Source organism: Pararhodospirillum oryzae, assembly GCF_007992075.1.
GTDB classification, from domain to species: domain Bacteria; phylum Pseudomonadota; class Alphaproteobacteria; order Rhodospirillales; family Rhodospirillaceae; genus Pararhodospirillum; species Pararhodospirillum oryzae.
On the sequence record NZ_BJZO01000033.1, the window covers coordinates 1 to 42,660 of the forward strand.

A 42,660-nucleotide genomic window follows, 5' to 3' on the forward strand; every position below is an offset into this window, starting at 1 on the left:
CTCGGATTACTCTAGGCGGGATCGGAGGACTGACGCACGGCCGTGGCAAGGGCCGCCGTCATCGGCGTTTCCCCGCCCCCGTTGAACAGGCGATCAAAAGCCACCACCAGCTTTTCAAACGTCTGCACGTCCTGGGCCTGGGGGGTGGCATCGTCCAAACGGTCGGTGACATCGCACAACGTGGCGCACAGGTTGGCGGCCATCGTGTCCGGCCCGGCCGCGTGGTGCCGTCCGACATCCCCCGCCAGCAGCGCCACCCGACGCACCTGGGCCCGTTCCTCGTCGGTCAGATAACCCGCGCGCAATTGCGGCAGCAAGCTCACCGCCGTTTGCACGACGCGTTCGGCGTGGCGGGCCTTTCGGCGCTGATCGACCACGGCCCGCATGGTGGCAATGGCGCGGAGCGCAAGCCCCTGATCGTATTGCCCCGCCGCCTTCAACCTCAAGGTATTCGGGACATCCAGCAGCAACCCCGGCGCCGAGGGGTGGTGCCGGCTGACCCGGCGCCGGTCCGGCCCGGTGTAGTCACTGGTCACGACAAACGGCCGACGCCGGTTGACCAATCCCAGGATGCGCGTCACCAGGGCCTGCGGAGCCACCGGCAGCGAAATAAGGTCATCAACCCCGGCGTTGACCAGGGAATGCACCTTATGATGCTGTGGTAGACCGCTCAGGGCGACCATGACGGAAAAAGGGTTCTCGCCAAGCTCGCCCTGACGCACCGAGCGAATCGAGAAAGAAATGTCACCCCCCGGCAAATCCTGGTCGCAGATCACAAGATCAGGATGCGTTTTTCCAATTTGTTCGTGCAGGGACTCGATATGAACAACGTCGCGAACATCACGCACACCTTGCGTCGCAAGCGCTGTCCGTAAAAGGTGCCGAAGCTGGAGATTGAATACCCCCAATAAACACACTACCTGCCCAAAATCAGCGGCAGCCAGGGAAAGTGTTTCGTCTCCTTCCTTTCCTCCTGCATCCAAGGAAAAAGGCATGGGAAGATCAGAAGGATCAGGGGCCATCGATCGAATCCGGGGCGGCTTGGGAAACGAAGGACCCTCGCGGGGTCCTTCCTTCAAGTAACACCGGCGGAAAAGACTGTCAAAGAATGCCGAATCCGGGGAAAAAAAACGGAAAATCGTGCCCGTGCCGGACGAGAAACCGATAAGGGAGGGATCAATGGGCGATGCCCGGTTGGGCGACCTGGGGAGACCGCTCCCCGGCCGGAGCAGGAAACGGGCCCGGCGGCTCCTGGCGCTTGCCACCACCTTGGCCCTGGCCATCACGCTTCTTTTTGGCATCGATCTGGCCCAGACCTACCGCGCGACCCGGGCCGGCCTTCTGGAACGGGCCCGCATTGCCGCCGTCCTGGTCGAGGACACCTTGACCCGGACCCTGGAATCGACCGAGACCATCTTGCACGCGCTGGGCGACGAAGCCGCCCACGCCACCGGGCCCGACCCCGACAACTTCCTGCGCGTCCAGGCCGGCCGCCTGATGCGCAACGCCCCCCATATCCGTCAGATCGTCCTGACCCGGGCCGACGGCACCATCCTTCTTGACACCGCCGACCGCTCGGTCGGGCAGCGCCTGGACATGGACGCCCTCGACCTGCCCGCGCTGGCTCCCCTGGCCACGGAAAGCACCCTGGCCATCGCCGTCCCGCGAAAGGGCCGCCTGCTGCCCACGCTTGACGCCCCCGAGGGACCCACGCCCACCCGCCTGATGCCGGTCCGGGTCGTCATCGCCCCCGATCTGCTGGCCTTCGCCGCCTTGAACCCCGTCGCCCTGGAAAGCATCCTGGCGGGCCCTCTCCTGGGCCACCAAAGTGGCCTGCGCCTCGTCCGGCCGGACGGGACCCTTGTGCTGCAACCCCTGGGCGGGCTGGCCCTCCCGGCGCCCCTGATGGCGTCGCCCGGTTTCCCTTCCGGCCCCGGGCAAGAAACCAGCGCGGGCTTTTCCGTCGTCTCGCTGCCTGGCTCCGGCCAATCAGTGCGGATCGGCCTGCGCCCCTCTTCCCAATACCCGCTGGTGGTCCAGTCCCTGGTGACCTCGCGCGACGTTCAAACCCTGTGGGCGCGCACCTTCGGGTCGCTGATTTTCTGGAGCGTCATCGCCCTTGTTGCCCTGTTCGTTCTCGGGAGTCTCCTGGCCGCCGAAATCATCCGCCGCGCCGACCTGGAAAGCCAGGTCCGCCTGCTGTCGCTGACCCGCAAGGTCTTCGCCCATTCCGCCGACGCCATCGTGGTGACCGATGCCGACAACGCCATTATTTCGGTCAACCCGACCTTCACCGAGATCACCGGCTACTCGGCGCGCGACGTGCTCGGCCGCAACCCCCGCCTTCTGGCATCGGGACGACACGACCAGGCCTTCTACAAGGCCATGTGGGAAAGCCTGGAGGAAACCGGTCACTGGCGCGGCGAAATCTGGAACCGCCGCCGCGATGGCACGGTGTACGCCCAGCGCCTGACCATCTCGCGCCTGAACGACGAAGCCGGGCGCGCCCTCAATTACATCGGCATTTTCAGCGATATCACCGAACAGCGCCAGCGCGCCGACGCGCTGAACCACCAGGCCCACCACGACGCCCTCACCGGCCTGCCAAACCGCGGCCTCCTGATGGACCGCCTGGGCCAGGGCCTGATCCGCGCCGAGCGCGACGGCGCGATGCTCGCGGTGCTCTTTTTGGATCTCGACGGATTCAAGCCCGTCAACGACACCTTCGGCCATCGCTCGGGCGACGGAGTCCTGGCCGAGGTCGCCCGGCGGCTTCAGGCCGGCCTGCGCCAAAGCGACACCGTGGCCCGTCTTGGCGGGGATGAGTTCGTCGTCGTCTTGCACGACATCACAAGCCCCGAGGCCGCCGTGGTCCTCGCCAACAAGCTGATCGACGACATCGGCCAGCCCCTGGCCCTGGAAGGCGGCCAGGAGGTTACCCTGGGCGCGAGCATCGGCCTGGCCCTTTTTCCTCGCCACGGAACCGACGCCCGCTCCTTGCTCGCCGCCGCCGACGGCGCCATGTACCAGGCCAAGCGCGCCGGCGGCCGGCGCGCCCAGTTGTGCGGGGAGTGAAAGGGGCGCGCCCACCGCACGCCCGGGGTGCCGGGGCGCGCGGGGGTCAGAACAGCCTGACCAGGGCAATCCCGCCGATGGTCGCGACCAGGACCGCGATGCTGACCAGCCCCAGGCGCTTTTCAATGAAAGCCTGCACCGGCGGGCCAAAATAGTACAGCAGCGCCCCCACGACGATAAAACGCAAGAACCGCGAAAGGATCGAAGCGCCGATGAAGGTGAGCAGGTCCAGCTGCACCGCGCCCGCCGTGATGGTCAGCAGCTTGTAGGGAATGGGCGTGGCCCCCTTGACCAGCAAGATCAAGGTTCCCCACTCCCGGAACAGGGCCTGGAACGTAAGAAACGACTCCTCAAGCCCGTAGAAGGAGATGACCGCCTGCCCCACGGTCTCGAACAGGAAATAACCGATCAGGTACCCCACCAGGCCCCCGGCCACCGAGGCCACGGTGGCCAGCAGGCACAGGCTCCACCAGCGGCGGCGATCGGCCAGGATCATGGGGATCAGCAGGATATCCGGCGGCAGGGGAAAAACGCTGCTTTCGGCGAAGGCAACCGCGCCGAGCCACCAGGGCGCGCCACGACTGTCTGATTTGGCAAGAATCCAGCGGTAGGTGCGTTCAAGCATGGTGGTCCCCAACTGCGCTTTCCGGCCCCGTGCCCCCATTGGGACGGCGTGAAAGCGCGCGTGAAAACGAACGAAAAGACGACGGTCGCGACAGGCCGCCCTCGACAGGCGCCAGGAAAGACGGCCCGGGCGGATCGCCCGCCGGGATCTTGAGCGCAAGGGAAACCATCAGGGAAAATCTCGCCTCCGCCCCAATCCACCCCTGCCGGACCGGCGGCACTTTGGCCGGTTCACGCCCCCGGGGCAAGACCGACCTCCCCCGCCAGGCCCAAAAGGACCCGGCACGAGCGGCAGGCCAGGGGGAAGATTCAGGGAAGAAGAGCGTGAACGGTGGTCGCGCGCACGTCCCGGTCTTCCAGGTCGCGGCTCACCGCCACGTCGTAGCAGGCCAGGGTGGAAAGGCCCTGCGCCGGCAGATAGGCGCGGCCGGGATCGCCCAGCAGCACCCGCGTTCCACGCCCGGCCAGGGCCCGCAGCCAGGGAATCACGCGATCGGCCATGGGGCGCTCGTAACACACATCGCCCGCCAGCACCACGTCCCAGGCCCGATCCATGGCCCCCACCACATCCTGGGCCAGGAGGGAGACACTCACGTCGTTAAGGGCGACATTCAGCGCCATGGCGCTGGTGGCATAGGGGTCGATCTCGCAGGCTTCAACCGACTGAGCCCCGGCGCGGGCGGCCGCGATGGCGGCCACGCCACCCCCGGCGGCGAAGTCGAGAACCCGCAAGCCCCGGACCGTCTCGGGATGATCCAGCACGTAACGGGCCACCGCCTGCCCCCCGGCCCAGCAAAAGGCCCAATAGGGGGGCGGCACCCCCTGGCGCTCCAGATCGGCCTCGGTGGCCAGCCACAAGGCGGTGACATCGCTGGCCAGCCACAAGCGCACCTCGGGCACCAGGGGCGGCTGGCCCACGGCGGCGTGGGCCTGGATGAAGGCCTGACGGTGGGCTTCGGTCGCGTCGGGGGATCCGGCGCCAGTCGTCACCGGGAAAGCTGCCCGGCGATCAAGGCGACCAGCAAGATCCAGCCGACATGCCGGTTGCTTTTGAAAAGGTCCAGGCAACGCGGCGAATCGTGGATGTCGAGGCGCCCCAGCTGCCACAGCAGATGAGCATAGCCCACCAGCAGCAGCGGCCAGAACAGCCACCCGAGGCCGGCCACGGCCCCCGCCGCCCCGATCAGCACGATCATGATCGTGGAAAACACGGCCAACGCCGGACGGGTCCGCGTGCCCAGGGCCAGGGCCGACGACTTCACGCCCACCAACAGGTCGTCCTCGCGGTCCTGATGGGCGTAAATGGTGTCGTAATGCAAGGTCCAGAAGAAACAGCCCGCGTACAGCAACACGGGCGCCCAGCCCAGATCCCCGCGCTCGGCGGCCCAGCCCATCAGGGCGCCATAGGTAAAGGTGAGCCCCAGCCACGCCTGCGGCCAGTAGGTGATGCGCTTCATGAACGGATACGTGAAGACCAGGAGCAGCGAGGCCACGCCCAGCCAGATGGCGAATTCATTGAAGCACAGCAGGACGATCAGGCCGACCAGCAGCTGGGCGACCAGGAAAATCACGGCCTGGACCCGGCTCACCGCTCCGCTGGGAATCGGACGGGCGGCGGTGCGCTCAACCTTGGCGTCGAAATCCCGGTCAACGATGTCGTTGAAGGTGCACCCGGCCCCGCGCATGACCACCGAGCCGATGGCGAACAGGATCATCATTCCCGGATGCGGCCAGGGATCGGCGGCCAGCGCCTGGCTCCACCAGCACGGGAACAACAAAAGCCATGTCCCGATGGGCCGATCCAGGCGCATCAGGCGCAGATAGGGGCGCATACCCTCCGGGGCCAGACGATCGATCCAGCCGTTGAGAGGAATATCGCCCACAAGCGTTTCCTTGGCGTTCATGGGGCCGTACAGTACGACCCGCCGAAGGGCCTTTCAAGGGGGATCACGCCCCCCGATCGATGGCGCGCCAGGAGAGAACGCATGGCAGCAGGAGAGTCCGGGCGCGCGTTGCCCCGGTTGTTCGTGGACAGCCCCCTGGCGGCGGGAGAGACGGTTCCCCTGGCGCCTGCGCAGGCCCATTACCTGCGCACCGTCTTGCGCCTGGGGGACGGCGCGGGGGTGGCGGCGTTCAATGGCCGGGACGGGGAATGGCGCGCCGTCCTGGCCGGATCGGGATCGCGCGCGGCGCTGCGCGTGGAAGAGAGCCGGCGCGCCCAGCCGGAAAGCCGGGGCCCCTGGCTTTTGTTCGCGCCGCTCAAGAAGGACGCCACCGATTACGTGGTGCAAAAGGCGGTGGAGCTGGGATGCCGGCGTCTTTGCCCGGTGCTCACCCGGCGCACGCAAACCCGCACGGTCCGCCTTGACCGCCTTCAGGCGCAGGCGATCGAGGCGGCCGAGCAGTGCGAGCGCCTGGACATTCCCCTGGTCGATCCCCTGCGCCCCCTGGCCGAAACGCTGGCGGACTGGCCCCGGGAGCGGCGCTTGTTCGTGCTGGCCGAGCGCCGGAACGCGGCGCCGGCGGCCCGGTGCTTTGCCCAGGCGCGCGGGCAGGACGCCGCCTTCCTGGTGGGACCCGAGGGCGGCCTGGACGACACCGACCTTGACGCCGTCGCTCCGCTCGCCTCATGTGCCTGTACGGTCGATCTTGGTCCGCGCATCCTGCGGGCCGAAACGGCCGGCGCCGCGGCCCTGGCGGTCTGGCAGGCCGTGGCGGGGGACTGGTCGGACCCGTGAGCTCCCCGGCGGAGCCCGGTGTGCCCACCCCTTGGCCCTGGCGCTGTCGCTTCCCCAGACTCCGGACGCCCCAATCATGCCCCACGCGACGTCTTCCCCCCCCCTTTCCCCCCTGACCCGCGACGACCTGGTGGCCGACCTGGAAGGCGGCTGCCGGCCGCCCGCCGACTGGCGGGTGGGCACGGAACACGAAAAATTCGCCTTCACCCTGGCCGACAACCGCCCCCTTCCCTACGAAGGCGAGCGCGGCGTGCGCGCCTTGCTCGATGGCCTGACCCGGTTTGGCTGGAAACCGGTGGAGGAAAACGGTCACGTCATTGCCCTGACCTGTCCGCGCCACGGCTCGGTCACCCTGGAGCCCGGCGGCCAGATCGAGCTGTCGGGCGCGCCCCTGGAAACCATTCACGAAACCTGCGCCGAGGTCACCGATCACCACCGCCGGGTCAAGGAAGTGGCCGGTGAAATGGGCGTGGGGTTCCTGGGCCTGGGGTTCAACCCGAAATGGCGGCGCGAGGACATTCCCTGGATGCCCAAGGGGCGCTACCACATCATGCGCGAGCACATGCCCCGGGTGGGCAGCCTGGGCCTCGACATGATGCTGCGCACCTGCACCGTGCAGGCCAACCTGGATTTTTCCAGCGAAGCCGACATGGTGCGCAAGTTCCGGGTCTCCCTCGCCCTGCAGCCCGTGGTGACCGCCCTTTTCGCCAACAGCCCCTTCGTCGAAGGCCGGCCCAGCGGCTTCCTTTCCACCCGCAGCCACATCTGGACCGATACCGACCCGGCGCGCACGGGAATCCTGCCCTTTGTGTTCGAGGACGGCATGGGCTTCGAACGCTACGTTGACTATCTTCTTGACGTGCCGATGTACTTTGTCTACCGTGACGGGCGGTACATCGACGCTGCGGGTCAGTCCTTTCGCGATTTCATGGCGGGGCGCCTGCCCGCCCTGCCCGGCGAGCGGCCGACGCTGAGCGACTGGTCCGATCACCTCACCGTGTCTTTCCCTGAAGTACGCCTGAAGCATTACCTGGAGATGAGGGGGGCCGATGGCGGTCCCTGGAACCGTTTGTGCGCCCTGCCCGCCTTGTGGGTGGGATTGCTGTACGATACGAGCAGCCTGGATGCCGCCTGGGACCTCGTGCGCGACTGGACGGCCGAGGAACACGCGGCCTTGCGCGACCAGGTGCCACGCCTGGCGTTGAAGACCCCGTTCCGGGACGGAACCTTGCAAGACGTGGCCCTGCGCATGCTTCGCATCGCCCACGAGGGTCTGGCGGCGCGCGGGCGGCTCAATCAGAAGGGGCGCGACGAGACCTCGTTCCTGGATGCCCTCTGGATCATCGCCGAGTCAGGGCGGACCCAGGCCGAGGATTTGCTGGAAGCCTGGAACAACCGCTGGGCTGGAAACATTGATCCCGTTTTTGTTGAATGCGCCTACTGACCAGCCAAAGGGGGCCGGCCGCCGCTGGCCCCTTCTTTCTTTTTAAACCGGGCTGTTCGCCCGTTTCCTTTTCATCTTGTGAACGGAGGCTCCCCCCTTGAGCACGATCCCGACGACCGATCCCCGCCGCGCCGGGATGCGTCCGTGCCAGTCCATGGACGAGGTCCGCGCCGAAATCGACCGCCTGGATGCCTTGCTGGTCCCCCTGGTGGTGGAACGCCTGGGCTATGTCGCGCAGGCCGCCGGGCTCAAGCCCACCCGCGACGCGGTCGTCGTGCCCTGGCGCATCGAGGACGTGGTTGCCAAGGCTCGCCTGCATGCCCGCCATGCACAGGGAGACGAGGATACCATCGAACGCATCTGGCGGGCCTTGGTAGACATTTCAATCGATTGGGAGCGAGCGCACTTCGACCGGCTTCGCCTTCGGGGCACGGGATCCTGATTGGGATTTAAATGGTTTTGTGTCAGAATGGGCATCCGATCGGATGCGCCAGGCCAGGGAACCCCAATTGATCGTTGCATTGCCCCCCACGGTGAGGCGCCAGCGTCCTCTTTCTCCGTTTTTTGTTCCGCCCCCTTGATGGCCCTTGTCCCGATCGGAGGCAAGGGACTGGGAATCCGTCGATGCTCAAGAATATTTCCATCAACGTCCGCCTGTACGCCGGTTTTTTTCTCGTGCTCGCCCTGATGGGGGGCGTGGGGCTGATGTCATACTCCATGTTCCGAGCAGTGGATCACCAGTTCGATGAAGTCACCCATTCCTCCGAGGTCGCTGTATCGGCGTTGACCCTGAACAGGCTCCTGCATGGTTTCGGGACCCATGTTTCGAATTACCTGGAAAAGGCCGACGACCATCTTGTTGAGACGATGATGGAGGATCGCAAAGCCGTCCGCCAAGCGATTGATGATTTTCGCGGCAACGTCGCCAACACGCCGCAGGCGCCCTTTGCCCAGCGCATCGCCGAAGTGTACCATAACCTGGAAACAGCCCTGGAACCCGCGATTCCCCTGGTTTCGAAACGGGTTGAGCTGATCGAATCCGCCATGATGCCGGCCGCCGATGGCCTGGCCCTGTGGGCCGCGGCCCAGCGGGACCGCGATTTCGACCTGGGCAACGTGGACGAGGCCCGCGCGGCGTCGCAGATGGTCGAACACATGCTGCGTACCCGGGTGGCCACCATGGCCTACCTCAACAGCCGCTCCGACGATAGCTTCGCGGCGATCTGGGAAGCCCTGTTCGCGGTCAGCGAGGCAATGGAAAATCTTTCCAATGCCGGAGACGCCCAGGACCTCTACACCCAGTACGAGGACAGCCTGAATACCCTTTCGGGAATCCTGGGGGAAACCTCGGCCATGGAAGGGCAGGTGCGCGGCCTGACCAACGACATCGCCCAGGCGGCGGAAGCGGCCAAGGAATCGGCCCTCACCGAACAGGCTCAAATCCGCGAGGCCAGCACCGACGCCCTGCGCACCGCGCGCCACGGCCTGATCGCGGCCAATCTTCTGATTCTGGCCCTGGGCCTGGCCCTGGCGGCGACGATCGCGCGCAGCATCAACCGTCCCTTGCACGCCATGACCGCCGCCCTCACCCGCCTTGCCGAGGGCGACGACCAGACCGACATCCCGGGCGTGGGACGGGGCGATGAAATCGGCTCGATGGCCAAGGCGGCGCAGGTGTTCAAGGAATACAGCCAGCGCATGCACGCCTTGCGTCAGGAACAGGCCGAGGCCCAGCGCCAGGCCGAGGCGGAGCGCCGCGCCGGCATCCGGCGCCTGGCCGACGAACTGGAAGGCGACGTGAGCGGCCTGATCGGCATGATCGGCGCCGCCACCCACCAGATGGAAGCCAACGCCCGCACCATGGCCGGCATCGCCGAGGAAACGGCGCGCCGGGTGGCCGACATGGCGCGCGTGACCGAGGAAGGCGCCCGCGACGTGGAATCGGTGGCCACGGGCACCGAACAGCTGAACGCGTCGATCAACGAGATCAGCCGCCAGGTACACCACTCCTCGGGCATGTCGCGCACGGCGGTGGAACGCGCGAGCCGCGCCAAAACCGAGGTGACCGAGCTCAAGGCCGCCGCCGAGCACATCGGCCAGGTGGTGGCCATGATCACCGACATTGCCGAGCAGACCAACCTGCTGGCCCTCAACGCCACCATCGAGGCCGCCCGCGCCGGCGAGGCCGGCAAGGGTTTCGCGGTGGTCGCGGGCGAAGTCAAAAGCCTGGCCAACCAGACGAGCAAGGCAACCGAGGACATCCGTCGCCAGATCACCGACATCCAGAACGCCACCGCCGAGGCCGTGGAGGCGATCGGCTCGATTTCCGAGGTGATTTCCGACCTCGACGGGGTGTCGGCCACGGTGGCGGCGGCGGTGGAGGAGCAAGACGCCGCCGCGCGCTCGATCGCCAACAACACCCAGCGTGCCGCCGAGGGCAACCAGCGTTCCAGCGCCTCGATGAGCGACGTGGCGATGGCCGCCGACAACACCGGCCGCGCCGCCGGCGAGGTCCTGAGCGCGGCCCAGGGACTCAGCCGCCAGGCCGCCGACCTCAAGGACCGGGTCAGCGCTTTCCTCAACCACATCCGCAACAACGGATAACGCCCTTCCCCTTCCCCTTCCCCTTCCCCCTTCCCCCTTCCCCGCTCCTCCCTCCGCCTGCCGCGTTTTTCAACCGCCCCCCGGGAGCCAGGAAGGGGGGGGGAGAGGACGACTCAGGCGGGGCCGGCGGGATGAAGGCGGCTCCACGCCTGGGCCTCGGCCAGGATCCAGTCGCGAAAAGCCCGCACGGGGGGGCGGATCAGGTGACTGGGCGGACACACCAGCCAGTACTTCATCGGATTGGGCACCCGCACCGAAAAGGGTTCGATCAGGCGCCCGGCCTGGATGTCGTCCTCGACGATCACCGTGCGCCCCAGCATGACCCCCTGGCCGTCGATGCATGCCTGAATGGCCAGGGCCGAATCCAGGTACCCGGGCCCACGCACCGGACGCTGGCCGTCCAGCCCCCGCAACCCCAGGGGATCAAGCCACCACGACCAGGAAATGCCCACGTCCTGCAGCAAGACGTGATGGCGCAAATCAGCGGGATCGCGCAACGGACGGGGGCCTTCCAGCAGGGCCGGGCTGCACACCGGCATCAACTCTTCCTCCAGCAACAGATCGGCATGCAGGCCATCGGCCACCTTGCGCGCCATGCGCACCGCCACGTCCACCCCGTCGCCGGCGAACGAGGCCAGTTCCATGCTGGTGTGCAGGCGCACCGCGACCTCGGGATGCGAATTCAAAAAGCCACTGAGACGGTGCACCAGCCATTTGATCGCGAAGCTCGACATGGTCGACAGCGTCAGCCCGCCGCCTCGGGAATCGGCGCGCACCAGGGCGGCCGTGGCCTCGGCGATTTCGTCCAGGGCCTGGTTGACCGCCACCGCGTACACCTGCCCGGATTCGGTCAGGATGACTTGCTTATTGCGTCTCTTGAATAATTCCACGCCGAGCCAGGTTTCCAGCGAGCGGATCTGATGACTGACCGCGGCTTGCGTGACCCCCAGTTCCTGCGCCGCCAGGGTGAAAGACAGGCGGCGCGCCGCAACCGCGAAGGTTCGTAACGCGTTCAGGGGGGGAAGCGAAGGCGCCATGAGCGAAAACCCCGGATAAATTTTATTCATGGAAGCCCACAACATTACTCGTTTGTGGGGAGGAAGGTCGAGGCGCAAGATAAGCCTCTCGGAGACAGGGACGATATCCCTGGGCACGCCCTTCCCTGCTCCGCCCTTCTTCCTCTTTTCCCTGACCCACCTCAAGGAGAGCCTGTCATGGTTGCTCACCCCATTTCCACCCTCCATGATCGCGAAGTATCGGCATTGGCAACTAAAACCTGCGCACCTCCGAAATCCACGCCGTCGGTTCTGGGACAAATGGAAGGCTGGCTGGCCCGGCAATACGATGTGATGGCCGCCCGTCGCGAGCGTCAAGAAAGCGCGGCGATGCTGTCCCGGATGGATGAACGGATGTTGGCCGACATCGGCTATGGCAATGAAGACAGTCAAAGAATCAGGATGGGATAGGAAAATGCCTTCTGGAAATGCGCTTCTTTATATCACGACTGTCCTGATCTGGGGATCGACGTGGTTTGCCATCGAATTTCAGCTTGGCGTCGTTGACCCCGCTGTTTCTCTTGTCTGGCGGTTTTCCCTTGCCGCGACTTTGATGCTGGGATGGGCGGCGCTGCGCCGCGAATGGCCCCGCTACACCGTGCGCCAACACGCGTGGCTGGTTGCCTTGGGATTTTGCCTGTTTGGCGCCAACTACATGTTGTTCTACGTGGCCACGGGCCTGCTGACCAGCGGTCTGGTCGCCGTTTCCTTCTCGACGATTGTCGGCTTCAACATCCTGTTCGGCGCCTTGTTTTTCGGCCAGCCCGTGCGCGGCCGGGTGGTGGCGGGCGCGGTGATGGGACTGGCCGGGATCGCGCTGGTCTTCCTGCCCGAACTTCAGCACCTTTCCCTTGAAGACAAGGCGTTGCGGGGCCTTCTCCTGTGCCTGCTGGCCACCGTTGCGGCGTCGTTTGGCAACCTGATTTCCGGGCGCAACCAGCGCCAGGGCATCGCGGTCGTGCCCGGCACCGGGGTTGCGATGGCCTATGGCACGGGGCTGATTGCCCTGTTCGCCCTGGCGACGGGACGCACCTTCTCCATCGACCTGTCGGCTCCGTACCTGCTGTCGCTGGCTTACCTGGCGGTGTTCGGATCGGTGGTTGCCTTCTGGTGCTATCTGACCTTGCTGGGCCGGATCGGCGCGGACCGGGCGGCGTATGCCTCGGTTCTGTTCCCGGTTGTCGCCCTGGCGCTGTCCACCTTCTTCGAGGGATACGTCTGGACCGTGCCGGCGGTGTTGGGATTGGCGCTGGTGCTGGGGGGTAATCTTCTGGTGCTGTCGCGTCCGAAGCTCCGGCCCCAGGCGGTGCTGGCCCCGGCGATCGAATAGGCCCGCCCTTCCAGGCCGGTGCATCGTGCCAAGACCCGAAAAGCGGTTCCCACTTTTCGGGTCTCATTTTTATTTTTTCTTACGCTCGACTTATCCGAAAAGCGACTCCCACTTTTCGGGTCTCATTTTTATTTTTTCTTACGTTCGACTTATCCGAAAAGCGGTTCCCACTTTTCGGGTCTCACTTCACCCCCCCGACCGAGCCGGATCACGCCCCGCGTCCCGCTCGCGCAGCCATGCCGCCACCGTGGGGTTGACCGTGCCCTCTTCGCTTTCCGAAGCCTCGCCGGAGGGACGGCCGGACGCGCCCCGGCCCTGCCCCAGCTCCAGGCGCCGCTCCAGGTGGCGCGTGGTAAAAAAGGCCGCCGCCACGCCAAACACGGCGGTGGCCAATCCGTCGGGCATCTGGGCATAAGCCTGCATGACGCGGACAAACCCCTCGGGATCAAGGGGAGCCCAGGCCATCAGGGCCACGGCACCGGCAGCCATCACCGGGCGCGGCAAGCGGTTGAAGGCATCCCAGAAGGCATCCCACCGGGTCCGGGGAGGCGTGGCCTCCGACGCGGGGAAGCCCTCCCGCGCCCCCGTTGATTCCGACGCCACCGGATCGGCGCAAGGCCCGGGCAAACGGCTCAAGACCTCGCCCAGGGTGGTGGCGAGAAGCCCGGCCGGCCCTCGCAATAAAGACGTGAACATGGGGAATCCTCCTTGCGCATCGGCCGCTCCCGTGCCCCCGGGCGGCTCGCGGCGTGGATCAGCTCTGGCGAAATCCGTTGGCGCGGGCCAGCCAGCCGGCAAGAAAAACCCGCTGTGACGGGCGCCGGGCCACCAGGGCCCGCAGCCAGGCCACCCGTTCATCGCACAACGCATTCATCATCAAGGCGGCCCCAAGGGTCCGCACGGCAGCCCGGGCCGCGCGCGCGGTCCGGGGCCCCACGCGCCCATCCTCGACCAGTGGTTCGTGCCCGCCCACGGCCGTGGGATCAGCCTGCCCCAGCGCGTTCAAAACCCGTTGCAAGGCGAGGACCGGCCGGGTGGGGCCGCTGTTGACCGCCCAATCGACGAGAACCGGGGCCAAGGAATCGGGCAACGCCGCGAACCCGGGTGCTTCGTAAAAATCCCGACGATACAGGGCCATGGCCTGAGCAGGGGTCACGGCGCGCACGTCATCGGGGTCGGTGTCGCCGTCCCCATCCAGATCCAGGCCAATCCCTTGGGCATACCGCAGGGAGATCCCCCACTGGGTGGGGCCGCCCGTATCGGCGGGATGGGCCACGAATCCCCCCTCGCGCCGCACGATATCGAGCAGGAGGCGGTTCAGCGGCGAGGACGAGGAGAAATCCTGGGCGCTGGACACCGACGTCATCGGACGGCCTTTCCCGGATCGAAGTAAGGACGCGCGCCCGCCACGGGCCCGGCAAGGGCGTTCAGGGCCCGCGCGGCCTGGGTCAACGCGACGGAGACCCGGGCCAGCCCCCGCGCGTCGCAAAGCGGATCAAGACGTTCGGCGTTCTCCAGGGCCGCGTGAAGGGCGTCAAGAAGCTGACCATGGGACTGCCAGGAGGCCGGCAAGGAAGCCGGCAAGGAAGCCGGCAAGGACTCGGGGGCCCGATCGGACGACTCCCCCCCCTCGCGGAAGCCCCGGCCCGGTTCGATTGTTGATCCGTCTACAACGCCTGCCATCACACACCCCTTTGCTGTTTCTGGGCCGGAAGGGTTGCCTGGGGGTACCCCCCGCCTTCCCTCCTTATTGATGTCGTTTCGTCATTCGTGCACCTTCCCTCGCAGGAAGTCAACGATCTTTTTTCACCCGGATCACGGGCAAAGCGCTGCTGGAAAGAGTGCACATCTCGTCTTTAGCAAAACAGCTTCGGAGCCACCACACCTATCTTGAGAGGTGCCATACTAAAAAAACACCCATGCAATGAGGAGGCCGCTCCGGGAAAGGCTTCACCCCCGCCGTTCATCCCCCATCGGATTTTTTCGCTGTCATTGTCGCTCGTTGAAAAGCGAGCGAAAAACAATGACGTTGCCTCATTAACCGGATCGATGATTAATGATCATTTTTCGTGAGACAAGCATCTGCATAAATGCTATTTTGCCCTCATCCGAAGGCCGACGAAAGACACGCAACGATGAATGAAATCGGACAAAGAATCGCGCAGGCCCGCAAGGAGCTGGGGCTTTCCCAATACGCCCTGGCCAATCTCCTCGGCGTCAATCAATCCACGGTCGCCTACTACGAACGGGGACGCAACATCCCAAAGCCTTGGATTGTCGAGGATATTGCCCGGCTTCTGAACGTATCGGCATCGTATCTTCTCTATGGCCGAGAGCACGCCGATCCGCCGGTCCCCATCATGGGCCGTGTGGAAGCGGGGGGGGTTGTGGTCTACGAAGCCGAAACGCCGACCGAAACCGTCGAGGCACCGCCAGGGGTTTCCTCGCGCACGGAAGCGCTGCGGGTGGAAGGGGATGCCCTTTGGCCCGTCTACCGTGCCGGCGATCTTTTGTTTCACGCCGTGGCCGATCTTCACCGCGCCCCGGAAGAGGTGTGGGGACGCGATTGCGTGGTGCGCACCGCCAGCGGCGCCACCTTGGTCCGCCTGGTCAAGCGTGGCCGCACACGAGCCCTGTTCACGCTCGCGGCCTTCAACGCGCCGGACGAGGAAGACGTGGCCCTGGACATGGCCGCGCCGATCCGCTGGATCCGTCGCGGCCTTTAGAGTCCGTCCGTTTCACGTTGAAGCGGACAAACTCCAGATCCCTTTGCTTGAGTATGTCTTTTCGGGAAAAGCGCTGCCACTTTTCCCTGACAAACGCCGGAGCATCGTGCCTGGATCCGGTTCAACGCACGATGCCCTAGACGGGCGCGACGTGCTCCATCTCGGGGGCGGCCTCGACTCGACTGTCCGCCGCCGGCAACAAAAGGTGCATGGTCGTGCCTTCGCCGGAACGGGATTCCAGCCACACCCGCCCGCCACGCCGCTCGATAATGCGCTTGACGATGGCAAGCCCCAATCCCGTTCCCTCGACGCTCTCGCGCGAATGCAGGCGCCAGAACAGATCGAACACCCGTTCACGGTCCTGGACCGGGATCCCGATGCCATTGTCGCTCACGGTCACATGCCACATCGCCCCTTCCGCGCGCTGGCTCGCGAGACAGACCTGCGGGGTTTCGTTGGGACGGGAAAACTTGATGGCGTTGCCAATCAGGTTCGCGAAAAGGCGTTCCATTTCCGACGGGACACCCAGGACGATGGGCAGCCCTTCCGCCTTGATGACCGCGCCGGACTCGCGAATCGTATCCTTCAGGTCTTCTTGCACCCGCGCCAGGGTCTCGTCCAGGGCCACCGGCACCAGGTCCGCCACCCCTTTCTCGATCCGGGCGTATTCCAGGATGCCTTCGATCATCTTGTGGATGCGCCGCGCGCCCTCCAGGGCATAGGAAAGAAACTCGCGCCCCTCCGGCCCCAGGTCATCGCCATGGCGCCGCGCCAGCAAGTTGACGTAGGACGCCACCATGCGCACCGGTTCCTTGAGGTCGTGCGAGGCGATGAAGGCAAAGCGCTCCAACTCGGCATTGGAGCGGCGCAACTCTTCAATCAGCTGTTCCTTGCGTCGCCCCTCCTCGCGCTCGACGGTCACGTCGCGCAAGACCCACACGGTTTCCGCCACCGGCGCCGTGGTCGCCACCAAGGCCCCCTTGATTTCCACCCAGAACCGCTCCCCGGTCCGGCGCTGGAACAGATGCTCGGCCGTCACCACCTTGCCCGCCCGGATCAAGGGGACCCCATGCTCGGTGAGCGCCTGGTAGCCTTCGTCGGAGGCGAAGAGCACGCGGGTATCCATGCCCTCCATGTCCTGGGGCTCGTAGCCGAACATCTGGGCCAGGGCTTGATTGACCTGAAGAATCGTGCCGCCGTGCAACAGGGCCAGCCCTTCGACCGCCTGCTGGAACACCGCCGCCTGCTTGGCCACCGCCGTGGTGAGCAGGGCCTCGGCACGCATGCGCCGCAAGGAATCGACCAGAACGGCCGCCACCGGCCGCAGCGTGTCCAGATCCCGCTCCGGGGTCGGGGACGGCGGCCCGTCGCGTCGCGCCAGGCACAACACCCCGTAGGGCTGTTTTCCCGCCCGCAAGGGCACCAACCCCAGCCACGCCATGCCCGCTTCGCGAAAAACCGTCTCCAGATCCGAGGCCGCCGCCACCTCGTCCCGGCGGAGGGAAAGGGGCAGTTCCGCCGCGCGGTTGACCTCGCGCAGCAAGGGCGTCAAGCGTGCTTCCATGCCGGGACGGCACAAGGGACAGTCTTGCGCCGGATGACACGCCACCACCCGCGGCGCCTCGCCCTCCACGGCCACCAGGCATGCCACGTCAACCCCGGCATGCCCCGCCAGCAGGCCCAGGGCCTCGGTGCTCACGGGGGTTTCCTCGGCGGCGCTGGCCCGGGCGAAGCCGGCGGAAATCGCCAGCAGCAGTTCCTCGAACCGCAGGCGGTCTTGCAAGCTCGCGGTCAGTCGGACCCGTTCGCTGACATCGCGCAAGATCGCGACGCTGGCCGCCTCGCCTTCCCAGGTTACCGACGATGCCCGCATCTCGGCGATGCGGGCTTCTCCGGCCAGGGGCACGTCCAGCTCAACCGTCTGGCCGTGCACCAGGGGGTGCCCGAAGGGAAGCCCTTCCAGGGCCTCCGGCCTGCTGCGAAACAGGTCGCCGGCCGCGTCGTTCGCATACAAAATATCGCCGGCGTGACCGATGACCAGAATGGCGTCGGTCGCCGCCTCGACCAGTGCCCGGAAGTCTCGTTCTCCCGAGGCGCCGAAGGTCATCAGCGCGCCCCTTCGGTGAACAGACCCTCCAGCCGGTCCGCCTCGGACGTGGTGACATGGTGCGGATTGCCGGCCAGGATCCCGGTCATGTTGCGGAACGGCCGCCCGATGTGCATCCCGGTGCCGTCGATGTTGAATTCGCGGATTTCCTTGTCGTGGAACGATCCGCGCATTTTCAGCACCATGACGCCCCGGCTGATCTCGCCGAAGGTCTCGACGTAGCGCAACAAGATGATGCTGTCGGTGATCGACGAAATATGCGTTTCGGTCACCGAGGATCCGCCCATCAAGGTTGGCGTGTTCGAGGTGAACAAGGCCGCGATTTCGCCATGCTTGATGAACGAGGTGAGGCCGATCACGAACTCACGGAACCCGCGATCCGACGAAATGCGCTCGATGGCCGACAGGCTGTCAATGGCCAGGCGGTCGGGTTTGAACTCCTCGATCACCTGCTTGATGGTGATCATGTGATCCTCGATCGAGGCCACCTCGGGATAGTCGCAAACCACGCGCAGCTGGCCCGATTCCTCGGCCGACTTGAAATCCACCCCCCAGCCCGACGCGTTGCGGAACAGTTGCTGGCGGCTTTCCTCGAAGGCGAACAGCAAGCAGCGCTCGCCGGCCATCAGGCCACCATTCAGGAAATGGGTGCACATCAAGGTCTTGCCGGTCCCGGTCGCGCCCGAGACCAGCACGATCGAATCGCGGAAGAAGCCGCCGCCGCACATGTCGTCCAGGTCGCCGGACCCCGAGGGGATGCGCAGCTCGGAGGAACTTTGGCGCAGTTCGATCGCCGACAGCGGAATGACCTGAATCCCGGCCCCGGGCAGGATGGCGAAGGGGAACTCGCCCTTCTGGTGGTAGGCGCCCCGGAACTTCAAGACCTCGCACGTGCGCCGGCGGCGCTCGCCGTCCTTGACGTTGCGCACGATCACCACGTTGTCGGCCACGAATTCCTCGATGCCCTGGCGGGTCAGGGGGCCTTCGTCGTTCTCGCGCTCGGCGGTCATGATGGTGGTCACCCCCATGGCCTTGAGGGCGGCCGAAATCCGCAAAAGCTCGTTGCGCAAGATGGAGGCTTCCCCCAGGCGCGTGAACACCGCCCCCAGGGAATCCAGCACCACGCGCTTGGCGTTGACGGTGCGCACCGCGTGCTCGATCCGGGCGAGCAGGGCGCCAAGATCGAAGGCCCCCACCACCTCGCCGTCATCAAGCGGGCGCGGCGCCGCGTCCACGAAGGCCCACATCCCTTCGCGTTCCCAGCGCGCGATATCCCAGCCGAATCCCGACACGTTATGCCGGATGTCGCCGATCATCTCTTCGAAGGTGACGAAAACCGCCCCCTGCCGCGCCTGTTCAATGCCCGCGGCCAGGAACTGGATCGAAAAAATGGTTTTCGCGCTGCCCGCCGTGCCGACCAGCAAGGTGGTGCGTCCCCGGGGCAGACCCCCGTAGGCAATCAGGTCGAAACCGGGGATTCCCGTCGACTGTTTTTCAATTTCGTTGACGGAAGGCTGCTTCATGGTGCGTTTCCCGCTTTCGAGCGTCACGAGGCCTGATTAGGTAAATTCAAGATGCGACGAACTTGCTCCAGATCGTCAAGGTCGCCAACCACGCGGCGCGTGGGCGGGGGATGATCGCGGATCAGGGTCGGCGTGGCCAGGATGCGCACCAGTTCCGCCTCGGCCGGATTGAGAACCACATCGACCACCCGTGCCTCGCAGGCCTCGCCCAGCGTGATCCGGATCCGGTCCAGCGCGCGCAGCGCGTTTTGCGACCGGATGGTTTCCCCGCAGATGTACAGGGTCAGGCGGATCGGTTCGGTCATTTCTGATACCCCTTCTCCCCCCGCCTGATGGGCGCGCCCATGACTCTCATCCGGTAATGGTTTGCCAGATGGCCCATCAACTGCAAAACCAGCAACCGCAACTCCTCCATCATCACGGCCCGCCGTTTTGCCGGGCCCGAGGAGTCGCGGGCCCGCAACACGGTCACGTACAGATCGATCACGTCCCGGGGTCCGGCCCGCGCGAACCCCAGGGTATCGGCCAGGGCCTGCAACTCGGTGTCGACGCCGTGGCCCGATCCATAGATCCGGTCTTCCACCGCCTGGTCGACCAGATCGTTCAGCCTGCGCAAGGACGAGGTATATAGATCCGGAAGCACGTCGCGCAAGGCGGTACTGCCGAAGCTGCGCGCGGTCACGGTCATGGTCCCGCCCGAGATCATCCGGCCCAGGCGATCGGCCTCGCCTTCCCAGCCGGCCCGCACCGCGTTGTCGCGGGAAACCTCGTGGGCCCGGTGGCGCCAGATGATGCGCAAGATCAGGGCCTGGGGGTCGAAACTGGACCCCAGCACCCAGTCCTCGGCCCCGGCGCTCATCGCGACCAGTCCCAGGTCATCGTTGCCGTTTTCCAGAACGACCAGCACCGGCGCGGCTCCCACCCGCCGCCCCACCGCCACCGCGAGATCATCGGGAGCGATATCGGCCCCCACCACCATGACCAGAAGATCCACCCGGGGCTCGCCAGGAGCCAGGGGCGTCGCCTCGGTTTCAACCCAGGCGTCGGGCAGCATGGTCTGGATGCGCCGGGCGATGGGCTGCGCCACCCCCTCGTGCAAGCCGGCGACCAAAATCCTCAACCGGTCGGGTCTGTCCCCTGCGGTCTGGTTCATGACATACACGCTCGCTTCAACGCCTGGAGGCCACGCCGTGGCCGGTCGGGAAACGGGTTCACGGCCACCCCGCAACCCATGAACTGATCGCACGCCACAAGGAGACGCCAGGAAAGCCCTGTGCACGTCGTCCGTTCGCTGGCCGCCCGGAGATTCGCGTCCGGGCTGGGCCCCTGTCTAAAGCGCGCCATGCCCGACCGCAACCGCGGCCCGACCAACTCCTCGCCCCCGGAGTATCCTGGGGGACGAGCAGCGCCCTTGCATGAGGAGAGTCGTTATTCCCGGCCCAGGATACAAAGGATACCATGAGGAATGCTTGCGGACCTACCGAAAAGGGAAACCCGGGCACCCCGGCCGGCCTCCTTCAGATCAGGCCGGCTTTCGTGCGCGGATCGACATCGGGGTCCTTCAACTTGCGCACCACCGCCTTCAGGCGGGGGTCGGCCGGATCGGGCAGGACAATGCGCAGATGCACCAGCAAGTCGCCCCGGACCGCGTCCTCGGCCGGGATGCCCTTGCCGCGCAGCCGCAGCACGGTGCCGGTGTTGGAATCCTCGGGCACGGTCAGGGTCACCAGCCCTTCCAGGGTCGGCACGGTGATGCGCGCGCCCAGCACCGCCTCGCGCAAGGTCACGGGAATTTCGGCGATCACGTTGCGCTCGTCGCGGCGGAACACCGGATGCTCGCGCACCCCGATTTCCACCAGGGCGTCGCCCGCCGCGCCCCCGGCGATGCCGGCCGCGCCCTGGCCCTTCAGGCGCAAGGTATGGCCATCCTCCCAGCCCGGGGGAATGCGCACGTCCAGCGTCTTGCGGTTGGTCAGGGTGATGCGTCGGGTGCAGCCCAGCGCCGCCTCCTCGAACGACACCTTCAAGCGGTAATGGGCATCCTGGCCGCGCTGGGGCCGCAGCCCCGCGCCGGCCCCGTTGGCGTCGCCGGCGCCCCGGCTGGCGCGGCGGAACATATCGGAAAACAGGTCATCCTCGCCAAAACCCGCCCCGGGCTTGAACCCCTCGCCCCGGTCGCCCGCCGGTCGGCGCGAGCGAAAGCCAAAGCCCCCCGTGCCCGGTCCCGGCCGGTAGGTCCGCTCGTTCCCCTGGGCGTCGATCTCGCCGCGATCGAAGCGGGCGCGGCGCTGGGGGTCGGACAGCAGATGGTACGCCGACGACACTTCCTTGAAGCGTTCCTCGGCGCGGGGATCGCTGCGGTTCACGTCCGGGTGCATGGACCGCGCGAGCTTGCGATAGGCATTCTTGACCTCGTCCGGGGTGGCCGTTCGCGCCACCCCCAGCACGACATAGGGATCTCTCATCGTCGGTTCCGTTCCTGGCCGACCGGCCCGGAAAAACCGGCCGGCCGCGTATCGTATCCGTCCCGGGTCTTGTGATCCAGGGGCGGTTGTCGCACTGTTGAACCCTGCCGGGTCCCTGGGGCCCGGTTATCCTGATCTTGGATCGTCCTTCATCATGAGCAACCTGGAAGACAACGACCCCTTTGCCTTGTTCGCGACCTGGCTGGCCGATGCCGAACAAAGCGAACCCAACGATCCCACCGCCATGGCGCTTGCCACCGCCACGCCCGAGGGGCGGCCCAGCGTGCGAATGGTCCTTCTCAAGGACGTCATCCCGGAAACCGGGCCGACGGGGGGATTCATTTTCTATACCAACCTGGAAAGCCGCAAGGGGAAGGAACTGGCCGCCAACCCCCACGTCGCGCTGTGCTTCCATTGGAAAAGCCTGCGCCGCCAGATCCGCGTCGAGGGCCCGGCGGTGCCCGTCGAGCCCGAGCGCGCCGATGCCTATTTCGCGTCGCGCTCGCGCGAAAGCCGGCTCGGGGCCTGGGCGTCCGACCAGTCGCGGCCGATGGAAGGCCGCTGGACGCTGGAACGCCGCCTGGCCGCCGTCACCGCCCGCTTTGGCCTGGGCCCGGTGCCCCGTCCGCCCCACTGGTCGGGCTGGCGCGTGATCCCTGAAACCATCGAGTTCTGGCACGATCGGCAGTTCCGCCTTCACGACCGCGTGGTCTGGCACGCCACCGAAGGCGGCTGGCGCACCGAACGCCTGTTCCCCTGACCCCCTCACCTCCCGCGAGACCGCCATGACCACCACCGCCCCGCCCCCTTCGGACCGGCTCGATCCCCAGCATGCGGGGCGCCTGATGCGACGCGCGAGCCAGGCCTCGGTCACGGTGGCCGCCATCTTGGTGGCGGCCAAGCTGGGGGCATGGCTGATGACCGATTCGGTGGCCGTGCTCTCGACCCTGATCGACAGCCTGCTGGACGCCGCCGCCTCGCTGGTGACGCTGGTCGCGGTGCGCCAGGCCCTGACCCCCGCCGACGAGGAGCACCGCTTCGGGCATGGCAAGGCGGAGCCGCTGGCGGGCCTGGGGCAATCGGCGTTCATCGCCGGATCGGGCGCCCTTTTGCTGATGCAGGCCATTGCCCGCCTGGTCGAGCCGGCCCCGGTGCGCGACGGGATGGTGGGCATCGCCGTCATGGGGCTGTCCATCGCGCTGACCTTGCTCCTGGTCACCTTTCAGCGCCATGTGATCCGCAAGACCGGATCGGTCGCCATCGGGGCCGACAGCCTGCACTACACCGGCGACCTGCTCACCAATCTGGCCGTTATCGCCTCGCTCCTGGTGGGCATGGTGGTGGACATTCCCCGCCTGGATCCCCTGCTGGCCCTGGGCATCGCGGCGTACCTGATGGCCAACGCCTGGACCATCGGCGTGCGGAGCATTCATCTGCTGATGGACAGCGAACTCCCCGATGCCGACCGCGACCATATCCTGGACCTGTGCCGGCGTCATCCGCAGGTGCGCGACGTTCACGACCTGCGCACCCGCTCGTCCGGTCCGCTGACTTTCATTCAGCTGCACCTGGAACTGGACGCGGGGCAAACCCTGTTGTCCGCCCACGCGGTCGCGGTTGAGGTCGAAGCCGCGCTGCATGAGGCCTTTCCCAATGCCGACATCTTGATTCACCAGGACCCGGCCGGCCTGCGCGAGAACAACCATCCTCCCTTTGCCTACCAGGACCGGGTGTCCGCCCCGTCCGAACCCGCCCCCGGCTGACCCCACCCCCTCACACCGGCCCCGGGGGCACGGGGTGTTGCAGCCGGGCCAGCAGCGTGGACAAGGTGGTTTCGGTCATTCCCAAGGCCTCGTCGGAAAGCCCTTCCCCCAGGACGGCCGCCCAGTCGTCGCACCGCCGGGTGGCCTCGGCGTAGCGGTGCTCCCCCAAGCCGGTCAGGGCGTACAGGGGGGAGCGTTCATGAGACGGGTTCACGCGCCGCTCAACGACCCCTTCCTCCAGCAACAGGTTCAACTGCTTTTGCACGCCCTGGCGCGTGATTCCCATCGCCTCGGCGATCTGCGGCGCGCTCAGGGCCCGGCCAGCCAGCGCCAGGGCGCCCAGCACCTGCCAGCGCGCGCTGGTGAGATCAAGCCCGGCGACAAGGCGGTCCCCTTGCTCCAGCAATCGCCCGTTGAGCCGAAAAATCAACACCATGATGTCGGCCAGCACCTTTTCCCGGGAACGGGTCATCGCGTCCTCTAGGCTGTGTCTCCTTATCCTCTCGAATGCTCCCCTAACGACAACTCGTTGTCAAATGTGATTGACGCGCCGCCCCCTCATTGGTAACCAGTTGTCATGTCGTGCCTCCCCTCTGCGGGAACTCTTCCCTCTTCATGACAGGAGCAGCGCACATGATGAACAGACTCCACCCCATCGCCGGTTTCGTCGCCTTGATAACCCTGGTTGTTTTCTGGGGGGCAACCCTGGTCGCCGAGGTCTTCCTGGACGACGGGGCCATTCGGCAGGTCAAGGCCCTGATCGTCGATGGCCTCTTTGTTCTGATTCCCGCCATGGCGTTGGCCGGCCTGAGCGGTCGGGTCCTGTCACGGGGGCGCGCAATGCCCCTTGCGGACGCCAAGACAAAAAGCATGAAGATCCTGGCCCTGAACGGCTTTTTGATCATGATCCCGGCGGCTTTGTTTTTGAAGGCCAAGGCCACCGCCGGAGAGATCGATTCCCTATTCTATCTCGTTCAAGCCATTGAGCTTGGAGTCGGCCTTGTCCAAATGAGACTTGTTTTTCTCAACATAAGGACGGGGTTGCATCTTGCCGGCCGCACGGTCGATGCCTCGTCTCCCTGATCGCCCCGTCCCTTTCCCCGCCCCCCCATCCCTCCCGGCTGGAGTCAAAACAGTTCGATGGCGGGGCCCCCGGCATCCTTGGTGGTGCCGTCCTGATGACTGGCCTGCAATTCGGCGCGGACAAAGGCGAGGGTCTCTTCCAGGAACTGATGGGCCAGCGCCCGCTGATCGGCGGAGGTCAGGCGTCCCTGATCTCCCGCCTCCAGCTTGAACTCCTGAAGGTCCTGGTTCATGCGCTCGCAACAGGCCACCTGGGCACACAAACGCCGGCGCACCACGTCCTGGAACTGGATGGCGCCCACCATTTGCATGATCGGCTGCGCCAGGCGCTCGTTTTCATACTGGACCTTGGCCAGGGTATCGCGCTGATGGCTGATCAGCTTTTCGAGGTTATCGGTCAGTTCCTTGACCGCCTCGGAAATAATGGCGAACCCGTCTTCCTCGTGGGCCAGACGATCGCCGACCACGGCGCTCAGGCTGTTTTGCACCGCCTGCTCCAGGTTGGCGATGCCCTCGCCGATGGTCACGGCCGCCTGGTCCGAGGCCTGGGACAGGTCCTTGACCTCGGCGGCGACAATGGCGAATCCCCGGCCCGCGTTCCCGGCCCGCACCGCCTCGATGGTGGCGTTCAGGGCCAGCATGCGGGTTTGATGGGCAATGCCGCGCACGGTCTGCACGGCGGCGGCCAGCACGTCCACCTCCTGGCCGATCTTGTCCATCGCGTCTTGAATCCGTGCTGACTGCCGGTCGCGCTCCTCGGCAAAGCCATCGATCAGGGTCTGGCTTCGGCTCAACTGGCTTTCGGCGCTTTCGATGATGCGCACCACCCGTTCGTTGGAGTTGGTGGCGGCAATGAAGCTCAGCAGGCTTCCCATGCCGTTTTCCACTTCATGCAGCTCGTCCATCAAGGTGGCGGCATTCGAATCGGTGTCGCTGATGACCTCGCGGGTTTCCTCGCCCATGAGCCGGGAAAAATCGCGCCACGCCCCAATGGAACGCATCAGGCATGCCGAGCATGCGTCATCCGCCCCGGCGGCGTCCTGCTCCAGGGGCGGACCCGCCACCGCCTCCTTCCTGGCTGGTTCCGGGCCTCGCGCCGAGGCAACCGCCGGCTCGGCGGGTGCGTCGGGAAGAGAATCGGGCGGCCCCTTGCGTCTTCCCACCCCCACCAGCACCACCGCGAAAAGCAAGGCGGCGATCGCCGGAAAAACAAAGCGAACCTCTTCCCAAGGCAGGGCATGGGCCACGGATTCGCCCAGGATCTGCCCGGCTGCCACCAGAAGCGGAGCGGCCAGGCAAATCAGGCCCGAAACGTACCAAGAAGACCGTGCGAGCGTCATGTCTTGCTTCCCTCGTTCCCGCTTGCGTTCCACAAGACGGCCCAGGCCGAATCCTCTTCCGCCGGGGCGGCGTCAGGGCTCGCGGGGCGCAAGTACACATCGAATATCGCGCCGTGGCCGGTGCCGGCGCGGGGCAGGATGCCACCGCCCCACGACTGCACGATGCTGCGCACGATGGCGAGGCCCAGACCGGTCCCCTTGCCAATGTCCTTGGTGGTAAAGAACGGATCGAAAATCCGGCTCATGATGGTGGGATCGATGCCGGGCCCGTCGTCGATCACGCTCAAGCGGACATACCGTCCGGCGGGAAGGCCCAAAAGCAGGGCCTCGGTATCGGTCAGATCGGCGCGCCGTCCTTCCAGGGTCACGTGGACCGAGGCCCCCCCCGCATCCAGGGCGTTCTTGGCCAGATTACGCACCACGTGCCCCAGCTCCGAGCGGTTGGCGTAAACCCACAGCGCTTCGTCGTCGGGAAGAACCACGTTCACATGGACCGGATCGCGCTGACTGTGGCGCAGGCTTTCAACCTCGTCACGCAAGGTCGGATCCAGGTTCAGGGCCACCGGCGCCGGGGCGCTGCGCCGGGCAAAGGAAAGGATGTCGCGCACCACGTTGGCGGCCCGGTGGGCACAGTCCAGCACCACGCCCAGATCGGTGGCCGCCTCCGAGGCCTCGTCCTGGTCTTCCAGGGTCATCTGGGTCAAGGTCACGATGGGTTGTAGCAAATTATTGATTTCGTGGGCGATTCCTCCCGCCAGCTGCCCCAGGCTTTCCAGCTTGCGGCGCTGGAACTCGGCATCGCGCAGCATGCGCGCGGTGGTGACGTCGTGAATGCCGATAATGCCGCTGCCGTCGCGGAAGGGACACAGCACGGCCCGGAAATGGTGCGGCGCGGTCAGGCGCGGGGACAGGTCGAAGGCCAGCAGGCGCCGGGCGGCCAGGGCGCGCCGGGCTTCCTCTTGCTGATGCTCCTCGCAAGCAACCAAAATCATGTCGGAAACCGAGGACACCCGCATCCCCCCGGGCAAGGCGGCGGCGTCAAGGCTGCCATCGGCCTCGAAGCGCAGGAACAAAGGCGGCGGTGGCGCCATGAAATCGGGAGACTCGGCGGGAAGCGCCACCTCGTAGGTGGCCATGCGCCAGCCGATCAGGGCCTGGGCCAGACAGGTCACGGCGTCGGCGATCAGGGCCGCCTCGGGAAGCGTGCCCTGGGCTAGGTCCTCGGTCAGAACGGCCGCGTGAACATCCAGCAGGCTTTCGGGCGGCAAGGCGGTGACCGCCATCAGGCGCCCCACGTCCATGGCCTCGCTCAAACAGGCCTCGTCGCCCGAACGCCCATAGGTCCTCTGGATTTTCCCATACCAGTCAAGAGGGTTCATGATGATCGGACCGGTTTCCATGGGTTCACCTGTCGGTTCGGGTCATGGTGAAACGGGCCACGAGCACGCATGCGTCGTCGCTTCCCTTGGCGTGTTCGGCCAGCAGGCTCTCGGCCAGGGTGGACACCGGCACGCCTCCGCCCGCCCGGGGCAGCACGGGAAGACCAAGGCCCTCGTCCAGGCCATCCGTCCACAACACAAGATGCTCTCCCGGACGAATCGGAAGCGTGAGCGTGTCGGGGGGCGAGTGCGACACCCCCACGATGCCAGCCCGGCCATCCAGGCGCCGGGTCTGCCAGCCGAAAATGGCGGCCCGGATGTTGCCCAGCGCGGCATAGGTCACGGTGCCGGCGGCTTCGTCCACGCGCGCCACCGCCACCGCCGCCCCCCGGGTGGGGGCAAGGGCGGTTCCCATCCCCTGGAACAGCTCGGCCAGGTCGTCGGTGGCATGGGCCTCGACATGGGCCAGGGCCGCGTTGGCCGCCACCGCCGCGTCGTGCCCGTGCCCCAGGCCATCGGCGACGACGACAAGGTCGCCCCTGGGCGTTTCCCAGAATCCCGCGTTGTCGCCACACGGTTCCGATGGCGACAGGGATACCCGAGCCATTGCGCAGTCTATCGCCATAGCCGTGTCACCACGCGGGTGCCTTTCCCGATCTCGGAAGCAATCTCGAACTCGTCCATCAGCCGGCGGCACCCTGGCAGTCCTCCCCCCAGCCCGCCGGCCGTCGAATAGCCATCGCGCAGCGCCAGGCCCAGATCGACGATGCCGGGCCCCTCGTCCTCGGCGATCACCGTGATCACGGAACGCGCCCCATCCTCGTGATGATCGACGTGAAGGGTGCCTCCCCCCTGGGCATGCATCACCAGATTGGTGCCCAGTTCACTCACGGCGGTGGCCAGGCGATAGATCTTGGTCCGGGAGAACCCCAGGGCCTGGGCAAGGCCGGCGGCAAGGCGCCGGGCCAGGGCGACGTCGTAATCATCTTGCACCCGCACCGCCACGGGAACGGCCGGGAGCGGAGGGGTCCGAAGGACGGTCACGGGTGCACGCTCCGGCGCATGACCAAGGTCACGGTGGTCAGTCCCGGCCGGGAGACAAGGGTCATGCGATCCACCAGCCGGCGCGCCCCCGACAGGCCCATGCCCAGGCTGTTGCCAGTGCTGAAGCCCGGCGTCATGGCCTGCTCGACATCGGGGATCCCGGGACCGTGGTCGGTAATGACGATGCTGATCTCGCAAAACAAGGGCGTGGTCGTGGTGGTGATCTCGCACTGTCCCCCTCCCCCATAACGCACGGCATTGCGCGCGATTTCGGAAATGGCGGTGGCGAGGCGGATCTGATCGACCATGCGAAAGCCCAGGCGACACGCCCAGTCCCGGCCGGTCTGGCGGGCCAGAACGATATCTTCCGACCGTCGCAATTCAATACCCGACGCCGGAGGCGCCTGATCACGATCGGTCATGCGCGCCGTCCCCGGCGGAGGAACTGCCCGTCTCGTTCAAACGCGCCTTCAGTTTTTCAACACCTTGTTCCAGGGTCAAGGCGGTGGTGATCTGCTCAAGGGACCGGCCCATTTCGATCAGGGTCACGGCCACCATCGGATTCATGCCGGTAATGACCACCTCGCTGCCCATCAGGCGGGCCATGGCGGCGGTTTCGGAAAGAACCCGCGCCATGTACGAATCGATGACATCGAGCGAGGTGATATCCAGGACCACCCCGATCGCCCCTGTTCGCTCCAGCTGGCCGAGCAGGGACGATTGCAGATCCTGGACAAGATCATCGGGAATATCGGCCTGGATCGAGGTGAGCAGCACGTTGCCCAGGCGCAAAATGGGAATCCGCATCACTTGGCCTCCATCAGCCCGGGGAAAGGGACGTCACCCGCCGGTCCAGGAGCCGCAGGGCCTCCGCGATGCCGGCACGCAACGATCCGCGGGTTCGCATCCCCGACAGATCGACGTCCAGCTTGACCAGCGTCTGGGCCGCGTCGGGGCTGAAGCCCGTCACGATGATCTCGGCGCCCAGCATGCGCGCGGCCGCCACCACCTTGGTCAGGTGCAAGGCCACGCGGGTGTCGATGACGGGCACTCCGGTCACGTCCAGAATGGCGAAACGCGCTTCCTCGCGGGCGATGGCGGTGAGCAGTTGTTCCATGATGTGCTGGGCGCGCCCGGTGTCGATCACGCCGACCAGGGGCATCAGCACCACATCCTCCCAGATCAGCAGCGCCGGGGTGGAAATCTCCAAGATGGCGTCGCTCTGGCGGGCGATCACGGTTTCGCGTGCCTGAAGATGGGTTTCGAACGTCAGGATGCTCAGCTCGTCGATCAGGTCGGCCAGCACGTTCACAAGTTCCGGCTCGTCGGTCAGAACCCCGCTGGCGGCGCCGCGCAAGGCCGTGACCAGACGCGCGGTGGCCGCCGGCGAGTAGCCATCGCGAGCCCGGGCCGTGCTCAGGGCCGCCATGTGCACCACCAGGGGCGAAAAGGCCGGATCCCGGATCGACGACGCCTGTGCCTGGGGCAAGGCGTTGATCAAGGCGTCGAGCAGCGGCACGGTCGCGCTCTCGGCACCGAACGCTCCATCCTCGGAATGCTGCAAATGAGACACCCAGCTGACCAGGATGGTGGCGCGGTGGGTGCGCAGCCGCTCGGACAAGGTATTCAAGACAGGAATGGGCATGGGAAAGACTCCCTCATGACGGGCCCAGGGCGGGATTTTTCGGCGCGGCTTGCTCCAGGGCCTCCAGCAGTTCGTCGCGATCGACGGGTTTCATGATCACGACCGCCGCCCCGGCCTCGCGCGCGGTGGCCAGGGAATCGTCCAGGGAACTGACGGGGGATCCGCCACTCACCGCGATGCGCCCGACCCGGGGAAACCGCGTGCGAAACGCCCGCAGCAAGGCAAAACCGTCGGTTTCAGGCATCCAGATATCGGTTACCAGGACATCGATCGGAGTCGACTGGGCGATTTTCAGGGCCTGGTCGGCCCCATCCGCCATGAAGGTGACATGCCCCGCCTTTTTCAGGATCTTGCCGATCACCAGACGCACGACCTCGACATCATCCACGACAAGGATGTTCATGGGGGGCTCCTTCCGAGCCAGACAGCTCCACCGAAGCACCTTCCGGGCCAAAAAGCTCGACGGAGGCGCCTTGCGGGCCAAACAGTTCAAGGGGAGGCGCATCGGCGTCGGCCGCGCCGCCGCCGGTCGCCGCGAGGTAATCCAGGCGCTGCGACACCATCACCGTATCGTCCAGGGCGCGCGCGAAAAGATCCTGGAAGCGCTCCAGGCGGTCCTGGGTGCGCCGGTCCCCCAGCAGCCGCGACAGGTCGTCGATGTGGCTGTCGATCAGCACCGAAAGGCGGGTCAGGAATTCCAGCTGCTGGCGGGTGATGTCCTGGAACTGCAGCGTGCCCAGCAAGGCCATCAGCCGGGGCGTGAGAGGCTCCAGGGTCCGCGCCAGAAGGACGGGATCGCCGCCGCTCTCCAGGTGGCTGCGCAGATCTTGCACCCACTGGTCGATGTCGCGCAGCCCCTCCAGCAAGACCAAGGTGGCGTCCTCGGTCTGGTGGGCGATGCGCTGGTTCTGATCGCGCAGCAACCGGGTGAAGGCCCGGTACTGGGCCAGCTCATCGGCGACCCGAAATCCCACCCGCCGCGCCAGCCCCCGCGCCTCGCGCTGCCCCGCCGCGTGGCCCAGGGCCAGCGCGCAGACAACGGCGAGGCCCGCCAGGACCGGAGCCACGGCGGGCAGGACCGCGACGGCCCAGGCCACCACGCCCCCCGCGCCCAGGACAGCCCAGAAGCCTTTCCACCCCCACCAACCGCCCCTGCCTTCTCCTGCGTTCATGATCCCATTCCCCAAGGCATTTCTGGTTCCCCCTGGGGGAGCTGGAAACGCGAACAAACACCGAAACAGGGGCGCGCCGGCCCCGGATCCGGGGCCGGTGGCCTTCACCCGTTGGGAAGAATCTGCCGGACCACGCGCAGCAGGTCGTCGGGCTGCACCGGCTTGACCAGCCAGCCGGTGGCCTTGGCGGCGCGAGCCTCCTCGCGCTTGGACTGCTGGGATTCGGTGGTGACGACCAGGATCGGCGTGAACTGGGTGCCGGGCAGGCTGCGTGCCTTGCGGATCAGGTCGATCCCGTTCATTCCCGGCATGTGAACGTCGGTGATGATCAGGCCTGGTCGCAAGCCCTTTTCCATTTGCGCGATCGCGTCCTCGCCCGAAAGCGCCTTGGCGATCGCGAAACCGGCCCGGTGCAGGATGGTTTCCATGCTCATCAGGATCGTGGCGGAATCATCGACCAGCAAGATGGTACTACTCATCAGGAAGCCCCTTGAGAAACGGACGCCGCGACCGGACGCCACACGTGCGGAAGTTCATCGGCCAAAAGGAAATAATCCATCACCCCACGCGACCGTGGGGCATGCCAGCGGGCCGGCGTGCCAACGGCGAACGCCTCGGCCAGGGCGATATCCTTGCGAATCCCCCTTAGCACGCGCCCGGCGCCGAACTGTCGTCGGACGTCCTCCAGGATCGCCCGATGGTGCGTAATACGTAGGTCTACGGTAATCGGAAGCAAGGCGGCAAGACGCAAGGATGGGTTGGTTTGGGCGGCCACGCGGAAAATAAGCCGGACGATCTGCAAGGCGCCGTCGGCGGAAAGAGCGTGGGGCAGCAGCGGCACCAGGACACCGTGCGCCGCCGCGAGCGCGTTGATCAACGCACTATCGAGCGACGGCGGCGTGTCCAGCACGATGACATCGTAGGAGGCGCGCGATTCCAAGCGCCCCAGGGCCCGGGCCAGACGGGTGGGGTCGCCGGGATCGCCCCCCTCGAACAGGGGATCGGCCGGCACGCACGCCAGCCCCTCCCACGCGGTCGGCCGGATGGCGCCGGCCAGATCGAAGGCGTCGTCGCGCAGCACATCGTGGGCGGTGGGCTCGCCCCGGGCGGCGCGCACCCCCAGCCCCAGGCCGGCGTGCCCCTGGGTATCCAGATCGATCACCAGCACCCGACGCCCCCGGGCGGCCCACTCGGCGCCCAGGTTGACCACGGTGGTGGATTTTCCGCTGCCCCCCTTGCGATTGGACACGGAAAGGATGACGGGCTCGCCCGTCATCGTTCGTCTTTCAACACAGGCACGACCCAGCGCGCCAGAAAGGGTTCGGCGGGCAGGGTCTCCACGGCGGGACGGACCGCCATCAGAACCTGAAGCACGGCGGTGTGCAGGTGGACGCACTCGGCCAGGGCAACCGGGCGGGGCGGGAGGGCCTGAAGAGCCTCCAGCAAGGGCAAGGCATCCTCGGGACCGCACCCCCCCTCGACGTGAATCAGGGTTTCGGTGGGACGCACGGGCATGTCACAGCAACTCCTTGAGGTTCAGCACCAGCAAAACGCGCCCGTCCCCCAGCAAGGCGGTCCCGGCATAGCCGTGCAGGCCAGCGAGCACGCCATCAAAGGGTTTCAGGATGATGTCCATGCCCTCGCGGAAATGATCGACGACCAGCCCGATCAGGTTCTGGCCCAGGCGCACGACCAGAACCGCCTCTTCCTCGGTTTCGTCGCCGAACCACGCCTGGGGCTCGATCCCCAGCAGGGCATCGAGGTGGAGCAAGGGGACCAGGGCACTGCGCAAGACGAAGGCTTCAGAATGCTTGATGCGCCGGATCGCGGTGCGCGGAATGCGCACGGTTTCGGCGATGTGGTCCATGGGAATGCCGAACAGCTGTCCGCCGCCGGCCTCGACCATCATGACCCGGGTCACGGCCATGCTGAGCGGCAAGGACAGGCGCACGGTGGTCCCCTGCCCCGCGACCGATGACAGGACCACCGAACCGCCAGCCTTCTCGATGGTCGTCACCACCACGTCCATGCCCACGCCGCGCCCCGACAGATCAGAAACGGCGCTGGCGGTGGAAAAGCCCGGCAGGAACACAAGATTGATCGACTCTTGCGGGCTCAGGCGCGCGGCGCGCTCGGCCGAGATCACGCCCTTGGCGATCGCCGCTTCCCGGATGCGGTCGGGGTCGATGCCTCGCCCGTCGTCGGTAATCTCGATCACCACCTGATCGCTTTCCTGGAAGGCGCGCACCAGCAGGCGGGCGAGGGCCGGCTTGCCGGCGGCCACGCGCTCGGCCGGGAGTTCCACGCCGTGATCGAGGGCGTTGCGCAGGATATGCAGCAAGGGATCGCCCAGAATCTCGATGATGTTCTTGTCGGCGGCGGTCTCCTCGCCCTCGATCACCAGGTCGGCCTGCTTGCCCAGGCGCCGCGCCACGTCGCGCACCAGGCGGGGGAAGCGCTCGAACACCTCGGAAACCGGCAGCATGCGCACGGCCATGATCGCCGATTGCATCTCCTGGGCCAGGCGATCGACGACCGCGTACAGGTCCTTGATCTCGCGCGCCATCTCGCGCGAGCCGAACACCGTTTCCGCCCGCCGGGCCAGGAACGGCAGGCTGTTCTTGGAAACCACCAGTTCCCCGATCAGGGCCATCAGGGCGTCGACGCGGCCCTGGTCCACCTTCAAGATCCGGGGCGCGCCGGGATGGGTCTCGCTGACGACACCCCCGGCCGGGGCACCCCCCGCCATTCCCCCTCCACCGGCCGCGGCCGGCCCCGGGAAGGCCGGATCGCTGGAAACCGGACCGGAGGAAGCCCCGCCCCCCCGGCCATCGGAAGATCCCGCGCCCTGGTCCGTCTCCAGCAGGGTTTCCAAAAGGCGCGCCAGGGTCTCCGGCCGTCCTCCGTCCACGGCCACCGCCTCGCGCCACGCCGCGCCATCCTGGCCGCAGGCCTCCAAGACGTTGGCAACCGTGCGCCCCACCGCGACCAGGCGCCCTTGCAAGGTGGCGCGTTCGCCCGGCTCCAGCAAGCGGCGCTGACTTTCCAGCAAGGCGCGCGCGGTCGGCGACAGCCCGCCGGGGGCGCCTCGGGAAACCAGGTCGGGGGAGGCGTCGGGGGTGTCCTTTTCCGGCCCGCGCCCCCCGGAGTCCGGCCCGGCCAGGGGCTGACCCGTGGCCAGGCAGTCGAGCACGGCCTGGATCCACCCAGGATCGGGGGCGGGATCGTCGAGAAGGGCGAGCAGGGCGCGCAGGGCCGCGCCGGCTTGCAAGGTTTCCCCGGTCAGGTCCAGGGCCAGGCGGGTGGTCGCGCGCAGATCGTCCCAGGCCCCGGTGCTTGCCTGATCGCGGGCCTGGACAAGGTAATCCTCGATCATCGGACCCATGCCGGGCTCGCCGGTCACCGCCAGCAAGGCTTCGGGAGGAACCGGGGCCAGGGCCACCTGTTCGATGACGTAGCGAAACAGCGTTTCAATATCCAGGCGGGGCGCCCCGGTCAGGGCCCGGAACACCAGCACGCAGGCGTAGGGATCCAGGCTGTCCAGGGGAGCCCAGGGCTCGGCCGGAGCCAGGGTCAGGGCCAGCAGGTCGGGCACCTGGCGAAACAGGGCCAAGGGATCCTCGCCGCTATAAAAGCAGTCCCCGGCCGGGCGATACTCCAGGGCCAGCACGGTCTGGCCCCGCCGGGCCTGGTGAAAGGCGGCCAGGCGTTCGGCCTCGGGCAGGGCCAGGACCCAGTCCAGATCCAGGGCAACCGCCGCCGGGGCGGCCGTGGCGGCATTGGCCGCTTCCTGGGGATCGGGCTCGGGCAGGACGGCGCGCAGGCGAAGGGTAAGATCGCGCGACAGGCCATCGGCGTCGGCGGGCAGGGTTCCGGTTTCGGCCAGGGCATCGACCCAGGCGCCCACCCGGTCCAGCGCATCCAAAAGCAGATCGACCAGATCCGAGGTCAGGACAACGGACCCGTCGCGTACCGCGCTCAGCACGTCCTCGCCGGCGTGGACCAGGTGCAAGAAAGCCGGGATGTCGAACAACCCCGCCGAGCCCTTCAGGGTATGAACAGCGCGAAACACCTCGTTCAGGGTGGGAGCGTTGTCGGGGGCGCGTTCCAGGGTCAGGAGACCGCTCGCGGCCAGTTGCAGAAGATCGCGGGCTTCCTCCACGAAGCGCAGGAGCAGGGGGGTTGTCATGCCGGGCCTCCCGTCATCAGGCGGGCGACCTCGGTCAGGAGATCGGGGGCCACCGGCTTGACCAGGTAGTAATTGGCGCCGGCTTCAAGGGCGCGCCGGGCGTCGGCGGGATCGGCCTCGGTGCTGATGGTGACGGCGGGCACGCCCAGGACGGCGCGGTCGCGGCGAATGGCCCGCAGCATGGTGAAGCCGTCCATCTTGGGCATGTTGATGTCGACAATCAGCAGGTCGAACGGATCGGCCAGGGCCTTTTCGTACCCTTCAACCCCGTTGGTGGCTTCCTCGACGTGGAAGCCGGCGGCTTCCAGAACCGACCGGTAGAACAGGCGCATGGTGATGCCATCGTCGATGACCAGGACCCGGCGGGCCGGTCGGGCGGCGGACGCCTCGCGGGGGGGGGCTTCGGTCATGGCGCTTTTTCCTGCGGCTTTTGGTAGACAATGGTGTCGCCAAACTTGCGGGGCACGAAAAGCGAGGTCATGCGACTCATGCTTTCGGAATGGCCAAGACAAACGTACCCACCAGGCACCAGGATCTCGTAAAGAGTTTCCACGGTTTCACGGCGCCCGACGTCATCAAAATAAATAAGAAGATTGCGACAGAAAATAACATCCACGTCACGGAAACGCTTCGCCTGCACAGGATCGACAATGTTAACCAATGAAAAATCGATCGACTGGCGAAGATCATCGCAGATCCGGTATGATCCATCCCCGAGCGAGACAAAATATTTTTCCAGGTATTGACGGGGCACCCGACTCAAGGAACGGGCACCGAAAACGCCCGCCTGGGCTTCGGCCAGGATGCGGCTGTCAATGTCGGAGGCGTGAATTTCAATGTCCCAGTGATCGGCCTGGTCCCAGCGTTCCAGGATCGACAGGGCAATGGAATAGGGCTCCTCGCCCGACGAGCACGGCACCGACCACAAGCGCAAGGGCTGCCGGGGCGAGCGCCCCCGCACCAGCTCGGGCAACATGCCTTCGACCAGGGCAACGAACTGGTAATCCTCGCGAAAAAAGTAGGTCTCGTTCACGGTCATGGTATTGACCAGGCTTTGCAGCTCCTCGCCCGAAACCTGGAAACGCACCATGGTGAAATAATCACGAAAACAGCTTGATCCCGTCTTGGTCATGCGCTCGACCAGGCGCCGTTCCACATAGTATTTTTTGTTATCCTGGAACTGAATCCCGGTTTTCCGATAAAAGAATTCGCAGAACTTCGCGTATTCCTCGTCGGTCAGCGGCGGAGGCGGGGGCGGTTGCACGGATCGGGCGGGATCAACCATGGCCTAGCGTCCCTCGATGCGCCGCACGGCGGTGTCGATGGCAAAGGTCATGAACGGCTCGTCGGGGAAACGCGCCCGCAAGGCCTGCAACGCCGGCACCGCCTCGGGACGGCCCACCTCGGCCAGGGCATCGACGGCGGCGGCGCACACGTTGACATGGGGCTCGGAGGCAATCACCTCGACCAGCCATTCGGGCGCGCTCTCGTGACACAAGGCCCCCAGGATGTTGACCGCGAACAAGCGCACGTCGCTGTCGGGATCGGCCAGCAGCGCGCGCAAGGAAGGCGCCACGGCGGCGGGCATTTCCTGCAAGGCCTCGATGGCCCCGTTGCGCAACGCCACGTCCTCGCTGCGCAGCAAGCCGGCAAGGCGGGCCGCGATTTCCGGAGATTGCAGGCGGATCAAGGTGGTGAAAAGCACCACGCGCACGCTGGGGCTTCGTTCGATCTCCACACGGTCACACAAGGCCATCGCCGCTTCCGGATGGGTGGCCAGCGCCCGCGCCGCCGACCGGCGCGTTGTCGACTCCTCGGCGTCCAGGGCCGCGAGCAGATCCTCCACCGACGGCCCGGTCTCGATCAGGGGGGGCAGACCAGACGCCGGCCCGTCGGGGGTGGGCTTCCCGTCGCCCACGGCGGGGATCCCGGGGGGATTAGCCTTGACGAGAGCCATGGCGCGTTTCCTTCCCGATCGCGAGCCAGTCGGTCAACTGCGCGGCGATGCGTCCGGCCGGCAGGATGACACTGGCTCCGCCGCGCTGCACGAGATCGCCCGGCATGCCGTAGATGACGCAGCTGGCTTCGTCCTGGGCGACGGTCCGCCCGCCCCGGCGGCGCAGTTCGGTCATGGCCGCCGCGCCATCGTTGCCCATGCCCGTGAGCAACACCCCGATCAGGTTTTCGGGGGCCACGACGTGCAGGGCACTTTCCACCAGCCGGGTCACGCTGGGGTGCCACAGGTGCGAGGCACTGGCCGGAACCGGCTGCACCACCAGCCGCCCGGCCCGCGCGCTGATCACCACGTCGGCATCGCCCTTGGCGATGTACACGCTGCCGGCCTCCAAAGGCATGAGACCGGCGGCCTCGACCACGTTCAAGGGGCAAAGCCCATCCAGGCGCCGGGCGAAAACACTCGTGAAACTCCCCGGCATGTGCTGGGCGACGACCACCGGCCAGGGGAACCCCCTCCCCAGGCCGGGGAGGATGTCCTCCAAGGTCCCGGGGCCGCCGGTCGATACCCCCACCAGCACCACGCCTTGCGCATGCGCCGCCAGGGTCGGCAAGGAGGGAGGCGCGGCCGGGGTGACGCGCGCGGCGCCCACCGCGCGCTGGGCCCGCACCCGCCCCGCGAGGCCGGTGGCGCGACGCACCCGGGCCTGGGCGGCGGCGGCCACCTTGGCGACGATCTCTTCCTCGATGCGCCCGACGTTGATCGAGATGGTGCCCTCGGGCTTGTGGATGAAATCCACGGCGCCCAGGGCCAGGGCCTCGAAGGTCACTTCGGCCCCTTTCTCGGTCAGCGACGAAACCATCACCACCGGGCGGGGATGGGTGGCCATCAGATTCGCCAGACAGGTGAGGCCATCCATCTCGGGCATGTTGACGTCGAGGGTAATCACGTCGGGATTGATTTCCTCGGCCAGGGCCAGGGCCTCGCGGCCATTGCGGGCCGCCACCACCTCGAACGTTCCGGCGGCCTCCAGAACCGCTTTCAGGTGACGGCGCATCAGGGCCGAATCATCGACGATCAGCACACGGGTCATGACGGCCGCCCCCCGCTTACACGTCGCCCACGGCGGCGAGTTCGCGCACGTCCAGCAACTGGTCCACGTCCAAAAGCAAGATCATGCGGCGCTGGTGGTCGATGTTGGCCACGCGGCGGATCAGGCGCTGCTGTTCATCGGACAACGCCGGGGCCGGGCCAATGAACGCGGCCGGCAGGCGCATGACCTCGGACACCGCATCGACAATGAACCCGGTTCGCACGCCCCGGATGGTGTAGACCATGATCCGCTGGCGATCGTTGCGGGGCATGGGCGGCAGGCCAAAGCGCCGGCGCTGATCGACCACGGGCAACACCACGCCGCGCAGGTTGACCACCCCTTCGATGAAGTCGGGAGTCTTGGGGACCCGGGTCAGTTCCTCGGGCACCCGCACGATTTCCTGCACCGACCCGATGGGCACGCCGTATTCCTCGTTCATCAGGCGAAACACGACCACCTGTTCCTCGTCGTCGTCGGCCCCGAGGCGGTCGCTCCCCTTGTCGTCGATCATGGGCTGGCCCTCCTGGGCAAGGTCCGCGGAAGGATCGGGGATGTCGCGCCCGTCGAACAGGCGGGTAGCCGACAGGATCGAAACCAGGCGCTGCCCCTGGCTCAAGCGACAGATGGCATCGATTTCGCTCAAGGAGCCGCGCTGGGCGAGCAAGGGAGGCATGGGATCGATGACCGAGCGCCCCACCCGCAGCACTTCCTTGACCGCGTCGGTCACCAGGCCCACGGCGCCGCCCCGGCTGGTGCCTTGCGACACCACCACAATCTTGGTCGCCTCGCTGAAGGCCTGGGCGGGCAGGCCGAAGAGATCGCGCAGGCTGACCAGGGGCAGCAGGCGATTGCGCAGGGTCATGACCCCCAGAACATGCGAAGGCGTGTTGGGCACCTCGGCGATCGCGGGCGGGAACTGAACGATTTCCTGCACCCGTTCAATCGGCAAGGCGTACTCCTGGCCGGCGACCACGAAACTGACCAGCTGGCTTTCGTCGTCGTTGCCATCGTCCTGCCGATGGGACTCGGTGCCATCGGTGTGCAGGCCGGAAACCGACGCGCCAAAGCCGTGCCCGCCGCCACCGCCGGCTCCGGCCAGGGCGTGACGAACGACCTTGCCCCCGTCGAAGATCATCACCATGGACTGACCGTCCCGGCCCTTGATGATCCCGGTCAACAGGTCGGTGTCGATCGACTGGCCCAGGGCGCGGGCGGGTTCGATGCGGCTGGCCTCGACGCTGACCACGTTGGCCACCTTGTCCACCACCAGGCCCACCGGCCGGCCCTGATCGAGGACCACGACGCGGGTGGCGTCGTCGTGATCGACGTCCCCCAGGCCGAACACCCGGCGCAGCCGGATGACCGGCAACACCGAGCCGCGCAAGTTGGCCAGCCCTTCCAGGGCGGCGGGGCTGAGCGGCAGACACACCATGTCGGGCAGGCGAATGATCTCCTGGACCTCGGACAGGGGCACGGCCACCATTTCGTCGGCCACGTGGAAGATCACGAACTGCCGGATTTCGTCGCTTTCTTCCTTCGTTCCGGAAGCCCCCACGCCAACACGCGCGCCCTCCGGCGGAAGCGGGCCCGCCGGTTGGGGAACACCCGGCACGGGAACCGCCTCGATCGAAGGCTCGGGCGGGCGTTCTTGCGGGTGATCGGACATTGCCGTCCTCCTTGCCCGTCGAGGGGATCGTTAAGCGTTTGCCTGCAACTCGTCGGCCAGGGAGGCAATTTCCTCGATGGCGGCGGCCAGTTCCTCGGCGCCCTTGCTCTGCTCGCGGGCGGCCAGGGAGGCCTCGGTGGTGGCGCGGGTGGTCTGCTGGGCGGCGGCGGCGATCTGCTCCACGCCGGTTTGCACTTCCTTGACCACGCGCACGATCTGGCCGGCGCTGTCTTGGATGTCCTTGCTGTTTTGCAACACGGTGACCATGTCGCGGGCCACGGTGGCCAGGTCGGCCGCGATGGCCCGGTTCTTTTCCACCTCCAGGGCGGCGGCGGCGGAAATTTCATCCATGTCGCGACGCACGGTCGCGATCTGGTCTTGGATGGACTTCACCGTGTCCTTGATGCGATCGGCGTTCTCGGCCGAATCGCGCGCAAGGTTGCGGATGTCGGTGGAAACGACGGCGAACCCCTTGCCGAACTCGCCGGCGCGGGCGGCCTCGACCGAGCCATTGACCGCCAGCATGTTGGTTTGGATTGAAACCGTGGTGATGGCATCGACGATTTTGTCAATGCGCCGGCTGATCTGTTCCAGGGCCGCGATCTGCTCGCCGCTTTCGCGCCCGGCCTCGACCGATTTTTGCACGCCAATAATCAGGTCGTTCATGGCCGCCACGTTGTTGGTGACCAGATCGTTGATCAACTGCCCTTTTTCCACGGCTTCCTGGGCGCGGGAAACGGAGGCCTGGGCCCCTTTCTCGATCTGGGCAATGGCCGCCGAGGACTGCTGAGTGGCCGCGCCTTGCTGCTGGGCGCCTTTTTGAATCTGCTCCAGGGCCTGCTGGATCTGGGTCGAGGCGCGGTTGATTTCCTCGACCGCCGACGACAGTTCCTCGGCCGCCGAAGCCACCTCCTCGCTGCTCTTGGAAATGTCGGTGGCGTTTTTCAGTTCGTCGGCCAGTTCCGAAAGGCTCTGCGCGGCCTGCTCGGACTGAGTGAGGGCGCTGGACTGCTGATCGATGGTCTTGAGCGATTCCTGGCAGGCGGCGCTTTGTTCCTCGGCGGCGGCCGCGATCACCTCCGCGCCCTTCAGGGCCTCGCGGGCCGCGCCGTCGGATTGTTCGTTGGCCTGGGCGATCACCCGCGCCCCGTCGGCGATCTGGTCGATATCGGCGAGGATCTGATCCAGCTTGGCCGTGATGTCCTTGCCCTTTTCAACCTCGCGCGTTGCCGTCGCGGCCGACAGGTTGATGCCCTCGGCGATGGCCTTCACGTCCTTCTGGATCTGGCCGACCAGGTCTTGAATCTCGCGGGCGCTTTTTTCCGAGGTCTCGGCCAGGGTGCGCACCTCGTCGGCGACCACCGCGAAACCCTTGCCATGCTGACCGGCCCGGGCCGCCTCGATCGCGGCGTTGAGCGCCAGAAGGTTCGTCTGGTCGGCGATGCGCGCCACCGCCTTGACCACCTCGGAAATGGCGGCCGCCTGACGTTCCAGTTCCTCGACCATCGCCACCGAGGCACTCTGGCGCGCGGCGGCGCGGCCGATGGCCTGGATCGAGTTGGAGATCTGCCCGGACACGGTGTTGATCAACCCGCGCAGGGTTTCGGAGCGCGTGAGCGAGGCATCGGCGTTTTCGCGCGCGCGGGCGATCAGGGTCGCGCCGTGGCTCACCGCCTTCAACGACTGCTGGGCGGCTCCCGCCGCCTCCTCGGCCCCCGAGGCGATCTGTTCCGAGGCCTTGCGCAGTTCCTCGGCCGCCGCGCCCGCCTCGGCGATGCCGCTGGCCAGTTCCGAGGTGGCGGCGGCGATGCGTTCGGCCGCCTTTTGCTGGCGCGCGTAGGTCCGCGCCTTGCGCTTTTGGGCCTCGGCAAGAAGGCGGCTGCCGCCCTGGGCCGTTTCCACGGGATCGGGGCCGATGCGGGAAGAGGCGGTTTGTCCGACCTGGGTCTTCTTGACGAGTGCCATGGCGCGTTCCTTGGTCCCATGAAGGAAAACGACTGACCGTCTCACGCCGCCCCCCAGCATGAAGGGGAAGCGTCGCGGCAACGCAGCTCCAATCCCGCGAGGGGCACCGGAGGGGCGGATGGCCTTTCATATGGGAGTGATTTGGATGTAGACCACCCCTGCCCCAAAACACCAAGGCGGAATCAGATTGTTTCTAGAGTGTCCCATGTCGTCCACCACAGGTCAAGGGAACACCCCCGGTTCAATCGGGCTAAGTACTTTTCCGCTTTGCACATTATTGCAAGACGGGCCACGGCCTCCTTCGGGGCCCGGCCTTGGCGCCCCTGCATAGCCTTTCAAACATAACCCCGCTTTCGCAAGGCGCCTTGATGAACACACCAGGAGGAGAAAAACGACCGTGCCACAAAACCGCAGGCGCATGAAAGGGGTGGGTCCGGGCTCTGCTTTTGGCACCAGGGGATACATGTCAAGGGATATGCATGCACAACCCCTCTCCATGAAACAAGGGGGATCCGCCGGTCGGGGCCGGCACCCCCTGGTTCCAGCGCCGCTTCCCCCTGAGCGAGACTCGAAAGGTGGGAACCACTTTTCGGATAAATCGAACGTAAAAGCAATAAATCAGAACACCGCGCCCGGATGCGGATTAGCCTTCGGGGCGCGCCTAGGGTAATCCGAG

44 protein-coding genes are annotated in these 42,660 nt (G+C 66.5%); 11 read left to right on the forward strand and 33 right to left on the reverse strand.

What is annotated here, in order from left to right:
* Window positions 1-11: 11 nt before the first annotated feature.
* Window positions 12-683, reverse strand: a complete 672-nt coding sequence (locus ROR02_RS16580) for a hypothetical protein (RefSeq protein WP_170245011.1) — start codon at window positions 681-683, stop codon at window positions 12-14.
* Between the two features lie 496 nt (window positions 684-1,179).
* Between ROR02_RS16580 and ROR02_RS07180 the strand changes: the two genes are divergently transcribed.
* A complete protein-coding gene (locus tag ROR02_RS07180; protein ID WP_170245012.1) occupies window positions 1,180-3,075 on the forward strand; it encodes a diguanylate cyclase domain-containing protein in 1,896 nt (631 codons plus the stop codon).
* Between the two features lie 46 nt (window positions 3,076-3,121).
* Here the strand turns inward: ROR02_RS07180 and ROR02_RS07185 are convergent, their stop codons facing one another.
* The 3 genes from ROR02_RS07185 to ubiA form a co-directional block, all read right to left on the reverse strand.
* Window positions 3,122-3,700: a YqaA family protein gene (locus ROR02_RS07185; protein ID WP_147163343.1), complete on the reverse strand. Its 579-nt coding sequence runs from the start codon at window positions 3,698-3,700 to the stop codon at window positions 3,122-3,124.
* Window positions 3,701-4,008: 308 nt separating this feature from the next.
* The gene (locus ROR02_RS07190) at window positions 4,009-4,689 is read right to left on the reverse strand and encodes a class I SAM-dependent methyltransferase (RefSeq protein WP_246135444.1); all 681 of its coding nucleotides are present in this window, start codon (window positions 4,687-4,689) and stop codon (window positions 4,009-4,011) included.
* Window positions 4,686-5,603, reverse strand: coding sequence for a 4-hydroxybenzoate octaprenyltransferase (gene ubiA, locus ROR02_RS07195; protein WP_147163345.1), 918 nt, complete (start codon window positions 5,601-5,603; stop codon window positions 4,686-4,688). Before ubiA ends, ROR02_RS07190 begins: the two co-directional genes overlap by 4 nt.
* Window positions 5,604-5,684: 81 nt before the next feature.
* On the opposite strand from ubiA, the gene ROR02_RS07200 reads away from it, so the two are divergent.
* The 4 genes from ROR02_RS07200 to ROR02_RS07215 all read left to right on the forward strand — a co-directional run bounded on the left by ROR02_RS07200 (window position 5,685) and on the right by ROR02_RS07215 (window position 10,485).
* On the forward strand, window positions 5,685-6,437 hold the full coding sequence (locus ROR02_RS07200) for a 16S rRNA (uracil(1498)-N(3))-methyltransferase (RefSeq protein WP_147163346.1): 753 nt from the start codon (window positions 5,685-5,687) through the stop codon (window positions 6,435-6,437).
* Window positions 6,438-6,513: 76 nt separating this feature from the next.
* Entirely contained in the window at window positions 6,514-7,881 is a 1,368-nt protein-coding gene (locus ROR02_RS07205; protein ID WP_147163347.1) for a glutamate--cysteine ligase, read from the forward strand.
* Between the two features lie 97 nt (window positions 7,882-7,978).
* Entirely contained in the window at window positions 7,979-8,323 is a 345-nt protein-coding gene (locus ROR02_RS07210; protein ID WP_246135445.1) for a chorismate mutase, read from the forward strand.
* A gap of 182 nt (window positions 8,324-8,505) precedes the next feature.
* Window positions 8,506-10,485 (forward strand): methyl-accepting chemotaxis protein, encoded by a 1,980-nt coding sequence (locus ROR02_RS07215; RefSeq protein ID WP_147163348.1) that lies wholly within the window; start codon window positions 8,506-8,508, stop codon window positions 10,483-10,485.
* A gap of 113 nt (window positions 10,486-10,598) precedes the next feature.
* Here the strand turns inward: ROR02_RS07215 and gcvA are convergent, their stop codons facing one another.
* Window positions 10,599-11,522: a transcriptional regulator GcvA gene (gene gcvA / locus ROR02_RS07220; RefSeq protein WP_147163349.1), complete on the reverse strand. Its 924-nt coding sequence runs from the start codon at window positions 11,520-11,522 to the stop codon at window positions 10,599-10,601.
* 177 nt (window positions 11,523-11,699) lie between these two features.
* On the opposite strand from gcvA, the gene ROR02_RS07225 reads away from it, so the two are divergent.
* Window positions 11,700-11,951 carry a DUF1127 domain-containing protein gene (locus ROR02_RS07225; protein WP_147163350.1) on the forward strand — a complete coding sequence of 84 codons (252 nt, stop codon included), beginning with the start codon at window positions 11,700-11,702 and terminating at the stop codon, window positions 11,949-11,951.
* Window positions 11,952-11,955: 4 nt separating this feature from the next.
* Window positions 11,956-12,870, forward strand: a complete 915-nt coding sequence (locus ROR02_RS07230; RefSeq protein ID WP_147163351.1) for a DMT family transporter — start codon at window positions 11,956-11,958, stop codon at window positions 12,868-12,870.
* Between the two features lie 186 nt (window positions 12,871-13,056).
* Here ROR02_RS07230 and ROR02_RS07235 read toward each other — a convergent pair whose 3' ends face one another.
* The 3 genes from ROR02_RS07235 to ROR02_RS07245 are packed head-to-tail and all read right to left on the reverse strand — an operon-like array spanning window position 13,057 to window position 14,553.
* A complete protein-coding gene (locus ROR02_RS07235) occupies window positions 13,057-13,566 on the reverse strand; it encodes a 3TM-type holin (protein ID WP_147163352.1) in 510 nt (169 codons plus the stop codon).
* 58 nt (window positions 13,567-13,624) lie between these two features.
* Window positions 13,625-14,236, reverse strand: coding sequence for a glycoside hydrolase family 108 protein (locus tag ROR02_RS07240; RefSeq protein ID WP_147163353.1), 612 nt, complete (start codon window positions 14,234-14,236; stop codon window positions 13,625-13,627).
* A complete protein-coding gene (locus tag ROR02_RS07245) occupies window positions 14,233-14,553 on the reverse strand; it encodes a hypothetical protein (protein ID WP_246135446.1) in 321 nt (106 codons plus the stop codon). The genes ROR02_RS07240 and ROR02_RS07245 overlap by 4 nt, the downstream gene beginning before the upstream one ends.
* Before the next feature lie 452 nt (window positions 14,554-15,005).
* On the opposite strand from ROR02_RS07245, the gene ROR02_RS07250 reads away from it, so the two are divergent.
* Entirely contained in the window at window positions 15,006-15,596 is a 591-nt protein-coding gene (locus ROR02_RS07250) for an XRE family transcriptional regulator (protein WP_147163354.1), read from the forward strand.
* 136 nt (window positions 15,597-15,732) lie between these two features.
* Here the strand turns inward: ROR02_RS07250 and ROR02_RS07255 are convergent, their stop codons facing one another.
* From ROR02_RS07255 to ROR02_RS07275, 5 genes are all read right to left on the reverse strand, one after another.
* Window positions 15,733-17,703 carry an ATP-binding protein gene (locus ROR02_RS07255; RefSeq protein ID WP_147163355.1) on the reverse strand — a complete coding sequence of 657 codons (1,971 nt, stop codon included), beginning with the start codon at window positions 17,701-17,703 and terminating at the stop codon, window positions 15,733-15,735.
* Window positions 17,703-19,226: a circadian clock protein KaiC gene (kaiC, locus tag ROR02_RS07260; RefSeq protein WP_147163356.1), complete on the reverse strand. Its 1,524-nt coding sequence runs from the start codon at window positions 19,224-19,226 to the stop codon at window positions 17,703-17,705. Before kaiC ends, ROR02_RS07255 begins: the two co-directional genes overlap by 1 nt.
* Window positions 19,227-19,249: 23 nt before the next feature.
* Window positions 19,250-19,531, reverse strand: coding sequence for a circadian clock KaiB family protein (locus ROR02_RS07265; protein WP_147163357.1), 282 nt, complete (start codon window positions 19,529-19,531; stop codon window positions 19,250-19,252).
* Complete coding sequence (locus tag ROR02_RS07270; protein ID WP_147163358.1) at window positions 19,528-20,379, reverse strand: NarL family two-protein response regulator; 852 nt, start codon at window positions 20,377-20,379, stop codon at window positions 19,528-19,530. Before ROR02_RS07270 ends, ROR02_RS07265 begins: the two co-directional genes overlap by 4 nt.
* A gap of 364 nt (window positions 20,380-20,743) precedes the next feature.
* A complete protein-coding gene (locus tag ROR02_RS07275; protein WP_147163359.1) occupies window positions 20,744-21,691 on the reverse strand; it encodes a DnaJ C-terminal domain-containing protein in 948 nt (315 codons plus the stop codon).
* Window positions 21,692-21,845: 154 nt separating this feature from the next.
* Between ROR02_RS07275 and pdxH the strand changes: the two genes are divergently transcribed.
* Both pdxH and ROR02_RS07285 read left to right on the forward strand, forming a co-directional pair.
* Complete coding sequence (gene pdxH, locus ROR02_RS07280; RefSeq protein WP_147163360.1) at window positions 21,846-22,451, forward strand: pyridoxamine 5'-phosphate oxidase; 606 nt, start codon at window positions 21,846-21,848, stop codon at window positions 22,449-22,451.
* 25 nt (window positions 22,452-22,476) lie between these two features.
* Window positions 22,477-23,454, forward strand: coding sequence for a cation diffusion facilitator family transporter (locus ROR02_RS07285; protein WP_147163361.1), 978 nt, complete (start codon window positions 22,477-22,479; stop codon window positions 23,452-23,454).
* A 10-nt stretch (window positions 23,455-23,464) separates the two neighbouring features.
* On the opposite strand, the gene ROR02_RS07290 is transcribed toward ROR02_RS07285, so the two are convergent.
* Window positions 23,465-23,926, reverse strand: a complete 462-nt coding sequence (locus tag ROR02_RS07290) for a MarR family winged helix-turn-helix transcriptional regulator (RefSeq protein WP_147163362.1) — start codon at window positions 23,924-23,926, stop codon at window positions 23,465-23,467.
* A gap of 161 nt (window positions 23,927-24,087) precedes the next feature.
* Here ROR02_RS07290 and ROR02_RS07295 point away from each other — a divergent pair, with 161 nt between their 5' ends.
* Window positions 24,088-24,537 (forward strand): hypothetical protein, encoded by a 450-nt coding sequence (locus ROR02_RS07295; protein WP_147163363.1) that lies wholly within the window; start codon window positions 24,088-24,090, stop codon window positions 24,535-24,537.
* Window positions 24,538-24,581: 44 nt separating this feature from the next.
* On the opposite strand, the gene ROR02_RS07300 is transcribed toward ROR02_RS07295, so the two are convergent.
* The 19 genes from ROR02_RS07300 to ROR02_RS07390 form a co-directional block, all read right to left on the reverse strand.
* Window positions 24,582-25,877 carry a methyl-accepting chemotaxis protein gene (locus ROR02_RS07300; protein ID WP_147163364.1) on the reverse strand — a complete coding sequence of 432 codons (1,296 nt, stop codon included), beginning with the start codon at window positions 25,875-25,877 and terminating at the stop codon, window positions 24,582-24,584.
* A complete protein-coding gene (locus ROR02_RS07305; protein WP_147163365.1) occupies window positions 25,874-27,277 on the reverse strand; it encodes a sensor histidine kinase in 1,404 nt (467 codons plus the stop codon). Before ROR02_RS07305 ends, ROR02_RS07300 begins: the two co-directional genes overlap by 4 nt.
* 4 nt (window positions 27,278-27,281) lie before the next feature.
* Complete coding sequence (locus ROR02_RS07310) at window positions 27,282-27,863, reverse strand: SpoIIE family protein phosphatase (protein ID WP_170245013.1); 582 nt, start codon at window positions 27,861-27,863, stop codon at window positions 27,282-27,284.
* An 8-nt stretch (window positions 27,864-27,871) separates the two neighbouring features.
* Entirely contained in the window at window positions 27,872-28,300 is a 429-nt protein-coding gene (locus ROR02_RS07315) for an ATP-binding protein (RefSeq protein ID WP_246135447.1), read from the reverse strand.
* Window positions 28,297-28,722 carry an ATP-binding protein gene (locus ROR02_RS07320; RefSeq protein WP_147163367.1) on the reverse strand — a complete coding sequence of 142 codons (426 nt, stop codon included), beginning with the start codon at window positions 28,720-28,722 and terminating at the stop codon, window positions 28,297-28,299. Before ROR02_RS07320 ends, ROR02_RS07315 begins: the two co-directional genes overlap by 4 nt.
* Window positions 28,709-29,107 carry an STAS domain-containing protein gene (locus ROR02_RS07325; protein ID WP_147163368.1) on the reverse strand — a complete coding sequence of 133 codons (399 nt, stop codon included), beginning with the start codon at window positions 29,105-29,107 and terminating at the stop codon, window positions 28,709-28,711. The genes ROR02_RS07320 and ROR02_RS07325 overlap by 14 nt, the downstream gene beginning before the upstream one ends.
* Window positions 29,108-29,120: 13 nt before the next feature.
* Window positions 29,121-29,945, reverse strand: a complete 825-nt coding sequence (locus tag ROR02_RS07330) for an STAS domain-containing protein (RefSeq protein ID WP_147163369.1) — start codon at window positions 29,943-29,945, stop codon at window positions 29,121-29,123.
* A 13-nt stretch (window positions 29,946-29,958) separates the two neighbouring features.
* Complete coding sequence (locus tag ROR02_RS07335; RefSeq protein WP_147163370.1) at window positions 29,959-30,348, reverse strand: response regulator; 390 nt, start codon at window positions 30,346-30,348, stop codon at window positions 29,959-29,961.
* On the reverse strand, window positions 30,326-31,117 hold the full coding sequence (locus ROR02_RS07340; protein ID WP_147163371.1) for a hypothetical protein: 792 nt from the start codon (window positions 31,115-31,117) through the stop codon (window positions 30,326-30,328). Before ROR02_RS07340 ends, ROR02_RS07335 begins: the two co-directional genes overlap by 23 nt.
* A gap of 104 nt (window positions 31,118-31,221) precedes the next feature.
* Complete coding sequence (locus ROR02_RS07345; protein ID WP_147163372.1) at window positions 31,222-31,596, reverse strand: response regulator; 375 nt, start codon at window positions 31,594-31,596, stop codon at window positions 31,222-31,224.
* A complete protein-coding gene (locus ROR02_RS07350; RefSeq protein ID WP_147163373.1) occupies window positions 31,596-32,393 on the reverse strand; it encodes a ParA family protein in 798 nt (265 codons plus the stop codon). Before ROR02_RS07350 ends, ROR02_RS07345 begins: the two co-directional genes overlap by 1 nt.
* Window positions 32,390-32,632 carry a hypothetical protein gene (locus ROR02_RS07355; protein WP_147163374.1) on the reverse strand — a complete coding sequence of 81 codons (243 nt, stop codon included), beginning with the start codon at window positions 32,630-32,632 and terminating at the stop codon, window positions 32,390-32,392. The genes ROR02_RS07350 and ROR02_RS07355 overlap by 4 nt, the downstream gene beginning before the upstream one ends.
* Before the next feature lies 1 nt (window position 32,633).
* Window positions 32,634-35,306 carry a chemotaxis protein CheA gene (locus tag ROR02_RS07360; protein ID WP_147163375.1) on the reverse strand — a complete coding sequence of 891 codons (2,673 nt, stop codon included), beginning with the start codon at window positions 35,304-35,306 and terminating at the stop codon, window positions 32,634-32,636.
* The gene (locus ROR02_RS07365) at window positions 35,303-35,716 is read right to left on the reverse strand and encodes a response regulator (protein WP_147163376.1); all 414 of its coding nucleotides are present in this window, start codon (window positions 35,714-35,716) and stop codon (window positions 35,303-35,305) included. Before ROR02_RS07365 ends, ROR02_RS07360 begins: the two co-directional genes overlap by 4 nt.
* Window positions 35,713-36,591 carry a CheR family methyltransferase gene (locus ROR02_RS07370; RefSeq protein ID WP_147163377.1) on the reverse strand — a complete coding sequence of 293 codons (879 nt, stop codon included), beginning with the start codon at window positions 36,589-36,591 and terminating at the stop codon, window positions 35,713-35,715. The genes ROR02_RS07365 and ROR02_RS07370 overlap by 4 nt, the downstream gene beginning before the upstream one ends.
* A gap of 3 nt (window positions 36,592-36,594) precedes the next feature.
* Window positions 36,595-37,263: a HEAT repeat domain-containing protein gene (locus tag ROR02_RS07375; protein ID WP_147163378.1), complete on the reverse strand. Its 669-nt coding sequence runs from the start codon at window positions 37,261-37,263 to the stop codon at window positions 36,595-36,597.
* On the reverse strand, window positions 37,244-38,353 hold the full coding sequence (gene cheB / locus ROR02_RS07380; RefSeq protein WP_147163379.1) for a chemotaxis-specific protein-glutamate methyltransferase CheB: 1,110 nt from the start codon (window positions 38,351-38,353) through the stop codon (window positions 37,244-37,246). Before cheB ends, ROR02_RS07375 begins: the two co-directional genes overlap by 20 nt.
* A 16-nt stretch (window positions 38,354-38,369) precedes the next feature.
* Window positions 38,370-40,019: a chemotaxis protein CheW gene (locus ROR02_RS07385; RefSeq protein ID WP_147163380.1), complete on the reverse strand. Its 1,650-nt coding sequence runs from the start codon at window positions 40,017-40,019 to the stop codon at window positions 38,370-38,372.
* 30 nt (window positions 40,020-40,049) lie between these two features.
* Window positions 40,050-41,984, reverse strand: a complete 1,935-nt coding sequence (locus ROR02_RS07390) for a methyl-accepting chemotaxis protein (RefSeq protein WP_147163381.1) — start codon at window positions 41,982-41,984, stop codon at window positions 40,050-40,052.
* Window positions 41,985-42,660 lie beyond the last annotated feature (676 nt).

Coding starts and splice junctions, on each gene's coding strand:
- ROR02_RS16580 (WP_170245011.1), bottom strand. CDS start 683: ATGGTCGCCCTGAGCGGTCTACCACAGCATCATAAGGTGCATTCCCTG.
- ROR02_RS07180 (WP_170245012.1), top strand. CDS start 1,180: ATGGGCGATGCCCGGTTGGGCGACCTGGGGAGACCGCTCCCCGGCCGG.
- ROR02_RS07185 (WP_147163343.1), bottom strand. CDS start 3,700: ATGCTTGAACGCACCTACCGCTGGATTCTTGCCAAATCAGACAGTCGT.
- ubiA (WP_147163345.1), bottom strand. CDS start 5,603: ATGAACGCCAAGGAAACGCTTGTGGGCGATATTCCTCTCAACGGCTGG.
- ROR02_RS07200 (WP_147163346.1), top strand. CDS start 5,685: ATGGCAGCAGGAGAGTCCGGGCGCGCGTTGCCCCGGTTGTTCGTGGAC.
- ROR02_RS07205 (WP_147163347.1), top strand. CDS start 6,514: ATGCCCCACGCGACGTCTTCCCCCCCCCTTTCCCCCCTGACCCGCGAC.
- ROR02_RS07215 (WP_147163348.1), top strand. CDS start 8,506: ATGCTCAAGAATATTTCCATCAACGTCCGCCTGTACGCCGGTTTTTTT.
- gcvA (WP_147163349.1), bottom strand. CDS start 11,522: ATGGCGCCTTCGCTTCCCCCCCTGAACGCGTTACGAACCTTCGCGGTT.
- ROR02_RS07225 (WP_147163350.1), top strand. CDS start 11,700: ATGGTTGCTCACCCCATTTCCACCCTCCATGATCGCGAAGTATCGGCA.
- ROR02_RS07230 (WP_147163351.1), top strand. CDS start 11,956: ATGCCTTCTGGAAATGCGCTTCTTTATATCACGACTGTCCTGATCTGG.
- ROR02_RS07235 (WP_147163352.1), bottom strand. CDS start 13,566: ATGTTCACGTCTTTATTGCGAGGGCCGGCCGGGCTTCTCGCCACCACC.
- ROR02_RS07240 (WP_147163353.1), bottom strand. CDS start 14,236: ATGACGTCGGTGTCCAGCGCCCAGGATTTCTCCTCGTCCTCGCCGCTG.
- ROR02_RS07245 (WP_246135446.1), bottom strand. CDS start 14,553: ATGGCAGGCGTTGTAGACGGATCAACAATCGAACCGGGCCGGGGCTTC.
- ROR02_RS07250 (WP_147163354.1), top strand. CDS start 15,006: ATGAATGAAATCGGACAAAGAATCGCGCAGGCCCGCAAGGAGCTGGGG.
- ROR02_RS07255 (WP_147163355.1), bottom strand. CDS start 17,703: ATGACCTTCGGCGCCTCGGGAGAACGAGACTTCCGGGCACTGGTCGAG.
- kaiC (WP_147163356.1), bottom strand. CDS start 19,226: ATGAAGCAGCCTTCCGTCAACGAAATTGAAAAACAGTCGACGGGAATC.
- ROR02_RS07265 (WP_147163357.1), bottom strand. CDS start 19,531: ATGACCGAACCGATCCGCCTGACCCTGTACATCTGCGGGGAAACCATC.
- ROR02_RS07270 (WP_147163358.1), bottom strand. CDS start 20,379: ATGAACCAGACCGCAGGGGACAGACCCGACCGGTTGAGGATTTTGGTC.
- ROR02_RS07275 (WP_147163359.1), bottom strand. CDS start 21,691: ATGAGAGATCCCTATGTCGTGCTGGGGGTGGCGCGAACGGCCACCCCG.
- pdxH (WP_147163360.1), top strand. CDS start 21,846: ATGAGCAACCTGGAAGACAACGACCCCTTTGCCTTGTTCGCGACCTGG.
- ROR02_RS07285 (WP_147163361.1), top strand. CDS start 22,477: ATGACCACCACCGCCCCGCCCCCTTCGGACCGGCTCGATCCCCAGCAT.
- ROR02_RS07290 (WP_147163362.1), bottom strand. CDS start 23,926: ATGACCCGTTCCCGGGAAAAGGTGCTGGCCGACATCATGGTGTTGATT.
- ROR02_RS07295 (WP_147163363.1), top strand. CDS start 24,088: ATGATGAACAGACTCCACCCCATCGCCGGTTTCGTCGCCTTGATAACC.
- ROR02_RS07300 (WP_147163364.1), bottom strand. CDS start 25,877: ATGACGCTCGCACGGTCTTCTTGGTACGTTTCGGGCCTGATTTGCCTG.
- ROR02_RS07305 (WP_147163365.1), bottom strand. CDS start 27,277: ATGGAAACCGGTCCGATCATCATGAACCCTCTTGACTGGTATGGGAAA.
- ROR02_RS07310 (WP_170245013.1), bottom strand. CDS start 27,863: ATGGCTCGGGTATCCCTGTCGCCATCGGAACCGTGTGGCGACAACGCG.
- ROR02_RS07320 (WP_147163367.1), bottom strand. CDS start 28,722: ATGACCGATCGTGATCAGGCGCCTCCGGCGTCGGGTATTGAATTGCGA.
- ROR02_RS07325 (WP_147163368.1), bottom strand. CDS start 29,107: ATGCGGATTCCCATTTTGCGCCTGGGCAACGTGCTGCTCACCTCGATC.
- ROR02_RS07330 (WP_147163369.1), bottom strand. CDS start 29,945: ATGCCCATTCCTGTCTTGAATACCTTGTCCGAGCGGCTGCGCACCCAC.
- ROR02_RS07335 (WP_147163370.1), bottom strand. CDS start 30,348: ATGAACATCCTTGTCGTGGATGATGTCGAGGTCGTGCGTCTGGTGATC.
- ROR02_RS07340 (WP_147163371.1), bottom strand. CDS start 31,117: ATGAACGCAGGAGAAGGCAGGGGCGGTTGGTGGGGGTGGAAAGGCTTC.
- ROR02_RS07345 (WP_147163372.1), bottom strand. CDS start 31,596: ATGAGTAGTACCATCTTGCTGGTCGATGATTCCGCCACGATCCTGATG.
- ROR02_RS07350 (WP_147163373.1), bottom strand. CDS start 32,393: ATGACGGGCGAGCCCGTCATCCTTTCCGTGTCCAATCGCAAGGGGGGC.
- ROR02_RS07355 (WP_147163374.1), bottom strand. CDS start 32,632: ATGCCCGTGCGTCCCACCGAAACCCTGATTCACGTCGAGGGGGGGTGC.
- ROR02_RS07360 (WP_147163375.1), bottom strand. CDS start 35,306: ATGACAACCCCCCTGCTCCTGCGCTTCGTGGAGGAAGCCCGCGATCTT.
- ROR02_RS07365 (WP_147163376.1), bottom strand. CDS start 35,716: ATGACCGAAGCCCCCCCCCGCGAGGCGTCCGCCGCCCGACCGGCCCGC.
- ROR02_RS07370 (WP_147163377.1), bottom strand. CDS start 36,591: ATGGTTGATCCCGCCCGATCCGTGCAACCGCCCCCGCCTCCGCCGCTG.
- ROR02_RS07375 (WP_147163378.1), bottom strand. CDS start 37,263: ATGGCTCTCGTCAAGGCTAATCCCCCCGGGATCCCCGCCGTGGGCGAC.
- cheB (WP_147163379.1), bottom strand. CDS start 38,353: ATGACCCGTGTGCTGATCGTCGATGATTCGGCCCTGATGCGCCGTCAC.
- ROR02_RS07385 (WP_147163380.1), bottom strand. CDS start 40,019: ATGTCCGATCACCCGCAAGAACGCCCGCCCGAGCCTTCGATCGAGGCG.
- ROR02_RS07390 (WP_147163381.1), bottom strand. CDS start 41,984: ATGGCACTCGTCAAGAAGACCCAGGTCGGACAAACCGCCTCTTCCCGC.